Source organism: Limnobaculum xujianqingii (assembly GCF_013394855.1).
Classification (GTDB): Bacteria; Pseudomonadota; Gammaproteobacteria; order Enterobacterales; family Enterobacteriaceae; genus Limnobaculum; species Limnobaculum xujianqingii.
Genome location: NZ_JABMLK010000002.1, coordinates 1,556,369 through 1,614,039 on the forward strand (window position 1 = coordinate 1,556,369; position 57,671 = coordinate 1,614,039).

The window sequence follows — 57,671 nt, forward strand, 5'->3', positions numbered from 1 at the left end:
AGAAAGTGGATCTTGCAGAGGGCGCGCCTCGTTCTTTTCCCACAGGTAGGAACCGGTCAGAACATCACGGATTGATTTGGCGCTGTCATCCAATCCGGAGAATGGACGAACTTTAATATTTTGTGGCAGCACCGGAGAGACATTACCGTTCAGACCTTCCAGACTCAGGCCAAATACCACCGGCGTAATATCAACAATCTGCTGTGCATCCATAATCGCTTTTGCCGAGTAAGCAGTGGATATAGCGTTGGTAGACAGAATAGAAAGAGCATCTTTACCAATAGGGTCTAACGGCGTGATACCGGCATTTTTCAGCGCCTCTCCGGCAGGAATAACTTTGTTGTTTACCGTAACTCGCCACTCTCCCATCATGGCATCTCCAATATGGGAGGCCAGAGTGATATCTGCTTCGCCGACCGAGCCTTGAGAAGGGACGACAGGCGTGATTCCCTGATTGAGGAATTTCTCATACAGTTCAGCCACGTAAGGCTGAGCTCCGGTCGCGCCAGTGAGCATGGTGTTTAAACGAATGACCATGGCCAGACGTACCATATCCACTGGCATATCCGGACCTACACCAGCACCGTGGGCGCGTAGCGCATTACGGTTAAAGGCTTTAGAGGCCTCTACCACTTCCGGGCTTAAACGACCGTGGGCATCAAACAGCGATTTATCTTTGTTCAGGCCAACGCCTACGGTTAAACCGTAAACCGGGACACCCTGCTCAGCCGCCAGCATCAGTAGCTGATTAGATTTTTTTACTCGCTCCATCGCGACAGGATCGATTTTTACACTTTTACCCTGCGCCGCTACGCTCCAGGCATCGGCCAGGGTCAGATTATGCCCGCTAAGCACCAGAGATTCCTGTGCCATTAAACTTCCACTAAACAAACCGCCAGCGACCAGAACACCGGTAACAAGGGTAAACATTGCGTTATTTTTCATTTTTTGATTCCCCATAATAAAGTTATGGGTATTCTAATTATTTATGGGTAGGTGGACTTAGAGGCTACGGGCACATCCAGAGCGGCGATTTTTGATATTTCGTCACTGGGATTGGGAAATGCGGTGTTAAGAAGATAGTCAGTAGTGAGTGGTTATTGAGAAGGCTTAAGATAGAAGTGAGAATCGAAACAAGACGTTGCCAGCAATCCTGAAGCACAGGAAAGCTGACAAATCAGATTGCGTATTGTTATTCCTGAGGGGCTTCAGCCAACTCTTTCAAATACTGGAATATTAAACGCGAGTTTTTCGGTGGTTTATTGCCTGCGCGCTCTTTTTGTGCGGCACGTACCAGTGAACGCAATTGCTGGCGGTCACCGTGAGGATAAAGCTCCAATACATCAGAGATGGCATCATCACCATGATCGATCAGACGGTCGCGCAGATTTTCCAGTTTATGGAACAGAGATACCTGCTGGTTATGGCGATTTTTCAGCTTATCTAATGCGGTTTGAATGGGTTCCACATCACGTGAACGCAGCATTTTACCAATCAGTTGGATTTGACGGCGATAGCCTTCCTTTTTAATCCGTTGTGCCAGATTAATGGCGGCACGCAGATCTTCATCCAACGGAATGCGTTCCAGCGCGTTTTTACCCAGCTTAACTAACTCGGTGCCAAGATCTTTGAGCGCTTCAGCATCCCGTTTAATTTCACTTTTGCTGACCCAAATGATTTCATCGTCTTCCTGCTCTTCGCCGGGAAGCTCGTCATCAAGCCATTCGTCGTCATTATCGAATTTATTCATATTGTTACTTAACCTAAATCAGGATGCTTAAAATGGGTAATCCATTAATCTCTTTCTGTTTTTCCATTATTATAGGATAAACAGCGTCCGAATAGGCTAGTGCCGGGGACGAAATCTGGAGATTAATCTTAACAGGTTGTTGGCTTTCTGCGAAATCGGACGCATATCCTGTTAAACTTCATTCAATTCTTTTCTGATGATGGCAGAGTCCTGAACAATGAAAATAGTCACTCAAGTTGCAGAACAACGTAAAATGTTAGAGCAGGCGGTTGCCCAGGCTCTGGAGCTTGCTAAAGTAGCTTCAGATGCTGCGGAAGTTGCCATTACTAAATCTACTGGTATTGGCGTATCTACCCGGTTTGGTGAAGTGGAAAACGTGGAGTTTAACAGTGATGGTGCGTTAGGCATTACGGTTTATCACCAACAGCGTAAGGGCAATGCCTCTTCTACGGATTTAAGTCCGGACGCTATCGCCCGCACCGTTCAGGCCGCGTTAGACATTGCTCGTTATACTTCGCCGGACCCTTATTCCGGACTGGGTGAACGTGAACTGATGGCTTTCGAATCGCCAGATTTAGATCTGTTCCACCCAACGGAACTGGATGCTGAACGCTTTATTCAACAGGCGGCACTGGCAGAGCGCAGCGCTATGTCAGCAGACAGCCGTATTACCAACAGTGAAGGCGGCAGCTTTAACAGCCATTACGGTATCAAAGTTTACGGTAATAGTTACGGTATGCTGCAAAGCTACTGCTCCAGCCGCCATTCAATGTCGTGCTGTGTGATTGCTGAACATAATGGCGATATGGAGCGTGATTACGCCTATACCATTGGTCGCGATATTGCCGATCTGAAAAGTGCTGAGTGGGTAGGGCAGGAGACTGCACGCCGTACGCTGGCGCGTTTGAATCCACGTAAACTGGCAACTATGCAGGCACCGGTTATGTTTGCGGCTGAAGTGGCCACCGGACTGTTTGGTCATCTGGTTTCTGCCATCAGCGGTGGAAATATCTATCGCAAATCCTCTTTCTTACTGGATCACTTAGGTCAACAGATTCTGCCGGACTGGCTGACCATTGGTGAGTATCCACATCTACTTAAAGGTATGGCTTCAACGCCGTTTGACAGCGAAGGTATTCGTACTCAAACCCGTGACATCGTTAAAGCCGGGGTATTAGAAACCTATCTTCTGACCAGCTATTCAGCGCGTAAGTTAAATATGACCAATACGGGTCACGCTGGCGGTATCCACAACTGGCGTATCAAAGGTCGGGGAAATAATTTTGACGCTATGTTAAAACAGCTGGATCGTGGTTTGTTAGTGACCGAGCTGATGGGACAGGGTGTTAGCACCGTAACCGGGGATTATTCTCGTGGTGCCGCTGGTTTCTGGGTTGAAAATGGAGAAATCCAGTATCCGGTGAGTGAAATTACCATTGCCGGTAATCTGAAAGATATGTTCCGTAATATGGTGACTATCGGTGACGACATCGAAACCCGCAGCAATATTCAATGCGGTTCAGTTCTGCTGGAACAGATGAAAATTGCTGGTGAATAAGCAACAAGCTCCGGATAACGGAAAGTAAACGATATTAAGCTGATTATGACTGCCTGAACAGGTTTCATGCTGTTGTGATCGGCTTTTTAATTACACAATCCTTTAGATAGTAACTTGTCAGCAATTAAGTAAGACTATAGCAATACCACGCTTGCTCAGCCTGTTTATTGTTTTCCCTTCTGTAATAAATTCCACTTTTAGCCTAAGGTCAATAAGCAAGAAGTGTTTTACTTTTGATAACAATGATCATATTTATTTGAACAGGCTGAAATCATCGAAAGCTAAGTTTGGCTCATTATAAATTTATTGACGATATACTTTTGTTCATTGTCTATTAGCTACTTCATTAACCAAACATCACTGGTGCGTAAGCATTCCACGCTATCTGAGTAACATATGAAAAAATTATTCATTATTAGCCTGTTATTTCTGGGGGCGCATTCACCCGTGTTTGCTCATCAATCTATATTATCCGACAGAGTTGGCTGGCAATCATGTCAATTACCTGGTTTTAAACATTGGTTCAGTGAGCAACCATTAGAAAAACTGTAGTGTGGTTATATTGAAGCTCCTTTATCCTATGAAAAAAATCAGTCTGCAAATAGAGCGATAAAGGTTAAACGGGTAAAACTTGCGGTAACCAGACTTCCCGCCACCGACAAACGAAAGGGTAGTATTGTGATGATATCTGGTGGTCCGGGTATGTCCGGTATTAATCCATATATAACCGAAGATAGTGTAACTAAGGTATTATTAAGTTCGTTTGATATCATAGGATATGACCCAAGAGGTGTTGGAAACTCGATACCAAAGATATCCTGTCAACAAGCTGAGACAGCTGATAATAGCAGTATTTCAACAGAAGCGTCGCTAAAGGCTTGGGTAAGTTCTTGTATAAAGCATACAAGTGCTAATGTACTAAAACATATTGGTTCTGATGAAGCTACTGACGATTTGGAAAGCATCCGTCAGGCATTGGGAGAAGAGAAGTTAACCGCAGTAGCTTACTCCTATGGAACGCAAGTGGCCGCTATGTATGCCGAACGTTATCCAAAGAAAACGAGGGCAATTGTCCTTGATGGGGTGGTTGATATATCCGAAGATGATATAACAACGCAAATTAATCAGGGCCGTGGTTTTCAACTCTCATTGGAACGTTTTGCTCATTATTGTGCTGAAAAATCGTCATGTCCTTTAGATCCCATTCTGGGGGATGTGTCTGATCTATACCACAAATTACTCAATCGAATTGATAGTGAAACGATTTTTGATGCTGAAGGTAAAAGAGTTACCTCTGATGAAATAACCCGCGTAGTAACTGAAAAGCTATTATGGTCAACTTACTGGGATGAACTGGTGGTGATATTGAAACAGGTATCAACGGGAAATGTCGATAAAACAACGACAGAATTGCTTTCTGGAAATTTGTTTTCCGCCTCAAGTGACGCACAAATAGCCATTACTTGTGCTGATCATGCCCGATTAATCAAAAATCCAGAATGGTTAAAACGTGGCAGAATTCAGGCCATCACGGCACTCGCGTATGGAAACGCTAAGCTGGAAGCGTCTGATAATTTAGCTGAGCAGTGCGACTACTGGCCATTCAGGGGTAAGATTCAGGCCCATATTCCCAAAATCGATGCCGAATTACCTCAATTATTATTTGTTGCACAAAGGTTTGACCCAACGACACCTCATAGCAATGCCACCAAGATGTCAGGCTATTTTCGTAGTCCCCTTTTAACCAAAGAGGGCGATGGGCACACGTTAGCTCTGGCAGGGGAAGAACAATGCATTAATCGAGAGGTGGTGGATTATCTACTTTTCCCTGAAAAGATTCGTCGGGATAAGCATTGCTATTAAATATTTTCTATTATTGGCGTGACGTTAGCCTATACCCTCTATTTTGAATTACCTGCCGTTTCAGCAACGCTAATCTTCATTTTTTTCTTGCTGAGTGCTTTTGTGGTGAAACGCTTGCTGCATTTACTGGCGTTGAAGAAGACGAGGTTTTAGGTCTGCTTTGGGGTAAAGTGCAGCGCTAATTTGCTGCACTTATTACTCTCTAACTTCAGAGTCTGATCGGTAATACTTAGCTGGCTTTCGGCTGAGATATTATCTCCAGCACTTTAATCTGTGTGACAGTACCGTTTGGTAAATGCCAGCTAATATCATTACCTGCACGCATGCCTAACAGCGCTGCGCCAATAGGTGCCATAACGGACAATTGTTCTGCGCTGTCTTTCAGATCGTGAGGAAATACCAGAGTGCGAGTCCGTTCTTCCTGAGTGCTGAGATCGATAAACCGAACCCGGCTGTCCATAGTGACAACATCCGCGGGAACTTCACCTGGCGCAACAATTTCTGCCCGATCGATTTCTGCATTAAGTGCCTGAGCCACCGGTGATGAAGCGAATTCAGGGTGTTCAAGCAGCATGTCGATACGCTCTGCATCCAGTTCATTTATGATTATGGCGGGTTTAAGCATACATCACTCCGATAATATCTTTGATTAGACTAGTCCTATCTAATTTTAGGGTTCATTGTTTGTCGGCCTGAACTTCAGACCAGCAGTAAAATAATATACTAAGCAAAACAAAACCCCCGCAGGTTGAATGCGGGGGCTAAGAGCGCTGTTTCCTGAATATTAATAAAACCACGTTAAATTAAAGAGATCGGGATCACGCTCTACATATTCTGGTTTTATATCGTCTTTGGCTTACCTGACATTTTGACTATCAGCGCAATTCGATAAGATGCTGAGTTAATCATATCAGTAAAGCAGACCAAAGGCTAATTAACGATTTTTATCGCTTAGTTACTGTTTTTTCCGTCATTTTTACGTTTTTCTAACGTACGATGACGTGATTGAACGTTTTTCCCACGGGAACGGAAATAATCGGCCAGTTGTTCAGCGACATAAACGGAACGGTGTTTTCCACCCGTACAACCAATCGCTACTGTCAGATAGCTACGGTTATTGGTTTCCAGCATAGGTAACCACTGTTCAAGGTAGCTACGCGTCTGATAAATAAAGTTATGCACTTCAGTATGGCGATCCAAAAAGGAAGCCACTGGCTTATCTAAACCGGTCATTGGGCGCAGTTTCGGGTCCCAATGTGGGTTCGGCAGAAAACGAACGTCAAAAACGTAGTCCGCATCGATTGGAATACCGTGCTTAAAGCCAAATGATTCAAACACCATAGTCAGTTCGCGTTCGCGCTTACCGAGCAGTCGGGTTCTCAGCATTTCTGCCAGTTCGTGAACAGACATCTCGGCAGTATCGATAATCAGATCGGCCCGTGAACGCAATGGTTCAAGCAGGGTATCCTCTTCATCGATAGCGCTCTCTAGCGATAAATTTTTATTCGACAGTGGGTGCAGACGGCGAGTATCGCTATAACGTCTGATTAGCGTGTTACGGTCGGCATCAAGGAACAGCAACTGAGGAGAGAAATCACCCGGCAGATTATTCAGAACTTCTTCCAGAATTTCTGGGGTTTCAGGTAAATTTCGCACATCAATACTAACCGCGGCGGACGTTTTTCTTTCCGCCAGCGTTTCGGCTAACTGGGGCAATAAGACTACCGGTAAATTATCGACGCAGTAGAAACCCATATCTTCCAGAGCGCGCAGCGCTACGGACTTACCTGAGCCTGAGCGGCCGCTGACAATCATCAGCACCATGTTGCTATTCCTCTTAATCATCACGATATGATATCAATATCGCCGGTATCTGGACCTTACACAACACTTCATGTGTTGCTTTGGGTTAAACATCAACCCTAACAGAATAAACGTTAACACGAACAATCGTTTTTAAACAGATTGATTTTCAGTTGGTTCATTCTCTTTATCAGACGATTCCTGAGTAAACAGCTGATAAAGCTCTTCATCGGTTTGTGCCATTCGCAACTGGCGGCACAAGGTCTTATCTGCCAGACGTTGGGCTATGGCTGATAACGTAGCCAGATAAGCCTGACATTCGTCTGCCGGAACGAGCAGGGCAAATAATATATCAACCGGTTGGTTATCGACCGCGTCAAAACTGACAGGACTATCCAGGGTGATAAATACACCTACGGCACGAGTGGTATCTTCTTCCAGTTTACCGTGCGGAAGAGCGATGCCTGCGCCAATGCCAGTGCTACCCATGCGTTCACGGCTGAGGATAGCCTCAAACACTACGCTGGTAGGTATATTCAATTGGCTGGCGGCCATTTCGCTAACAATTTCTAACGCCCGTTTTTTACTGGAGCAGTGAACGGCACTGCGTGTGCTGTCTAATTTCAGAATAGAGCGTAATTGCATGGCGGATAACGTGTTCATCATTTGTAGGAACCATTGAGTCAGATCAGTTGTTTACGCTGATTTGACGGGGGAATAGATAACGACTCCCTGTATTTTGCTACCGTCCTTCTGGCAACAATAATCCCTTGATCGGTTAGCATACTGGCGATTTTACTGTCGCTCAGCGGCTTACCTGGATTTTCAGCCGAAATCAATTTTTTAACCAGTGCACGAATTGCAGTAGAAGAGGCTTCGCCACCACTATCGGTATTTACGTGACTGGAAAAGAAGTATTTTAACTCAAATATCCCTCTGGGGCTATGTAAGTACTTTTGGGTGGTTACGCGTGAGATGGTTGACTCATGCATATCAACCGCTTGGGCGATATCGGCCAAAACCATTGGCTTCATGTATTCTGCGCCCAGCTCAAAAAACTCTTCCTGCCGCTCTACAATACATTCCGTTACTCTAAGTAGCGTGTCGTTACGACTTTCAAGGCTTTTGATTAGCCAACGGGCGTCTTGTAAATTGGTACGGATATATTGATTATCGCTGGCATTATGGGTATTTGCCATTGAGGCGTAGTGCTGGTTAATCTGCAAGCGTGGGATACTTTCCGTATTGAGCTCAGCCACCCATTTGCCCTGAACTTTGCGTACCAGTACATCAGGAATAACGTATTCAGACTCGCTGGCATGAATTGACTGACCGGGACGAGGATCAAGGCTTTGAATCAATTGCATGGCCCCTTTCAGTGCCTCTTCACTAATTCGAGTCAGTTTTAGTAATGAGCGGAAATCATGGCTGCCTAACAGTGCCAGATGATGATCGGCAATCTGACGAGCATCACTGAGATAAGGGGTATCAGAAGATAGCTGGGAAAGTTGTACCAGTAAGCATTCTCGCAGATCGCGGGCAGCAACGCCCACCGGGTCGAAACGCTGAATACGCTTCAGTACCGCTTCGATTTCATCGAGTTCAACTTCGTCCTGTCCCAGACTATCGGCGATATCTTCCAGTGAAACTGTCAGATAGCCGGTATTGTCCACCGCATCAATAATGGCGGTAGCAATGGCTTTATCCAGATCGGAGAACGGGGTTAGATCCATCTGCCACATCAGATGATCTTGCAGGGTCAGAGTGGTTTCGCCCTGAAATACCGGAAGTTCGTCATCGCCATAGTCGTTATGGGTGCCGGACGGCGTACCTGCGGTATAAATTTCGTCCCATGAGGCATCGAGAGGGAGGTCTTCAGGAATATCAGACTGCTGTAGTGCTTCGCTGGTATCGAGCTGTTCGTGCTCGGTCTCTTCGCGTGAGTCTATTTCGTCATGATTATCTGCCTGCTCAAGCAGTGGGTTGCTTTCCAGCGCGATTTGAATCTCTTGTTGCAGTTCAAGTGTCGACAGCTGCAACAGGCGAATTGCCTGCTGTAACTGAGGTGTCATGGTTAATTGTTGACTTAACTTGAGCTGTAAACCTTGCTTCATAATGACATATTACACTTATTATCGCATTCCGGAATGGCTAAGCGAATGTTCCCATAGGGTAGCAATAATAGCTACAATCGGAATTCATTGCCTAAATAGACCCGCTTCACATGTTCATCTTCCAGAATAGATGATGGTGTTCCATGAGCAATTAAATGACCCTGGCTAACGATGTAAGCGCGTTCACAAACGTCCAGCGTTTCACGTACGTTATGGTCGGTAATTAATACACCAAGCCCGCTATCGCGCAGATGCTCAATGATTTTTTTAATATCGATAACCGAAATTGGGTCAACGCCGGCAAAAGGTTCATCCAGCAAAATAAATTTAGGATTAGCAGCCAGCGCTCTGGCAATCTCTACCCGACGGCGTTCACCACCGGAGAGGGATTGACCAAGGTTTTTACGCAGGTGCTCAATATGGAATTCTTCCAGCAGCTCGTTGGCACGGTCTTCCCGCTGTTCATTGGTTAAATCATTGCGGATTTGTAGCACTGCCATCAGATTATCGTAAACGCTCAGACGACGGAAAATAGAGGCTTCCTGTGGCAGATAGCCGATACCGCGACGGGCGCGCGCATGCAGTGGTAACAGACTGATATCTTCACCATCGATAAGAATTGAACCCGCATCACGCTGGACGATACCCACAACCATGTAAAACGTGGTGGTTTTACCTGCGCCGTTTGGCCCAAGCAAACCGACAATTTCACCGGAGTTGACGGTCAGGCTGACATCTTCTACCACTCGGCGACCTTTGTAGGCCTTGGCCAGATTCTCTGCTGTTAACGTTGCCATTCGCTATTGTTTACTCTTTTCTTTAACTGCGGTTAAAAGTGTTTATTTTTTCTGTATCTGAGATGGTACCAGAATGGTGTTTACGCGTTTACCTTTGTTGCTGAACGCTTCCATCTTCTGCTCTTTCACTTTGTAAGTGATACGATCACCCTGAACATTGCTGTCCAGTTGTTCCAGATAGGCATTGCCAGTCAGGTCAACAAAGTCAGTAGCCAATTCATAGCGGAGTTTTAAACCCCGGCCTTTTACCGGTTTACCGCTGTCTTGCATTTGGTAGAAGGTCACCGGATTACCGAATGCCTCTACTACTTCTTTCCCTTCATTACCTTCAGGGCGAGTCACGATGACTTTATCCGCACGAATATCAATGGTTCCCTGTTTCACAATAACATCACCGGTAAAGGTGACGACATTACCATTCATGTCTAATGATTGCTGAGCGGAACTAATGTTAATCGGTTGATTTGTGTCATCTTTTAATGCAAACGCAGAGGCGCTGGTAACCAGAAGTATGCCGGCTACCACGCTGTTAACCACGCTTTTACGATGATGGCTGAGTTTCATTGCCGGCTTTTGGTTGAACTTCATAATAGGTTTTTACCTTTTCAATCAGCTTAGCTGTTCTACTGCGCAGATTACCACGCATCTTCATTCCTTCGGAGGTAAAATTAGCCCCGTACAGAGTAACATGATCGTCAGAGCTGATATCCTGTGTCACCAGATTAACATCAGCACTGTTAGTCTTGATTCTTTCCAGCTGTGACGTAGTCGTCAGGCTGTTGACCTCAACATTATCATACAGATAAAGCATACGGTCTTTGGTTAATTTAGCGCGATCGGAACGCACCGACCAGGTTGCCACCTGTTCCTTGTCATACATAATCATGACCGGTTTAGTGAACCAGGTATCTTCCGGGGAGGCGTAATACTTTACGTCTTCCGCCGTTAATTTGTAATTTAACTGACCTTCCGGATTGTACACTATCGTCACCATTTGTTGGCTCTGATAGGTGGGTTCTTTATCATCCGGTGGCACGATGGTTTTATTGTCATCAAAATCAGCCAGATTCCAGCCAATAAGACCTAAAGCGATTAGCATTAGTACAATCGTCAGGCTTAGCTTTGTCTTGCTCATACTCATATGGATAACCCTTGTGCCCCTTCGAGTTTATCTTGCGCTTGCAGAATTAAATCACATAACTCGCGTACAGCACCACGACCACCGGCAATTTGCGTTACATAGTGTGCTTTTGGCAGAAGAAGCGGGTGTGCATCCGCAACTGCTACCGCCAAACCAACTTTTTGCATCACGGGCCAGTCAATGAGGTCATCGCCAATATATGCCACTTGTTCTGGCTTCAGGGAGACATCTTTAAGTATTTTCTCGAAAGCCACCAGTTTATCAGATTGCCCTTGATACAGATGGGTAATTCCCAGTGTTTTGGCACGATTTTCAACCAGCTTGGCGCTACGTCCGGTAATAATGGCGACATCGATGCCGGAAGTAATCAGGCAACGGATACCATAACCATCACGCACGTTGAAGGCTTTTAGCTCTTCTCCCTGATTACCCATATAAATCAGGCCGTCGGACATTACTCCATCCACATCACAGATCAACAGTCGAATTTGGGCCGCCCGTTGAAAAACCTCTTTGCTTACCGCGCCGTAGCAGGTGTTAATCATGTTTATACTCTTTTGCTTTTCACTTAAATCGTGCAAACCAACTATTTTGCCTTAAACCACGCCAGCGCGCAGCATATCATGCATATGAACCACGCCTACTAACCGATCGCCTTCAGCTACCAGAACCGCGGTAATATGGCGTGACTGCATCAGATTCAGCGCTTCTACCGCCAGCATATCAGGACGAACGCGAATGCCGCCTTTGGTCATCAGATCGGCAATTTTAGCATTGCTAATCTCCACACCCTGATCGAAGACTCGACGCAGGTCGCCATCGGTGAAAATCCCTTGAATTAACATATCGTCATTACAGATAACGGTCAGGCCCAGATTTTTTCTGGTAATTTCCACCAGCGCTTCGCGTAGTGACGCCTGATTACTCACCCGTGGAATTTCGTCACCGGTGTGCATAATATCACTAACGCGTAATAACAGTTTGCGTCCAAGAGCTCCCCCCGGATGTGACAGGGCGAAATCGTCGGCGGTGAACCCTCTGGCCTCTAATAAAGCAACCGCTAATGCATCGCCCATAACCAGTGTCGCTGTGGTGCTGGTTGTTGGTGCCAGCCCCAACGGGCAAGCCTCCTGAGGAACGTTAATGCATAAGTGTGTATCGGCCGCTTTTCCCATTGAACTGTTTGGATTACCGGTCATACAGATCAATGGAATTTGTAAACGTTTAATCACCGGAATCAGCGCCATAATCTCACTGGATTCGCCAGAGTAAGAGATAGCAATCACAATGTCGTCGGCGGTGATCATGCCTAAATCACCGTGGCTGGCTTCGGCAGGGTGAACAAAGAATGAAGGTGTTCCGGTACTGGCAAAAGAGGCCGCCATTTTACAGCCGATATGACCAGACTTACCCATTCCCATGACCACGACTTTACCTTTACAGTGGAACATTAGCTCACAGGCGCGTGAAAAATCCTGATTGATATATTGATAGAGTTGTTCAAGCCCGGATCGTTCAATATCAAGAACCTGTTTTCCTGCTTGTTGAAAATCAAAGTTAGACATTACTCGTTCTCACTGTCATCAATAAAGTTCCCTTTGTCTTATTTTGGATCGAGGAAACTTAAATTCAGGCGTACGCAGAATACATCAGCACACCAATATAAAGGGTAAAACCAGCCAGCAGCACTATTCCCATTGGCCGTGTTAAACGACGGCTGCGACCTACGCAGAGCAAGGTCAGAAGCAGGCTGGCTGCCAGCATAATCCAGTAATCACGGCGGAAGGCCTCGCTAAAGAAGCTACCCGGAGAAATTAATGCAGGTATCCCCATGACTACTAACATATTAAAGATATTCGAGCCAATCACATTGCCCAGCACCATATCATCTTCATGTTTATACATGCCGGTGATAGCGGTTGCTAATTCTGGCAGGCTGGTGCCAATAGCAATAATTGTGAGGCTTATCATCAGTTCACTCAAGCCTAAATAGCGGGCCACTACCGTGGCATTATCAACCGTTATTTTGGCGGCAATGGGTAAAACCAACACGCCTATTAGTATCCATAAAAACGCGACGGTTTGGCTTATCTCTTTGGGCGTTTCGGCTTCCTGACTAACCGAAAGTGAATCTGTTTCCCGCAGAAAAGTGCGTTTACTCATTTTGAATACCAGCACCATAAAGCTGATAAAGGCGAGCAGCAGGATAATACCATCACTGCGACTAAGCTGGTTATCATAAAGGACAAAACCGGCCAGTAACATGATCAGAAACAGTAAGGGAGCTTCGCGTTTTAGCCGTTTAGAATGCAGACTTAATGGACGAATAATAGCAACGCATCCTAAAATGAGTAGGATATTAGTGATGTTTGAGCCAATCGCGTTACCAACCACCATATTGGTTTTGCCGTTAATCCCGGCGGTGACCGAAAATGCCAGCTCCGGCAGTGAGGTGCCTACTCCGGTGACCATAATGCCAACAGCAAGGCGTGGTACATTTAAACTGTTGGCGATAGCGGTAGCACCAAAAACTAAGCGGTTAGCACCATAAACCAGCAGAATGAGGCCAATAAACAGCATTACTATGGCGATCAGCATGCGTTATCCTGTTTAAAATTGAACTTTTTCATTCATCTATTCGTCTTAGTCAGGTCAGATGGACAGTAATATTCAGGTGCCGTTTAGCATTATTATTGCTGAATTATCACAAGGGCCTTTGGCTCAGGCTGAGAACATTGGTAAAATCCTTGAGTTAATTTTGACTGGCGTTGGATGAAAAGTAAAACACCGCCTGCGTTTCGGCCTCTGTTTATCAAGGGGAATGAAATGTTGAGCCAGAGTATATTAATACTTATGATGGACGATATAAGTATTCATCCTGATAGTTTAAGGACGTTATGATTAAATCGGCAGCGAATTTGGTCGAAGTACGGGATATGTCGTTTTCCCGTAATGGTCGTCCAATATTTCAGGATATCAACCTGACGGTACCTCGTGGCAAAGTGACTGCGATTATGGGACCTTCAGGCATTGGTAAAACCACATTATTACGGTTAATCGGTGGGCAATTGGCACCGGATAGCGGTGATATCATTTTTGATGGGGATAATATCCCAACGCTTTCTCGTCGCCACCTGTATGAAGTCCGTAAAAAGATGAGCATGTTGTTCCAGTCAGGAGCTTTGTTCACCGATTTAACGGTGTTCGATAATGTGGCTTATCCTTTACGGGAACATACTAAATTACCCGAAGAATTGCTCCACAGTACCGTATTGATGAAGCTGGAGGCGGTTGGTTTGCGGGGCGCAGCTAACCTGATGCCGGCAGAGCTGTCGGGGGGTATGGCGCGTAGGGCTGCTTTGGCTCGGGCAATTGCTCTTGAACCTGAACTGATTATGTTCGATGAACCTTTTGTCGGTCAGGATCCAATCACCATGGGCGTTCTGGTTAAACTTATTGATGAGCTTAACCATTCATTAGGTATCACCTGTATTGTTGTTTCACATGATGTGCCGGAAGTTCTGAGCATTGCTGATTATGCTTATATTGTGGCGGAGCATCGTGTTATTGCAGAAGGAACGCCGGACGAATTACGTGCTAATCCTGACCCTCGAGCCAGACAATTTCTGGACGGTGTGGCAGATGGCCCGGTTCCTTTCCGTTTTCCCGCCGGTGATTATAAAACGGAGTTACTAAGTTAATGTTGCTACAGGCATTGGCGTCTTTAGGACGCCGTGGTATCCAATTTTGCACCTCTTTTGGCCGTTCCGGGCTGATGTTGTATGGGGCACTGGTTGGAAAGCCGGAGTTTCGCAAGCAATGGCCGCTTTTACTCAAGCAACTGTATGTTGTTGGTGTTCAGTCACTGCTGATTATTATGGTTTCTGGCTTGTTTATCGGTATGGTTCTGGGCTTGCAGGGCTACCTGATTCTTACTACCTATAGCGCTGAAGCCAGCCTGGGTATGATGGTGGCACTCTCTTTATTGCGCGAACTGGGACCGGTTGTTACTGCATTACTGTTTGCCGGTCGGGCAGGTTCAGCGTTAACCGCAGAGATTGGCCTGATGAAGGCGACAGAACAGCTTTCCAGCCTGGAGATGATGGCCATTGACCCACTGCGCCGGGTGATTACCCCACGTTTTTGGGCTGGTTTTATCAGTATGCCGGTGCTAACTGCTATTTTTGTTGCGGTCGGTATTCTGGGCGGAGCAATGGTTGGCGTGGACTGGAAAGGAATCGATGATGGTTTCTTCTGGGCTGCGATGCAGGACTCCGTTAGCTGGCACACCGACCTGCTGAACTGTTTAATTAAAAGTGTAGTATTTGCAATCACAGTAACCTGGATTGCGCTTTATAATGGCTATGACTGTATTCCGACATCGGAAGGAATTAGCCAGGCGACTACTCGTACCGTCGTACATGCCTCTCTCGCCGTATTAGGTGTAGATTTTGTACTGACCGCAATGATGTTTGGGAATTAAATCGATGCAAAGTAAAAAAACGGAAATCTGGGTAGGGGTGTTCATGCTGATTGGTCTGTGCTCACTTTTATTCCTGTGTTTAAAAGTCGCAGATGTGAAATCTTTGGGCAATGAGCCAACTTATCGGCTTTACGCGACATTTGATAACATCGGCGGTTTAAAAGCGCGTTCCCCGGTGAGAGTAGGGGGAGTTTTGGTTGGTCGTGTGGCTGATATTACTCTTGATCAAAAGACCTACTTCCCGCGCGTAGCAATTGATATGCAGCAGCGTTTTAATCATATTCCGGATACCAGCTCTTTATCGATTCGCACTTCAGGTCTGTTAGGTGAGCAATTCCTGGCGATGAATATTGGCTTTGAAGATGAAGATATGGGGACCAAAATTCTGAAAGATGGCGATGAGATTAAAGATACCAAGTCAGCGATGGTATTGGAGGATCTGATCGGTCAGTTCTTATATAAAAGCGGCGGTGATGAAAAACCTGCTGATGAAGGCACTGCGCCTGCTCCGGCTCATTAAGATATCCGGCTGGCAAAAGGTTGGTTGCGGAGTTAACCATGTTTATTCAACATTATGGACAACAGTAGGATAAGAGGAACAGCTATGTTAAAACGTTTTATGATGGCAGCACTTTTCATGATTGCCCCTTTGGCGGCAAATGCAGCTGATGCCAGTAATCCTTACCAGCAGATGCAAGTTGCGGCGGAAAAGGTATTTACCCGCCTGACCAATGAGCAACCTAAGATTAAACAAAACCCTGACTATTTACGTACCGTAGTGAAGGAAGAGCTCCTTCCTTACATTCAAGTGAAATATGCAGGTGCTTTGGTGTTAGGTCGTTATTATCGTGATGCAACCCCGGCACAGCGCGATGCTTATATGCCAGCCTTTGAAGCCTATATGGAGCAGGCTTATGGTCAGGCGCTTGCTATGTATAATGGTCAAAAGTATCAAATTGCCCCTGAACAACCATTAGGTGATAAAGATAACGTTTCTATCCGTATTACCATTAATGACACCAACGGTCGTCCACCAATTCGTCTGGATTTCCAATGGCGTAAAAACACCAAAACCGGTGAATGGCAGGCTTATGACATGATTGCTGAAGGTATCAGTATGATTACCACTAAGCAAAATGAGTGGGCTGAAACTCTGCGCCGTGATGGTGTTGATGGCTTAACTAAACAGCTGAAGGCTCTGGCCAGTCAGCGAATTACGCTGGATGATAAAAAATAATGCAGAACGCTCTGAACTGGCAGGCTGAAAATGGCGTAATAACGTTAAGCGGTGATTTAGATCGTGAAACGTTACTGCCGTTCTGGAAAGTTCGGCAGCAGGTTATCGGTGCTGATATAACAACGATTGACGTGTCGGCTTTGTCCCGGGTGGATTCTGCGGGGCTGGCGATGTTGGTTCATTTACTTGATGAAGGTGAATCACGCAAACAGCCGCTAAAACTGACGGGAATGACAGAGAAGCTGCAGATGTTGGCATCTCTGTATAATCTGCAACAAATTATTCAGCCTTACCTCGTGAGTACACCAACTATGGTGTGATAGTATGTTCATCAGGCTGATTTGAAATGAGTCGCGGAGATATAGTCATCTATATCTCCGCGATGTTTTTATAACGAATCAGAACTTATGTGCTAATTTAAACTGTTTTCTATTCTGAAAAACAGAACTTTTCTGATTAATATAGTGAAGACGATGGATACTAACGAAATAAGACAAATTTTGCTCGATGCATTAAATCTGCAAGATGTTCGCGTCACGGGTGACGGTAGCCATTTTCAGGTGATTGCCATTGGTGATATGTTTGAAGGTATGAGCCGCGTTAAACAGCAGCAGGCAGTTTATGCTCCGCTGATGGAATACATTTCCGATAACCGCATTCATGCACTGTCGATTAAAGCTTATACCCCGACAGAGTGGGAACGCGACCGCAAACTGAGCGGTTTGTAATTGGGTACATAACCCATACGGGCCGTTAGTGATTTTATCTGTGCTGATTAAATAACAACGCATAACAACAAATATTAAATCAGCATCTGACCTTTTAAATGTTGTTGTATTAGAGAGAGCGATTATGGACAAGTTTCGAGTACAGGGCCCCACCCGACTAAGTGGTGAAGTGACGATTTCTGGCGCTAAAAATGCAGCGCTCCCGATTCTTTTTGCAGCACTGTTGGCGGAAGAGCCAGTAGAGTTACAGAATGTGCCAAAGCTGAAAGATATCGATACTACCCTTAAGTTGCTGGGCCAACTGGGTGTGAAAATTGAGCGTAACGGTTCGATTTTTGTTGATACCAGCAATGTAACTGAGCTATGTGCTCCTTACGATTTGGTAAAAACCATGCGCGCCTCTATTTGGGCGTTAGGGCCATTAGTTGCCCGTTTTGGTCATGGTGAGGTATCTCTGCCGGGTGGATGTGCTATCGGTGCCCGTCCGGTTGACTTACATATTTCTGGTCTGGAGCAGTTGGGCGCAGAGATTAAGTTAGAAGAAGGGTACGTTAAAGCATCGGTTAACGGTCGCCTGAAAGCAGCGCATATCGTGATGGATAAAGTTAGCGTAGGCGCTACAGTAACTATTATGAGTGCAGCAACGCTGGCGGAAGGAACTACCGTTATTGAGAATGCGGCCCGTGAGCCAGAAATTGTGGATACGGCTGAATTCCTGAATACATTAGGTGCGAAAATCACCGGTGCGGGAACTGATCATATTACTATTGAAGGTGTTGAACGTTTAGGCGGTGGTGTGTATCGCGTACTGCCTGACCGTATTGAAACCGGTACTTTCCTGGTAGCAGCGGCGATTTCGGGTGGTAAAGTGATTTGTCGCAATACGCGTCCGGATATGCTGGATGCGGTATTAGCTAAATTACGTGAAGCGGGTGCTGAAATAGAAACCGGTAGTGACTGGATCAGTCTGGATATGAAAGGCAAGCGCCCACACAGCGTCAATATTCGTACCGCACCACATCCTGGTTTCCCAACTGATATGCAGGCCCAGTTTTCTCTGTTGAATCTGGTGGCTGAAGGAACCGGCGTCATCACTGAAACTATTTTTGAAAACCGTTTCATGCATATTCCTGAGTTGATCCGTATGGGTGCTCATGCTGAAATCGAAGGCAATACGGTTATCTGTCATAGTGTTGATAAGCTGTCTGCCGCTCAGGTAATGGCGACGGATTTACGCGCATCGGCAAGTTTAGTGCTGGCGGGCTGTATTGCTGAAGGCGTTACGGTTGTTGACCGTATTTATCATATCGATCGTGGATATGAGCGTATTGAAGAAAAGCTGAATGCACTGGGTGCTAATATTCAGCGTTTTAAAGAGACAGACGAATAACAGTTAGGTTGGTTATTTGATTGAAGTTGAAAGGGCGCGGGATATAGGATCTGCGCCCTTTTTTGTTGATAAATCCAAAAATCGGCTTCAATGAATATTCCGGTCGTTAAGTCAGCAGTGCTTATATTGGCTTTGTGCTCGACCGGAAGACCGTCTGTACTTGGCTTTGGTGAGCGTCGGGCCTACCTTTCCTATGGGCGCTTCGTTGGCTGACGCCAAGTCGACCCAAACGGAAAGGTCTCCCGACGATTGACTATTTTTAGATATAAATTTATTACCTGAGTTTGCCATCAATTAAAAAGGGCGCAGATGCGCCCTTGCTGTTTTTATTTAACTGTATGGAATGAATTAGTTGTTCTGCGCTGGGTATTCGGAGATTTTTAGTGTGAAGGTCAGGCGCTGGCCCTGACGTAATACGATCACCGGAATATTGGTTCCCGGGCGGATCTCTGATACTTCATCCATGACTTCAATGGCGGAGGTTGCTGGTTTGTTGTTGACGTTAACCAAAATATCTCCGACTAGCAGGCCAGCTTCTTCTGCCGGACCTCCAGGGGTTACGGAGCGTACCAGTATTCCCTGTAACCGATCGAATGGACTACCCTGATTTTGCATCTGGCTGAATTCACGGCCTTCAATACCGATAAAGCCACGAATCACTCGACCGTCCCGGATAAGCTTATTCATGATTTTAGTGGCAAGTTCGGTAGGAATTGCAAAGCCAATGCCTTCAGGGGTATCACCATCGGTACGTTTGTCTAATGACAGGGTATTGATACCTACTAACTCGCCCAGAGAATTAATCAATGCACCACCAGAGTTGCCGTGGTTAATTGATGCGTCAGTTTGCAGCAGGTTTTGTCGACCGTAAGGGCTAAGACTGGTTCGTCCGGTGGCGCTGATGATGCCCTGAGTAACGGTTTGTCCAAGGTTATAGGGGTTACCAATTGCCAGCACCACATCACCAACGTGAGGTGAACGTTTTGAGTTAATTGGAATGACCGGCAGGTTGTCTTCTTTAATTTTGAGGACGGCTAAATCGGTTAACGTATCGGCACCCACTAAAATTGCTTCATAAACCTGACCATTTTGTAATGTGATAATGACCTGGTCAGCATTCAGGATAACGTGCCTGTTAGTAATGATATAACCTTTCTTATTCATAATAACGCCAGATCCAAGGGTGTTAATTCCCAATGTATTCTGGCTGGAAGAACTAAGAGCGCTACGGTTATAGACGTTAACAACAGCAGGAGCGGCACGCTTGACAGCACTGTTATAGCTTAATGGTGACTCACTAAGCGGTAAACTCAGGGAATTGTTAAACAACCCCGACGCATCACGCAGTGAGGGAAATATCAGCAGTAGAGCAGCGGCAATAATTAAGCCAATAATTATCGAACGTAACAGTTTGGCAAACATGCATATCGTCAAAAATAGTAAAGGTAAGGAAGGATACCATGACTTGAACGGATACGGCATAGTGCCGTATCCGTTTTTGCGATCGGTATTAACGCAGAATCAGATAGATATTGTCATCACCGCGTAAAATATTGAGTGCCAGCACATTTGGCTTGCTGTCCAGTATTTTGCGCAGCTCACCAATATTGGTGGTACGGTCGCTGTTGACCCCAATGATCATATCGCCAGCTTTTAAGCCACTCTGAGCAGCCGGAGAGCCTTTTTCTACGTCTTTAATCATCACGCCTTTGGTGCCTTTAACTTCACCATTGTTGAAGCTGGCGCCTTGCAGGGCAGGGGAAAGAGACTCGGCACTGATAGAAGACTGATCGCTGTTTTGCAGTTCGACATTGACTTCCATCGGTTTGCCTTCGCGTAGCAGACCCATTTTCACTTTCTTACCGGCACCAGCGGTGGCAACTTTAGCCCGCAACTCGGCAAAACTGCTGATGGCTTTACCATCCAGAGAAACAATCACGTCACCGGATTTAATACCGGCTTGTGCCGCCGCAGATTTTGGCAGAACTTCACTCACAAATGCGCCGCGCTGAGCGTCCACTTTAAATGCTTTTGCCATTTCAGCAGTCATTTCACTGCCTTTAATGCCCAGCATGCCGCGTTTAACTTCACCGTATTTAATTAACTGATCGGTCAGGTTTTGCACCATATTACTCGGGATAGCAAAGCCGATACCTACGTTACCGCCGCTAGGGGCGAGGATCGCGGTATTAATACCAATCAGTTCACCGTTAAGGTTAACCAGCGCGCCGCCGGAGTTACCACGGTTAATGGATGCATCCGTCTGAATAAAGTTTTCCAGACCCTCCAGATTCAGACCACTACGGCCTAACGCGGAGATAATACCGGATGTAGCGGTCTGGCCCAGACCAAATGGGTTACCTACCGCAACGGCGAAATCACCAACGCGCAGGCTGTCAGAGTCGGACATCTTAATTGAGGTCAGATCTTTTGGATTAGAATCGGTTAACTGTAATAGTGCGATATCAGACTGCTCATCGCGTCCAATCAGTTTTGCCTGATACTCTTTACCGTTATTCAACTGAACGCGAATTTTGTCCGCATTGTTAATAACGTGGTTATTGGTAACCACATAACCTTTCTCAGCATTGATGATGACACCTGAGCCCAATCCTTCAAATGGACGAGAGCTTTGTTGTTCAGATGGCATGTTTGGACCAAAGAAGAATTTAAATTCTTCAGGGATTCGCTGACGCTGAACTTGTGTACCTTCAACATATACGCTGACCACAGCAGGAAGAACTTTGTCCAGCATTGGAGCCAGACTAGGAACTTGCTCTCCGGCGACAGTGGTTGGTAAAGCCGCATTAGCGACCGGTACTGAGGAAAAAGTTAATCCCAGGCTGACTGTCAGGGCGCTTAATAATAAAGTGGTTTTTTTCATGGATGATTACTCTCAATACCAACAGGTTACATGTTTAAACTATTACAAAATAGTGTAGCTATTGCTATGACTGTAAGTAGTGTCAAAAAGTTCATGATTCAAGCGCCAGCAAGGGTTGAAATCGGCAGTATCAATAAATGTGATACGCTTCAAATTCAGTTGAGGCGCAGATAAAACGAATAAAGTAAAGAAAGGTAATTAATTGTAGCAGAAGAAAATGACGCTATCGGGGTTGATAGCGTCATCAGAGATTTTAGTCTTTGCGTTCCGGGCGGAATAATCCGGAAGCGCCTTCAGAGTAATCCCGCGGCGGGATATCAGCCGACAGCTGATCCTGTTCTGAAGCAGAAGAAACAGGCTTATAGTTGATATAGCTAAATGGATTATCGCTGGTGGCCATATCAGGTAACAGCGCAGTTGAACTTTTAATCATATGCTTCTGGAACTGACGATAATCTTGAGCCATTTTTTCTAACAGCTCTGCGCTGTGGGAAAAGTGACTAACCAGCTCCTGACGGTAAGCTTCCAGCTCTGCCTTATTCTTATTAAGCTCCTGCTGTAATGCAGTTTGTTGACGTAGTTTTCTGTTACCAAAACGCATAGCTAAAGCGCCAATGATAAGACCAACAACTAAGCCAGCAATCAGTGCATACTCCCAAGTCATATTGACTCCTTTTTACGGTCACGAATTACAGAGGGGCAATCCCGGATAACAGAGTGATAGTGGAACAAGTAATCTTTTACTGATAGTTATGTACTCACCTTACCAGTGAAATCCACTTACTCAATTTTTACCCACCAACTATACCTGTAAATGGTGCTCCGGGGGAACCTCGTTCGACATTTCCTTATATCTTACCATGATAAAACGCACTTTTTAATCTTAAAGCTGTAATGGAAGTTTTACGGTTCTGTCTGCAGTAATGTTTTATTTATTAATCTTTTAATACTATTCGACTGGGGTACTTAAGCGATATATACGCTGAGGTCGACCCACTTTTCCATAAATAATCTCAGCCTGTAAGAAACGTTCTTTCGCGCAAAACTCCAGATAGCGTCTGGCTGTTGTGCGGCTTAATCCTAATTTTTTCGCAATATCTTCAGCGGTATAGCCAATTTGTGCATCACTGAATGCATCCTGAACAATCTTTAGCGTGATTTCGTCAATACCGATGGGCATGGTTGGTTTAGCCTGAATGCGGGCGAAGGTATTAAACATTTCATCAACCTGCCACTGACTGACATCTTCCGTCTGCTTCTGAACCCGATGCAGATGACTAAGGCGAACCAATGTTTGTTCCAGGCGATCGTAAGACACGGGCTTAAGCAGATAGTCAAAAACACCGCAGCGAATAGCTTCCGAAACGGTATCAATATCGCTGGCAGCAGTAATAAAGATAACTTCACCATGGTATTTTTCAGCAGAGAGCTCTTGTAATAGCTCAATGCCCCGACCATCCGGCAGATAGTTATCCAGAATGATCAAATCGGGCTTGAAGTTATTAATCATCATGCGCCCTTGCTCAAGATTACCGGCGAGCCAAACCTGACGACAGCTATTATGGCGTTTAATAAATTCAGCGTGCATTTCAGCGAGCGGAGTTTCATCCTCAATAATTAGAATATTTAGGTATTTCATATAATTAATTTCCTTTTCCTTTGGGGATAAAAATAGAGAATACGGTGCCGCAAGGCTCATTATCATCAAGAGTGATGGTGCCGCTATATTGGTCAATATAGGTCTTGACCAGATAGAGACCGATACCGTGGTCTCCACTGTTTTTAGACGTCACGCCTCGCGTAAAAATAGTGTCGCGAATATCAGGTTCAATGCCGCAGCCATTGTCTGAAACTTCAATAATTAGTTCAGATCCTTCATCCGAGATAAAAAACTCAATCAGTTTATTGCTGTCAGGATTTTTTAATGTGGCTTCAAAAGCATTATTCAATAAATTTCCAAGAATACTGGCCAGTTCATTTTCCGTGAGTGGATTGATATTGGCACTAAGTGTACTGCCGGGAGTAAATTGAATTTCCAGTCCGAGTTCTTTTGCCCGATGATACTTACCAAACAACAGGCCAGCAATCAGGCGATTTTTAAACATCTGACTAATGCTATCGATAAGTGACTGTTGGTTAGAGGATTCGAATTTGACCATCTCCAGTGCCCGGTCATACTCTTTTAGCTGCAACAATCCACCAATGGTGGAGATCCAGTTAAGATGTTCATGACGTAGCGTACGCAGGTTTTCTACATACTGTTGTATTTGGCTCAGTTGGGCACTGAGAGTATTGATCTCATCATGACGGCGGAAGCTGACAACCCAGCCCTGAAATTCACCGTCAATCCAAATTCCCACCCGGTTAGCAATAATTTTTAAACCATTAATAATAAGCAGATCGTCAATGCGGTTGGTGCCGCTGGTTTCAAGAAAGTAATCGGGTGGCGTAATTAAGTTTTGTACCTGACGGCCCACCAGATATTTTGCTGCACCGGCCAGCTTAAACATTTTTTGTGCGTTCTGGTTAATGGCGGTGATCTTGCCTTCGGTATCGACGGCGATAAGCCCTTCGAAAACCGCGCCAAACAGCGCATCTTGCTGGCGCTGTACTCTGGCAATCTCCATGGGCTCCATTCCCATCATCTGTTTTTTTATATGGGTGGAGAATTGCCAGGAGAGCAGAATAAGAATAAAGAGAATCAGCAGCAGAGCACTGGTAAGGGGGAGAATTTGATTAGAGCGCCACATATCGATTTTACTGTTGAGATACCCTAACGATATGACACCAATGACATGATTATTTTTGTCCCAGATAGGCGTTTTTGCCCTCAGGGCCAGCCCCATCGATCCTTCACTACTGATAATGTAACTTTCGCCCCGTTCCAATGCGCCTGGTTTATTCCACTGCATGGTAAAACCGATTTTTTCCGGATTAGGGTGATACAGACGGGTAGAGTTTTCATCACCAATAACCAAATAGCTAAAGTTAGATTCCATACTAAGACGGTCAGCGATCTTTTTAAGTTTTTTGGTATCTCTTTGTTCCACACCTTCAATCACATCATCCATTGAAGCAATGATCTTGGCCTGATTCATGGCAATTTCGCTGACTTTATCGGTCAGATAATTATCCAATTGATATTCCATGAATTTGTTTAATGCGCCTAACAGTAAGGTAAAAACCACAAGCAATAATAAGAATACACGCCATTGAAATGACATGTTTTTTAACATATTCTTAATATATTCCTTTTTCGTTTTAATACGCATTTAACATTCACTTTTTATTATTTGAAGTGTGAGGAATGAATATAATTAATTTATTTATAAAATGCATTTAATTAATAAAAAAAATAAAAACCATTAAGATATTAATGTTTATTCGGCTAAGTGTGAAGCAGATCAATTAACTCCCTCAACCTAGTTACTATGATGTTATCCATGATTTTATTAGTCAATTGACTTATTTTTTTAATTATTAAAATAACATTCCCGATAATGTTATAGATATCATTTTATTTTAATTATTAACTTCTGATAAATGTGTAAGTCAGCACGGTATTTTTCTTTATTACTATAGCTAAATACTTATATAGAGAATAGAACATGTATAACTCAACAATATTCAGCCGTGTAAAACGTTCAGAGTATAAAAAGATAGCTGAGATCACAAAATTTCTGCGTAAGAACGATTTGAATATTGATACTTCGGTTGAAGAGTTTATTACCGTAATGCGTGATAACCAAATTATCGCCTGCGGTGGTATTGCCGATAATATAATTAAATGCGTGGCTATTAACGAAGAACTTCGGGGAGAAGGAATTGCACTCTCTCTGGCGACGGAATTGGTTAATCTGGCTTATGAACGTCACCATAGCCATCTGTTTATTTATACTAAAACTCAAAATGAAGTTTTGTTTCGCCAGTGTGGTTTTTTCCCTATTGCTTCTGTTCCCGGCATCGTGGTTTTAATGGAAAACAGCAGTTGCCGTTTGCGTCGTTATAGTCAGCAGTTAGCGACCAGCCGTCAGCCAGGAGAAAAGATTGGCTGCATCATAATGAATGCCAATCCATTTACCCTGGGCCATCAATATTTGGTGCAGCAGGCAGCAGCACAGTGTGACTGGCTTCATTTGTTTTTAGTCAAAGAAAATACCTCTACTTTTCCTTATGTAGACCGCTTAAGACTGGTTACTGAGGGAACTGCAAATATTGCCAACCTGACGGTTCATCCCGGGTCGGAGTATATGATTTCCCGGGCAACTTTCCCTTGCTACTTTATTAAAGAGCAGGGCATGGTTGATAACTGCTATACCGAAATTGACCTGAAAATCTTCCGACAGTATCTGGCCCCGGCTTTGGGTGTTACCCATCGCTTTGTGGGTACTGAGCCGTTCTGTGAAGTGACCAGTAAATATAACGCCGATATGCGTTACTGGCTAAATACCCCTGAATTAACTTTCCCCCCTATTGAGTTAGTTGAAATAGAGCGCTTGCAGCATGAAGGTACGGCTATTTCAGCTTCCTGGGTACGTCGTTTGTTAGCTAAAAAACAGATGGATGTTATTGCTAACCTGGTACCCGACTGCACTTATAACTATTTAATTAATAACCCGAATATTCGGCAGAAAAGTGCAGGCATTCCCTCAGAAGAATCTGTTATTACCGTAGGTGAATTATGAAAATTGTAAAAGAAGCCGTTGCCGGCACACTTGAGTCAAGTGATGTCATGGTACGGATCGCACCCATTGGAGGGTCGGAAATCGATCTGCAGTTAAACAGCAGCGTAGAAAAACAGTTTGGTGATGCCATCCGGGAAACCATGATGGATACATTATCCAAACTGGGCGTAACAGGCGTTCAACTGATTATCGATGATAAAGGCGCTCTGGACTGCATCTTACGTGCTCGTCTGCAAACCGTGCTGTTAAGAGCCAGTGACAGCAAAGAACTTCCGTGGGGGGCATTAAAATGAATCCAGCTCTAAAACAGCGCGTTCGCCGCAGTATGCTGTTTGTTCCCGGCGCTAATGCCGCCATGGTGAGTAACTCTTTCATTTACTCTGCTGATGCCATCATGTTCGACCTGGAAGACTCGGTAGCGTTAAGAGAGAAAGATGCTGCGCGTTTACTGGTATTCCATGCGCTGCAACACCCGATGTATCAGAAGATTGAAACCGTTGTGCGGGTAAACGCGCTGGATTCCGAATTTGGTATTAAAGATCTTGAAGCAGTGGTACGCGGTGGCGTTGATATTGTTCGCTTACCGAAAACCGATAGCGCTCAGGATGTGATTGATATGGAACAACAGATCGCCCGCATTGAAGCGGAATGTGGTCGGGAAGTTGGTAGCACCGGAATGATGGCGGCAATTGAATCTGCAGAAGGCATCAATAATGCCGTTGATATTGCACTGGCTTCTACACGCCTGATTGGTATTGCTCTGGGCGCTGAAGACTATGTGCGCAACCTGCGTACCGAGCGCTCACCAGAAGGTATTGAGCTACTATTTGCCCGTTGCTCTATCTTACAGGCTGCCCGTGCGGCCGGAATTGCGGCATTTGATACTGTCTATTCCGATGCCAATAACGAGCAGGGCTTCCTGAATGAAGCGGCTCATATCAAGCAGTTAGGTTTTGATGGCAAATCGCTAATTAACCCTCGTCAAATAGAACTTCTTCACAACCTTTATGCACCAACCATCAAAGAGCTGGAACATGCTCAGCGAGTGATTGAAGCGGCAGAAGCTGCGGCTGCTGAAGGTCTGGGTGTGGTTTCTCTTAATGGCAAAATGATTGACGGCCCGATTATTGAACGTGCTCGTCTGGTGGTACAACGCGCAGCGCTTTCTGGCGTTCGTGAAGAATAAGATGAGGTGAATAATAATGGCTCGCCAACAACGTGTAACCAATTTATGTAATAGCCTGATTCAACAACTTAATGATTTTGATGAAGAATCCGGGGCTAAAGCGCCGCTGAAATTGTCGCCTTTCCGCGATGTTTCCAAGGCTAATCTGCAATCGAAAAAACCAAGAGATAAGAAAATCTGTAATTCGCTGGAAGATGCGATTCGTCGTTCCGGCTTGCAGGACGGTATGACTATCTCTTTTCACCATGCTTTTCGCGGTGGGGATTTAACCGTTAATTTAGTTATGGCTCAAATCGCCATGATGGGGTTCAAAAATCTGACGCTGGCCTCCAGCTCGCTGGCAGGTTGTCACTCTCCGTTGATTGAACATATCCGTAATGGTGTAGTGACCCGAATTTATACCTCTGGTCTGCGCGGGCCATTGGCAGAAGAGATCTCCCGTGGATTATTGAAAGAGCCGGTTCAGGTTCACTCTCATGGTGGTCGCGTAAATCTGGTGGAATCTGGAGAGCTAAGCATTGATGTAGCTTTCCTTGGGGTTCCGGCATGCGATGAATTTGGTAATGCCAACGGATTCACCGGCAAAGCCTGTTGTGGTTCGCTGGGCTATGGTCGGGTCGATGCTGAGCACGCTAAAACAGTGGTGCTGCTGACGGAAGATATCCTGCCGTACCCACATCATCCACTGAGTATTTGTCAGGACCAGGTGGATTTGATTGTACAAGTCGATCGCGTTGGTGATGCGGATAAGATTGGTGCTGATGCTACGCGCATGACTACCAACCCACGTGAACTGCTGATTGCACGCAGAGCGGCTGAAGTGATCATTAACTCTGGTTATTTCAAACAGGGTTTCTCAATGCAAACCGGTACCGGTGGCGCATCTCTGGCAGTCGTTCGTTTTCTGGAAAACAAAATGCGTAGCCAGAATATCACCGCCGGTTTTGCTCTGGGTGGTATCACAGCGGCCATGGTTGATCTGCATGAGAAGGGGCTTATCGACAAGTTACTGGACGTGCAGAGCTTTGACAGTGGCGCAGCTGCATCACTGGCGCGTAACCCAAATCACGTTGAGATCAGCGCTAACCAATACGCTAACTTCACTTCTAAAGGCGCTTCCGTTGACCATCTGGATGTAGTGATTCTTAGCGCTCTGGAGATTGATACTCAGTTTAATATTAACGTACTCACCGGCTCTGATGGCGTATTGCGCGGCGCATCTGGTGGACACTGTGATACCGCAGCGGCTTCCAAGCTATCCATTATTGTGGCACCGCTGGTACGTGGGCGTATTCCAACCATCGTTGAGCAGGTAACAACCTTAATTACACCGGGAAGCAGTATCGATATTTTGGTTACCGACCATGGTATTGCGGTTAACCCTGCTCGTCCTGAACTGGCTGAGCGTTTACAGAAAGCAGGTATGGATATTGTCAGTATTAATGACCTGTATCAGCGCGCATTAATGCTAACCGGTAAGCCCAAGCCGATTGAATTCACCGATCGTGTAGTGGCGGTGGTTCGCTATCGCGATGGTTCAGTGATTGATGTTGTTAATCAGATAAAAGAGTAACCGTGTAATGAATATTCTCCCGGAACAGGCGAGTTATCACAAAGTCACGTTGGAAGAGGTTTTGTTGAGCAGAGAGGCCCGTCAGGAACGGCAGCAGCTCTGGTTAGCGAAATACCAAACCGCCCTGATTTCGTTAACCGTTGTGGTTCCGGGTGAAATTAAAGACAGCACGGTAGTGCGCCAGGCCTTTAATCTGGCCTGGCAAACGTTAGAGAAGTTATCTCAACAGCAGAAGTGGAATGTTGTTGATAAAGCAGTATTTTGTCTGCCAACCGGTCCGGAAGGGCTGATGGCAGTAAGACATGATGCCAGAGAAGTTAAGCGCGCTTGCGTAGCAAGTGAAGAGCAAAGCGCGGTTGGTCGCCTGTGGGATATTGACGTGATCGGTAGCGAAGGCATTGTCTCCCGCCAGTCCATGGATATAGCACCAAGACAGTGTTTTCTTTGCTCCCGCGATGCGCGAATTTGCGCCCGTGAACGCACCCATTCCATACCGGCGCTGCATCAGGCGATGGAGGATTTAATCAATCATGTTTAGCTCAATGAATTCGGCCAATGCTGCTCATCGTCTGGAACTCAACAAGCTACCCTGGGTAGTCCGCTGTAGCCAGCTGGCCAACAGCGCCATGCTTAATGAAGTTAATCTGACGCCTAAACCCGGGCTGGTGGATATGCGCAATAACGGCGCGCATAAAGATATGGACCTGACGGATTTCTACCGTAGTGCCGAAGCAATTCGGATCTGGATCCCTTATTTCATTGAGTATGGAATGAGTACTCATCTGCAACCCAGTAGCGATATTTTATACGGGCTACGCCCGCTGGGTATGGCGTGTGAAGCATCGATGTATAAAGCCACATCTGGTGTAAATACTCACAAAGGCACGATTTTCTCTCTGGGATTACTGGCAACTGCCATGGGCAGACTGGTTTCAAATCAAAAAGCAGTTACCCAGCAAAATTTATGTCATGAAGTGGCTGCTATGAGCCACGGCATGGTGATGCGCGAGCTGGAACAGAATAATCAGGCATTGACTGCAGGGCAGAGGCTCTACCAGCAGCATGGATTGTCTGGTGCTCGTGGTGAAGCCGAGTCTGGTTTTCAGTCAGTGTTGACCACGTCATTACCGGTTTATCAAAGTTTAATTGCTCAGGGAATTGACCCACAACGTGCCTTATTGCAGGCACTGCTCAGCCTGATGGCGGTGAACGGTGACACCAATGTTGCCTCTCGCGGCGGGCCGGAAGGTTTGCGCTGGTTACAGCAAACAGCACAGCAGTTTTTGGCCGAAGGCGGTGTGATGCAAACCGATTACATCACCAAACTAAAAGAGTTCGACAGGCAGTGCATTGAACGTAATTTAAGCCCCGGTGGCAGTGCCGATTTGTTGATTGTGACCTGGTTTCTGGCCCAGTTTCCTGAATCCCATAGCAAGAATATTAATTAATCATCGCTGGAGGAGTTAATCGTGGAAAGTCATACCATTCCCTGCTTCTGGATGCGTGGGGGAACCAGTAAAGCCGGTTGTTTTGTGGAGGATTCCCTTCCACCAGAAGTTTCAGAGCAGGATAAGTTGTTATGCCGTATTTATGGCAGCAGCGATCCTTCCGGACGTCAGATAAATGGTATGGGTGGCGGAACGTCGACTACCAGTAAAGCCATGATTGTGGGCAAACGAGCCGGTGAAAAGAACAGCGTTAACTATACTTTTTGTCAGGTTGAAACCGCAACTAATGCGGTAGATCGTAAAGGAAACTGCGGCAATATTTCTTCTGCTGTCGGACCATTTGCTATTGAAAATGGGCTGGTAGATGAAATAACTGAACCGGTAACCAGAGTCAAAATCTTTAATACCAATACCCAAAAGACCATCGTTTCCCATGTGCCGGTTAAAGCGGGAAAAGTGGTGTATAACGGCGACTTCTCTATTTCTGGCGTACCTGGTACCGGCGCTCGTATTCAACTTGACTTTCTTTCCCCTGGCGGCGCGGTAACGGGAAAGTTACTGCCAACAGGACAGCCTAAAGATGTGCTCGATGTACCCGGTTATGGGCCAACAGAAATCACCATTGTTGATGCGGCCAATCCTCTGGTATTCGTCAGAGCGGCAGATTTAGGACTTACAGGCAATGAGTTACCCGCTGAAATCGACTGTAACGCTAAGCTATTAGACAGAATGCTGGCTATTCGCGAAGCTGCGGCGGTACTGATTGGGCTGGCGAAAGATATGAATGACGCGAAGCATAATAGTCAGGCAGTACCAAAATTCTGCTTTATTGCGCCACCAATGGGTTATACCAGTTTGTCTGGTCAGGTAGTTTCGGCAGACGCCATTGATATTCAGGCCAGAATGCTGTCTATGGGGAAACTGCACCCGGTACTGGCCATTACCGGTGGGGTCTGTATTGGCGTAGCGGCTAAGATTCCGGGAACATTGGTGTATGAAATAGCCGGAAACTGCAGCGAAAAAGATGAGTTAAATATTGGCCACTGTAGTGGGGTTTTATCGGTTAGTGCTGAGGTAGAAAACCAGAGTGGCGAATTGAAGGTATTAAATGGAACGGTATATCGAACTGCCCGCGTGCTGATGAGGGGTGATATCGACTTTAATTAATAATAAACCATCTTTTATACTATTTATGAATTAAGTAATAACAACTAGAAAATATATAGAATCGGATAGGTAATAATTAATCTCCTGTTTGCTTCTCTGTCTTGGCACTTATTATTCCTTGGTAAGTGCCATTTTTTATTAGTGGATAATTTTATTCATATGAATAGTTAAATATATAAAGTTAATAAGAATTAAAAGGGTAATTAAAAACATTAAATTTATAACTTCAATTTAGTCTGCGTCACATAATTATTATTTGGTTTGCCGCATTATCTGATGCAATTGATAAGAATATATTTGCCTTCTGGCATTGGGTTTATTTACTAAGGTTAGATAGTCATATCGATAGCCAAGTCGATAATAACAAGTCGATAACAATAAATAAAAGAGTACTAAAAGTAGTTAGCCGATTTTTATAAATAGCTTTGATGCTTATTTCTGTTGATTTAAGCACGTGCCCCTTATTTTGTTTTTATCTTAAGGAGATTGAGAGTAATGAGTAAAGAAAAAATGTGGAAGCTATTGCTGTTAATAGCTATTCCCATAATTATCGCGTTAATACCGACGCCGGCAGGATTACCGCCGATAGCCTGGCTATTGTTTGGTCTTTATCTGGCGGCGATCGTTGGTCTGGTATTAAAACCCTATTCTGAACCGGTTATTTTGCTGGCAACCATTGCAGCAACGGCGGTGGTGATTGGTCTCTACGGTGGTAAAGATATTAAGATATCTGAAGTACTGAAGGGCTATTCCTCCGGTACAACCTGGTTAGTGTTTGCTGCCTTTACCCTGAGTGCTGCATTCGTTATTACCGGTCTGGGCAAAAGAATATCCTATATCCTGATTGGTAAACTGGGGGGAACAACGCTGGGTTTAGGTTATGTTACCGCTATTCTCGATCTGTTTATTGCTCCGGCAACACCTTCTAACACTGCGCGCGCAGGGGGAATTGTATTCCCGATTATCAACAGCGTGTCGGTGGCATTAGGTTCCGATCCTAACGACAGCCCTCGTAAAGCGGGCCACTACCTGATGGTTAACGTATATATGGTGACTAAAACCACCAGCTATATGTTCCTGACGGCAATGGCACCTAACGCGCTGGCATTAGCTATGATGGCAGATATCCTGCACATTAAACTGAGCTGGGCTGGCTGGGCATTGGCTGCTGCAGTTCCTGGGCTGATCATGTTGGCTATCACGCCTTATCTGATCTACAAAATGTATCCGCCAGAGCTGAAAAAAGTTAACAACAAAGAGATTGCAGCAGAAGGGCTGGAAAAACTGGGCCCAATGACGTTGCGTGAAAAACTGTTGGGTGTGATTTTCGTATTAGCTCTGTCAGGCTGGATTGGCGCTGACTTTATTGGCATCGATGCATCTACCGTCGCGCTATGTGTGATGGCTGTTACGCTGATTCTGGGTGTGGTCACCTGGGATGACGTGCTGAAGAATAAGGGTGGTTGGAACACGCTGATTTGGTACGGTGGTATTATCGGTATGTCCGGTGTGCTGACTAAAGCTGGATTCTTCACATGGCTGGCTACCTTTATGGGTGAGCACCTGACATTTGGCGACCATGCAATGACCGCGCTGTTTGTGATTATGTTTATCAGCGTTGCCATTCGTTACCTGTTCGCTTCCGGCGGTGCTTATGTGGCGGCAATGGTACCGGTATTTGCTACCGTTGGTATGGTGGCCGGTGCGCCTCCAATGTTGCTGGCGTTAGGGTTACTGTTCTCTAACTCCTACGGTGGTAGTCTGACCCATTACGGAGGCGCGGCTGCTCCAATCGTGTTCGGTGCCGGTTATAACGACATTCGTTCATGGTGGATTATCGGTGGTGTGATTGCCTTCCTGAGTCTGTTTGTTCATATGACCATTGGCCTTGGCTGGTGGGAACTGTTAATCAGCATGGGTATTATTTAAGCCCGATAGTTGATCAATAGTTAACATTCTTTCATTGTTTAGCCCGCGGTATTCACTGCGGGCTAATTTTTTCGCGTAATGAATAGCGAATAAAGTCAGTTTAGCTGTAAAAACAGGTCGACCTTTGGGGGCGACTTCTCTATAATCTTGCGACCCCACGTTACAACAAAGTTTTTTTTCCCAGAAACTTTAATGGTGCCGGCATTTTACTGCTCGAAGGGGTAGGTTTGCTGGACTCGATTGGTCGTGTGAGCCTCAACAATGTTTTTAACGTTTTGGTGTTCACCAACGTGTGTAACTTTATATTGGGTAAGTTATTTAAATGAAAACTTTTTCAGCTAAGCCAGAAACAGTAAAACGTGACTGGTATGTTGTAGATGCAACTGGCAAAACGCTGGGCCGTCTTGCTACTGAACTGGCTCGTCGTCTGCGCGGCAAGCATAAAGCGGAATATACTCCGCACGTTGATACTGGTGATTACATCATCGTTCTGAACGCAGAGAAAGTTGCTGTAACCGGCAACAAGCGTTCTGACAAGATCTACTATCACCACACTGGTTTCATCGGTGGTATCAAGCAAGCGACCTTTGAAGAGATGATTGCCCGCCACCCTGAGCGTGTGATTGAAATCGCGGTTAAAGGCATGCTGCCTAAGGGCCCGCTGGGTCGTGCTATGTATCGTAAACTGAAAGTTTACGCAGGCAACGAGCACAACCATGCGGCACAACAACCGCAAGTTCTGGACATTTAATCGGGATTATAGGCAATGGCAGAGAATCAATACTACGGCACTGGTCGCCGCAAAAGCTCTTCCGCTCGCGTCTTTATCAAGCCGGGTAGCGGTAATATCGTAATTAACCAGCGTAGTCTGGAACAGTACTTCGGTCGTGAAACTGCCCGCATGGTAGTTCGCCAGCCGTTAGAACTGGTCGAGATGGTTGAGAAACTGGATCTGTACATCACTGTTAAAGGTGGTGGTATCTCCGGTCAAGCTGGTGCTATCCGTCACGGTATCACTCGTGCACTGATGGAATATGATGAATCACTGCGTAGCGAACTGCGTAAAGCAGGTTTTGTTACTCGTGATGCTCGTAAGGTTGAACGTAAGAAAGTCGGTCTGCGTAAAGCACGCCGTCGTCCACAGTTCTCCAAGCGTTAATTGTTTGCCCTTCGGGCAGATGCTTAATGTTAAAAACCCGGTTTATACCGGGTTTTTTTATGAGGCAAATCAAAAGAAATTTCCCTGTTATTTTGCAGGATTTTAAACCCCCTACAAATAATGTTGAATAAATCATCACTGACGTCTGATCAAGATGGCTAAAATCTGCTAGAATAGCCGACGCTTCGTATGCTTATCGATTCAGGTCATTCCCTTGCAGGAAGATAATCCATAGCTGAAAGCACAAAATTAGGGGAGTTGTCGTGTCTGACGGCTGCCCATTTCTGGTCATTATATTGAGAAACTTGGAGGTTTTCATGGCTGTCGCTGCCAATAAACGTTCGGTCATGACGCTATTTTCCGGCCCTACAGATATTTTCAGTCATCAAGTACGTATTGTTCTGGCTGAAAAGGGCGTGAGCGTCGAGATTGAGCAGGTCGACATGGATAACCTGCCGCAGGATTTAATAGACCTCAATCCTTATGGTTCTGTTCCTACTCTGGTTGATCGTGAGCTGACGCTGTACAAATCTCACATCATTATGGAGTATTTAGATGAGCGTTTTCCTCATCCTCCATTAATGCCAGTGTATCCTGTCGCGCGTGGAACCAGTCGTCTGATGATGCATCGGATTGAGCAAGACTGGTATTCACTGTTGAATACTATCCTGACTGGCAGTGCTTCAGAGGCTGAATCAGCCCGTAAGCAATTGCGTGAAGAACTGCTGGCAATCGCTCCGGTGTTTAACGAAGCGCCTTATTTTATGAGCGAAGAGTTCAGCCTGGTTGATTGCTATCTGGCCCCGCTGTTATGGCGTTTACCACAGTTGGGTATTGAACTGTCAGGTGCTGGTGCGAAAGAAATCAAGCTGTATATGAACCGCGTATTTGAACGTGAAGCATTCCTGGCTTCTTTAACCGAATCTGAGCGTGAAATGCGCCTGCAAATGCGGGGATAAGAGTGATGGAGCCTACACAGATGACTCCGCGTCGCCCTTATCTGTTACGGGCTTTTTATGACTGGTTACTGGATAACCAGCTCACTCCCCATTTGGTCGTGGATGTTTCTGTCCCTGGAATTTCCGTTCCAATGGAATTTGCTCGTGACGGTCAGATAATTTTGAATATTGCACCTCATGCGGTAGGCAATCTGGAACTGGGAAACGATGATATTCGTTTCAATGCTCGCTTTGGCGGCATCCCACGCCATGTCCATGTTCCTATGGCCGCCGTGCTGGCGATTTATGCCAGAGAAAATGGTGCAGGTACCATGTTTGAACCGGAGCCAGAATATCTGGAATCCGCATTCGCTTATCAGGATACCGATGAGACCGACAGCGACAAATCAGAAACGGGGATCCATCTGGTATCAGATGAAGAACCAGAAGTTTCTGATAACGGTCCAGGTGATGATGAACCACCTCAGCCTCCACGCGGTCGTCCTGCGTTGAGAGTGGTGAAATAACGGTACCAGTTTCACAGTAAAAAAAGGCGGAGGTTATCTCCGCCTTTTTTATACCCAAAAGAAAAAATCACCGTATCTGAGAACCGTACTGTACCGGTTTATTACCGCGCGCCAGCTTAATGATCCAGGCAAGGGTCATGATCACCAGAATAATAAAACACATCCCAAATGCCAAAAAGCAAGCCTGAGCCATATTCATAAACTGCCATGATGGAATCAGGTACCAGCCTTCCGCCTGAACATACATATCAATAAACCACTGTTGGATGCTGTTTAGCGTCACTCCATCCGGAACGATAGGCGCATCGTAGCCACAGTCACCGGTTGGCTTAAACCATTCTGGTGACCAGTCAGCCAGAGGAAGGCCGAAAGGAAACGTTGGATCAGTGGAGCACCCCTGTACGCCAAAAAGCGCATCAGGGTCAGGGTTATGTACCGCATGGTGAATACCATTTAATTTAATCGAGTAACCCATGCCGGTAATCGCCCCGTAAAATGCTGCGATACAACCAATCAGCTTAAGTACAATTATCTTAGGATTGATGGCGGCAATCAGACCACCAATAACCATGACAAACATAGCGAAACGAATATAGACGCACTGTTCACATGGTGCCATATACAGGTATATCTGGAAAAACGAGTGGGCAAGAACTATTAACCCACCCATCACCACCACCATCAATAACCACAGGAAACGCTGTTCCTGCCATCTGACTAACGTATCAACCGGTGTGGTACGCAGGTTTTTCCACATTGTTTTGAACAGACCCATAATGTGAAATCCTTATTTGGCGGCCAGCTCTTTAACCAGATCGGCCATTGAGTCGATAGATTTAATGCTCTTCGTCAGGATGAGATATTTTCCGTTAACCACATAAGCTGGTACTCCCTGAATTTTTGCCACCTCATAGCTGGCTTTCCATTTCTCCAGCGTTTCCTGAACTTTTGCATCTTTCAGGCTTTCATCGAAGTCAGCTTTGGTGATACCTGCGGCATCCAGACCGGTTTTAATAAAGGCTTCGGGATCTTTACCGTCAGACCAACGCTCTTTCTTGTCATGATAAGCGGCGTAATAGGCAAACTTAGCCTTTTTAAACAGTGATTTTTCATCAAAAATAGAAACTCCGGCAGCTTGATCCTTGTGGATCAAAACGGCGAAAACTTCACTGGCTGGTCGGCCATATTCACCTTTGGTTTCTAAATGGAAGGGAACAAAAGTCACCGTATCGGCCACTTTAGCTGCGACCTGCGCGGTGACTGCTTTATCGTACTTGTAGCAGAAAGGACAGGCATAGCTGAATACTTTGATTAACGTTTTCTCTGCGTCAGGAATCGGTTTTTCCAGCACAACATAATCAGTTCCTTCGGTAAAAGCCGAAGCAACAAATGAGATTGCCAACAAAGAGGCACAAAGTGCACCTTTGAGCAAGCATTTAAACCCTGATGAATACATGATGGCTCCTTAAAAATTGAAAAATATAATGGCTTTTCGCAACCAGAACTTATTGCTCCCCGATACAAAAACGCATTCAGGGAGCATTTGAATTACTTGAACATATTCTGTGGGCGCACCAGCAGGGCGCGATAGTGAGTCTGGTTAGGCTTATCGGAAAGCACATCGATCTCTACCTTGACCGCTTTGGTTTTATAGTCGATCTCGTTTAGCTTACCGACGGTTGGTTGGCCAACATCGAACAGATGGATGGAACCACCGAAGCCAAACATGGTGTCCCTGTCTTTCTGATATTCCACTATTGAAGTGATAGGGCTATACCAGTCATAGCCACGATCCTTGCCATATTCCCAAACCTGCTGAACCGTCATGTTTTTCTCATCAATCTTATATTCCACAAAACGTGAGTATTTCATGGTTGGTAGCGCTGGTTGCTCCAGACCGCGGCCATCGCCGTTGTCGAATACGGTCAGGGTGCCTTTACTTGAAAGCCAGGCGGTATGCTGGGTATAGCTGAAGTCAAAGTTGCTGTTTTCACATTTGCCGTTTTCATCACACTGCAGCGGTTTGCCACTGTCTGATACTGGTTTCAGTAGCTTTTTGGATAGCTTTTCATTCCAGCCTTTGGACGGAGCCAGTATCCATTTCACCTCTTTATCGCGGCCGATTTTTACCACGCCCTGATGGCGGGAAGAGAGAATGATCGAGTCATCTTTAGCATCATAGGCGATGGAGTTTACGTGCGCCCAGTTACGACCGGGGCCTACACCCAACGCATCGCCATAAGGGGTATCCGGTTCCAGTTTGGCCTGTTGACCAGCATGAGCCAGATCGACGTTAACACACACTGCACCGGCATCCAGCGCGCCTAACAGGCTATCGCGTAATGGATCGAGTATCAGGTTCAAATCCCATACGTCGATAACGCGTCCGGATTTGTCTACTTCAATGATGTGATCGCGAATGGTATGCACATGCAAGCCGTCATCACGCTTATAGTTACGTTTGCCTACCCGTAGCAGTACGGTGCCGTTAGAGGTTTCTACCGATTCATGAGTGGCATCCATAAAGCCTCTGGGGAGTTTATGGTCCACCAGAATCTGCCCCATCATGTCAAATTCATACCAGTGTTGCCCTTGTACCGCGGTGAAAGTACCGCGCGGAGTTTCCCTAATTCCCATCAGATAACCGCGTTTATTGATGTTTACATCGCGACCATCGTAAATGGCATTCTGGTTAAGCCACCAACGATACTCTCCTTGTGTATCAACGATGAAGGTGAAGGGAGCAATATCAAAAGGCAAAGCCCCGCCAGCCGGGCCGGCGTCAAGAATGCCTGCATTCTTATCCTTTTCTCCGTGCCAGTGGAGGTCAGAGCCCTGAGCAGTAAAGGTATGGGTGTTAACTAAGTACAGGCGATCTTCAAAGCCGGGAGCGACGGTGATGACTTTCGTTTCTTGCAGATCGCTTAATGAGCGATTGTCCATGTAGTTATTGACGATGGATGAGGTTTTGATGATGTACTCATCTTTTAGCGGTTTATTGTTTTCCTTATATTCCACCGTGACCTTGTTATCGTGTTTTTGATACAGGCCAAATATTGGAATGCCATCGTAGCTTTTTAGTGATTCGGCCCCAACCGCGTAGCTGATGGGAACACCTTTATCATTTTTTCCATGTACCGTGACTTTAACGTCAGAAACTTTGTGACCGTCCAGTTCAACTAATGCGGTTAAAGGGGCGTTTCCATAGGGATCCACCACGATAGCACCTAAATTACCAGCAGGCTGTGCGGGTTTAAAACCGGCAGCCATTATCGTTGGGGAGGCGAAGCCCAGAGCTAATGCAACTGTGCCTGCCACCAGCGTATTTCTGGTTTTTATAAACATAGTTATCTCCTGATTGGTAATGCTATTTTCTTGCGATTAGAGGGGCCGGCTTCAGCGTCAGGCACTAACCCCAACCATCCCAAAAGGGGAATTTTTGTATGCTATTAATTGGTGTAACTCAGCGGTTGGGTTAACCAAGGATTTCTGTAAATTGAATAAATAATTTTCATCCGTAACTATTTAATAGTTATTGTTTTTCTGTTTTTAAATGGATGAATATCTCCAAAGTTATGTAAAATTAAATGTAAATTTAAGATGCCTTTTATTAATGAATAATCATGATTAAAATCTTTTATATTTATAACTATCAAATAGTTAAATTTATTTTATTTGATTAAAGTCACGTTACGTTTGTTACATTTGTTTACTTTATGCCGATAGTAGGTTATCTCTGTGGAGAGATAAATACTCCTTTCCGGATAACGATTATGCGTAAAGTGGAAAACATTCCGCTGGATACGGAATTACTGGGTTTATTCAAAGCTTTATCTGAAACACAATCACTGACGGCTGCATCAAACAAGCAGGGAATGAGCCAGGCCGCCGCCAGTCGGGCATTAACAAAACTGAGAGCCATTTTTAACGATCAGCTGTTTATTAAGTCGGGCTACGGTATGCAGGCAACGCCAAGAGCCAGGCTGCTTACTCCCAGAGTGCTGGCTGCTTTACAGGAACTGGAACGTTTAACCGATCCTGATGAATTCAGGCCGGAAGAGTTAACGCGTACGCTGTATGTCGGGGCGGTAGATAATGGCGTATTTACCATTTTTTCCCGGGTGATTGGTGAGCTCTTTCGTCAGGCTCCAAAAGCGCGCATTGAAATACTGCCAATAGGGGAAGATCTGTGTTCCAACCTGAAATATGGAAGCATGGATTTAGCCATTTTTCCTCTGCTGGCGTTGCCATCAGATTTTCATGAGATCAATCTGTTTGAAACCTCTTACGCCTGCTTAGTACGGCAGGGTCATCCGTTGACGGAATATATTAATTCGGGAAAAACGCCGTCAATGGAACAAATTAATCAGTACCGGCGTATGCAGATAACCGTTCATGACGGTAAACAGGGGCAAGGATATGCCATTGATGACGGTGCTTTTGAACATTCGGCAGATCATGACATAGCTATGTCGGTCCCTTATTTTTTAGCCGCACCAATGATACTGGCAGAAACCGACTTTGTATTAACCTTACCCTGCCAAACCGCTCATCATTTTGCAGAAAAGAATAATCTGGTAGTACTGCCTTACCCCTGTGATTCACGCAAATTTTTTACCCGATTGATCTGGCACCACCGGGTGCATTATGACCCTGCGGTTCAATGGCTGAGAAGCCTGTTTATTAAGTGTGCGTCGGAAGAAGGAAAACTTGTTAAAACAAAGGAAACTGGCAACTATTGATGAAATAATCTGAATCCCGATAGTTTAGTTTTGTGTTTTACAGTGCTTAACTGTCGGGAGGGGCTCCCGCGGGGGTCGACTTGGCGTGAGCCAACGAAGTGCCCGTAGGGAGACCAGGCCCGACACGCACAGAAGCTAAGTACAATGGGTCTTCCGGTCGAGTATAAAGCTAATATAAGCACTTTAGATTTTACGACCGGAATATCCATGGCTGCTGATTTATTAATTTTTCATTAGTCAGAACCCGCCAGAACAGACGGGCTCTTTTCATGATTAATAAAAAACTAAACCCCCAAAAACGTCATAATCCCATCCGCTGCTTTACGCCCTTCGGCAATAGCCGTTACCACCAGATCGGAACCGCGAACGGCATCACCACCGGCAAATATTTTACTATTGCTGGTTTGGTAAGGTGTTTCAGTGTTATCAGGTGCGGTAATACGACCTTGCTTATCAACGTTGACACGTTGTTCCGCTAACCACGGCATACTGTGTGGTTTGAAACCAAAAGCCATGATAACGGCATCAGCATTCAGGGTATGTTCTGAACCCTCAATCACTTGTGGGTTACGACGCCCTTTGGCATCGGGTGCTCCCAGCTCAGTGCGTACTACTTTCACACCGTTAACCTGACCGGCGGCATTCACTTCAATGCTGATTGGCTGCAAATTGAACTGGAACTCAACGCCTTCTTCACGGGCATTTTTCACTTCGCGCCGTGAGCCTGGCATGTTCTCTTCATCCCGGCGATAGGCACAGATCACCTGAGTTGCCCCCTGACGGATAGCGGTTCTGACACAGTCCATTGCGGTATCACCGCCACCAAGTACCACCACACGCTTACCTTCCAGATTGATATAGGGTTCATCATTGCTGGCGGCGTAGCCCATAATATGTTTGGTATTGGCAATCAGATAAGGTAGGGCGTTATACACACCATTAGCCTGCTCGTTCGGTAATCCGCCGGACATCGATTGATAAGTACCAACACCCAGAAACAGGCTGTCGTACTCTGCCAGCAGTTGGGCGACAGAAATATCCTTACCAATTTCGGTGTTCAGGCGAAACTCAATTCCCATCTCAGTAAAGATTTGGCGACGTTTCACCATCACCTCTTTATCCAGTTTGAAAGAGGGGATACCAAACGTTAACAAACCACCGATTTCCGGATGACGATCGAAGACTACCGCCTGTACGCCATTACGCGCCAGCACGTCAGCACAGGCCAGTCCTGCCGGACCTGCACCAATAATCGCCACTTTTTTACCGGTAGATTTCACCTGAGACATATCCGGTTTCCAGCCCATCTCCAGCGCTTTATCAGTGATATAACGCTCAATGTTACCGATGGTGACGGCACCAAATTCATCGTTCAGGGTGCAGGAGCCTTCACACAGGCGATCCTGTGGACAAACTCGACCGCATACTTCCGGCAGGCTGTTGGTTTGGTGAGCCAGATCCGCCGCTTCCATAATACGTCCCTCATTGGCCAGCTTCAGCCAGTTAGGGATGTAGTTATGTACCGGACATTTCCACTCACAATAAGGGTTACCGCAGGAGAGACAACGGTCTGCCTGCGCTTTGGCCTGCGTATCCAGAAAGGGTTCGTAGATTTCAACAAACTGAATTTTCCGGATATTTAGCGGTTTTTTAGGCGGATCAACACGCTGCAGGTCGATAAATTGATAGACATTTTCGCTCATGGTTTACCTTCCTCTTACTGCGCCTGAATCCGCAACTCAGCGCTGGAACGGCTACGATGGCCGAGCAGTGCTTTGATATCGCTGGATTTTGGTTTGACCAGGACAAATTTAGTTGCCCACTCGGACCAGTTTGCCAGAATTTCTTCTGCTCTGGCGGAACCGGTGTTCTGGATATGTTCGGTTAACAATCCACGCAAATGCTCTTCGTGAATGGCTAATGCATCGACTGCCAGCACTTCAACCAGTTCAGGATTAACCCGTTTACGGAACTCGTTATTTTCGTCCAGTACATAAGCGAAACCACCAGTCATACCTGCACCAAAGTTGATACCGGTACGACCCAGAATACAAACAATACCGCCGGTCATATATTCACAGCCATTATCACCAATGCCTTCGACTACAGTAATGGCACCAGAGTTACGCACGGCAAAACGTTCGCCTGCACGGCCAGCGGCAAACAGCTTACCGCCGGTGGCACCGTACAAACAGGTATTACCGATAATCGATGCTTCGTGCCCACGGAAAGCAGAGCCTACCGGAGGTCGAATAATAATAGTACCCCCAGCCATACCTTTACCTACGTAGTCATTAGCGTCGCCGGTCAGGGTTAGTTCAACACCCCCCGCATTCCACACGCCAAAACTTTGTCCGGCAGTACCGTTAAAGTGAACCTTGATAGGATCGCTTGCCAGTCCCTGATCGCCATGTTTCTCGGCGATAGCACCAGACAGCGCAGCACCTACCGAGCGGTCGGTATTGCAAATATCAAAATAGAACGATTTACTCTGTTTCGCCTGCATGTAAGGTTCAGCCTGAGTCAGAATAGTCTGGTTCAGAATGCCTTTATCAAACGGCGGATTGTTTTCAGTGCAAAACAGCGCTTTGCCAGGGTGTGGCTGAGCACAGTGCAGTAAACCGGACAGGTCCAGACGCTGCTGTCTGGCAGAGAAACCATCCAGTTCGGTTAACAGATCGGTACGTCCAATCAGGTCAGTTAGCTGTGCAATGCCCAGCTCGGCCATAAGCAGGCGAGTTTCATGAGCGATAAAATTAAAGTAATTAATCACTCGCTCCGGCAGGCCGTGATAGTGGTCTGCTCGCAGCTTTTCATCCTGAGTAGCAACGCCGGTAGCGCAGTTGTTCAGATGGCAGATACGCAGATATTTACAGCCTAATGCCACCATAGGGCCAGTACCAAAACCAAAGCTTTCTGCACCGAGAATGGCTGCTTTAACGATATCCAGTCCAGTTTTCAGACCGCCATCCACCTGCAAACGAATCTTATGACGCAGGCCGTTAGCCACCAGTGCTTGCTGGGTTTCTGCCAGACCTAATTCCCACGGGCTTCCGGCATATTTCACCGAGCTTAACGGACTGGCTCCGGTACCGCCATCGTAACCGGCAATAGTAATTAAATCGGCATAGGCTTTGGCTACGCCGGTGGCAATAGTGCCAACCCCCGGTTCAGAAACCAGTTTCACCGAGATCATTGCTTTATGATTGACCTGCTTGAGGTCGAAAATCAGCTGGGCTAAATCTTCGATAGAGTAGATATCATGATGAGGCGGCGGTGATATCAGGGTTACACCGGGCACCGAATAGCGCAGTTTGGCAATATAAGGGGTGACTTTGTCCCCCGGTAATTGACCGCCTTCACCCGGTTTAGCGCCCTGAGCCACTTTAATTTGGATAACGTCCGCATTCACCAGATAGGCTGGGGTAACGCCAAAGCGACCGGAAGCCACCTGCTTAATACGGGATACTTTATTGGTGCCATAACGCACCGGATCTTCACCACCTTCGCCGGAGTTAGACTTACCGCCGATGGTATTCATGGCAATCGCCAGCGATTCATGGGCATCCGGACTCAATGCACCAATAGACATCGCGGCGGTATCAAAACGGGAGAACAGCGATTCTGCCGGTTCAACTTCGTCAATTGCAATGGCCTGAGACTCATCCTGTGGTTTTAACGCCAGCAAGTCACGCAGAGTGGTCACCGGACGTTTGTTTACCAGATCGGCATACAGCTTATAGTCTTCATAGTCGCCTGATTTCACTGCGGCTTGTAGGGTAGAAACCACATCAGGGTTGTAAGCATGATACTCACCGCCGTGAACAAACTTCAGTAAGCCGCCTTGATCCAATGGTTTGCGTTTCAGCCATGCCCGTTTAGACAGGTTGAGCAAGTCTTGCTGGAAATCACTGAAGTGGGCACCCCCGATACGACTGGAGACGCCTTTAAAACAAAGTGCGGTCAGTTCGGAATGCAGGCCAACGGCTTCAAACAGTTGAGAACAACGGTAAGAGGCAACGGTGGAGATGCCCATTTTGGACATAATCTTATACAGACCTTTATTGATACCGTTACGGTAATTCAACATCACCCGGCGCTGTTGCTTCTCAATAACGCCATTCTCTACCATTTTGGCCAGCGTTTCATAAGCCAGATAAGGGTAGATAGCGGTAGCACCAAAGCCTAACAGCACGGCAAAGTGGTGCGGGTCACGGGCGCTGGCGGTTTCAATAATAATATTGGCATCGCAGCGCAGATTTGATTCCACCAGACGGGTTTGCAGCGCACCCACCGCCATGGGGGCAGGAATAGGTAAACGGTCTGGCGCAATATTGCGGTCAGACAGAACCACCAGTACCGTGCCCTGACGTACTTTCTTCTCGGCTTCATCACACATGGCGATAACGGCAGCATGCAGATCCATTTTGTCCGGACAGTAGGTGATATCTACTGTATCGGCCCGGTAATACTCCTCTTTCAGCGTGGTGAGCTGAACAAAGTCAGAGTACAGCAATACTGGTGAAGTAAAGCTCAGACGGTGAGCCTGACCTTCAGCCTCACAGAATACGTTCATCTCGCGACCAATATTGGTCGCCAGCGACATGACATGAGCTTCACGTAGCGGATCAATCGGTGGGTTAGTCACCTGAGCGAACTGCTGACGGAAGTAATCGTAGATAACCCGCGGCTTGCTGGATAGTACGGCAAACGGAGTATCATCTCCCATAGAGCCGGTAGCTTCCTGACCGTTCTCGCCGATAACACGAATGACCTGCTCCAGCTCTTCATTACTGTAGGCAAACTGCTTCTGGTAGGTTTCCAGCAGGGTATCATCCATTTCGCGGCTGCCTACTTGATCGTCTGGCAGATCTTCAAACGGTGTTAAGCGACGAACGTTTTTGCTCATCCAGCTCAGATAAGGGTGACGGCTCTTCAGGTCATTATCGGTTTCATTGGTGCGCAGAATTCTGCCGGTGCGGGTATCGATCACCATTAACTCACCGGGGCCAACGCGGCCTTTTTCCACCACTTCATCCGGTTGATAATCCCAGATACCGACTTCTGAGGCGCAGGTGATCAGCTTATCTTTAGTGATCACATAGCGGGCAGGGCGCAGGCCGTTACGATCCAGATTACAGGCGGCATAGCGTCCATCGGACATTACGATACCTGCCGGGCCATCCCAGGGCTCCATATGCATGGAGTTAAAGTCAAAGAAGGCGCGCAGCTCTTCATCCATATCGGGGTTGTTCTGCCATGCCGGTGGAACCAGCAGGCGCATGGCCCGAATCAGATCCATCCCGCCGCTAAGAAATAGCTCCAGCATATTGTCCAGCGAGCTGGAGTCAGAGCCGGTTTCATTAACAAAAGGGGCGGCATCCTGTAAGTCAGGAATCAGCGGGGTTTTAAATTTATAGGAGCGGGCTCTGGCCCACTGGCGGTTACCGGTAATAGTATTGATTTCACCGTTGTGCGCTAAATAGCGGAACGGCTGTGCAAGCTGCCAGCGGGGTACGGTATTGGTGGAGAAGCGCTGGTGAAACAGACAAATGGACGATTCTAACCGCAGGTCTGCCAGATCGAGATAGAAACGCGGCAGGTCAACGGGCATACACAGCCCTTTATAGATGCTGACTACGTTCGATAAACTACAGACGTAGAAGGTCTCATCTTCCACTCGTTTTTCGATACGACGGCGCGCCATAAACAGACGACGTTCCATATCTAATGAGCGCCAGCCTGCCGGTGCGTTAACAAAAATTTGCTCAATACGCGGTAGGGAAGAGAGCGCAATTTCCCCCAGCATATCCGGATTGGTTGGCACTACGCGCCAGCCAATAATTGAAAGGGTTTCACGTTGAAGTTCTTCTTCAACGATTTTACGGCTGGCTTCTGCCTCTTCCGCATCCTGACTTAAAAACAGCATGCCGACGGCATAGTTTTTTGCCAGTCGCCAGCCTTGCTCTTCCGCCACCAGACGAAAGAAACGGTCAGGTTTTTGCAGTAATAGCCCACATCCATCGCCGGTTTTACCATCGGATAATATCGCGCCGCGATGCTGCATGCGTGACAGGCCATGAATAGCCGTTCTGACGACTTTATGGCTTGGCTCGCCTTCTATATGGGCAATAAGGCCAAAACCACAGTTGTCACGTTCTTTCGACGCGTCGTATAGCATGATGTTGCTCTCCAGTTACCCCATGTGTGTATTTCTGATGTTGTTATAGTTTGCTGCCTGTTCATAATCGGCGTGGTGGATGGCGGACACTCCTTTACCCGTGTTGATAACCACGCTATCTGCTATATCCGTTATTTATAATTTGCCAGTCCAGAGAGGGATGTATGGTCAGCGTTATGGGGAACACTCCACATACATAACGCCACTGTTATTGGATAGCAGAATCTATTCCTTAGACCCTTAAGAATGGCGCTCAACCAACTTAATATACAAAGAGAATTCAGGTCAAATATGCAGCGTAAAATGCACTATTTTATGCTTTTTAGGTTATTTAATTGAATTTAAAGGAATTTATAACCTATTTGAGATAGGGATTTTGTTTTTCAGTGGCAATAAAATGTGAGCTAAGTCACTGTACTATTGGGTGTGAATTATGTTCATTCTCTCCTGATACTCTATATTCTGGTACTATATGTCGGTTTTTAAATTATCTTTAGTATTTAATTGTGTTGTTTGTTGAGATTATGTTACGGACTGGTTGAGTATCAGTATAAAAAGAAATCATAAAAGGCTAGCGTTCTTCATTTTGTCTTATATCGATATTTATTCTGTGCTCACAGCCTTACTGATTTGATCTTTATCACCTCGTTACGAGAGAATTAAGCGTAGTCTGGTGGCCCTTTTTCTCCCGGAGAGATAATAGAATATCCTTCTAAAACATGTGATTAATCATGCAACTGAATCGACATATCAATATGTTTGGTGCTGACTTACAGCAGTGCTACGGCGAAAAAATTCATAAGCTGACGCTGCATGGCGGGTTCAGTTGTCCTAACCGTGACGGTACGGTTGGTCGGGGGGGATGTACTTTCTGTAATGTAGCTTCGTTTTCAGATGAGGCACAGCAGCATCAGAGTATTGCAGAACAGTTGGCGCGTCAGGCGAAGAAGGCAAATCGGGCCAGCCGCTATCTGGCCTATTTTCAGGCCTATACCAGTACTTATGCGGAGATTTGTCTGCTGCGTGATATGTATCAGCAGGCGCTGTCACAGGCAGATATTGTTGGGATTTGTGTTGGTACTCGCCCTGATTGTGTATCTGAGCCGGTCTTGGATTTGCTGTCAGATTATTGTCATCAGGGGTATGAAGTGTGGCTGGAACTGGGGCTACAAAGCGCTAATGATAAAACGCTGAAAAAAATTAATCGTGGTCATGATTTTGCCTGCTATCAGGCAACAACTCTCGCCGCCCGGCAGCGGGGAATAAAAGTCTGTACTCACCTGATTGCCGGATTGCCAGGTGAAAGCCTCAATGACAATTTAGAAACGGTTGCCAGAGTGGCGGAAACGGGGACTGATGGTTTAAAACTGCATCCTCTGCATATTGTTACTGGCAGCACCATGGCAAAAGCCTGGCAGGCCGATCGACTGACGGCTCTGGGGCTGGAAGAGTATGTACAACGTGCCGGTGAAATGATCCGCTATACGCCGGTTGATATTATTTATCACCGAATTTCTGCTACGGCACGGCGCCCAACCCTGTTAGCGCCGCTATGGTGTGAAAACCGCTGGCTGGCGATGAATGCTATTGAGAAGTATCTTATTAAAATGGGGAATCAGGGTTCGGCTTTAGGGCAAAGCTTTATTCCTTGTGGGGTAATGGCGGAATAAAGACGGTCTTCCGGCCGAGCACGGAAGGAGATATGAGCAACATAGTTTTTGCGGCCGGAATATACACAGCTGCGGATTAATGACGTTTGTCAGCGGTCTTTTCCTCTGATTAACTTTGTTATCAATATGAAATTAATGCATTATTTGATTTAACTGCATTTTTCGCTATTTATCCCCGGTTTACGGTATGATTTCGGCGATAAAAAAATCTTGGGAGTAACAATGAAGCAACTGCGGAAATTAGCCCAGTATTATGTTGATGCCATGGTGAAGTTAGGCCTGGTACGCTTCTCTCTTATTTTGGCATCGATCATTATTGTTCTGGCTTTTACCGTGCAGATTTCGGTAACCGCAGCGCTGCATGGCGAAATTGAACGCATCGATGTTATCCGCTCTATTTTCTTTGGGTTGCTGGTAACTCCCTGGGCAGTCTATTTTCTCTCGATCGTCGTTGAACAACTGGAAGATTCTCGTCAGCGTTTAGCCAAAATGGTTGAAACGCTGGAGGATATGCGCGCCCGTGATTTAGAACTCAATCACAAACTACAGAATAATATTGAGCGTCTGAATCAGGAAATTGGCGAGCGGATAAAAGCCGAAGAGGCCAGGGAACGGGCGATAGAAGAGTTACAAATTGAGATTGCTCAGCGCCAGCAAGCGCAGATTGAATATGAGCAGCAATCCGTATTTTTACGCTCGTTTTTAGATTCATCTCCCGATCTGGTGTATTACCGTGATGAAGAGGGGCATTTTTCCGGCTGTAACCGGGCAATGGAATTATTAACCGGCCGCAGCGAGAAACAGTTAATTGGCCTGAGTCCGGACGATATCTATAACAGTGAAGTAGCAGAAAAAGTCATTGAAACCGATGATAAAGTGTTTCGCCACAATGTATCACTGACCTATGAGCAGTGGCTGGTATATCCGGATGGTCGTAAGGCATGCTTTGAAGTACGTAAAGTGCCTTTCTATGCGCTGGACGGTAAACGTCATGGCCTGATGGGATTTGGTCGGGATATCACCGAACGTAAGCGTTATCAGGATGCGTTGGAGAAAGCCAGCCGCGACAAAACCACCTTTATTTCGACTATCAGCCATGAATTAAGAACGCCCTTGAATGGTATTGTCGGGCTAAGCCGCATCCTGCTGGATACCGAGTTGAATGCTGAACAGCTTAAATACCTGCGTACCATCTACGTTAGTGCCACCACGCTGGGATATATCTTTAACGATGTTATCGAGTTGGACAAAATCGAGCGGCGTAAAACTCAACTGGAAATCGCTCCGCTGGATTTACTGAATTTCCTTTCAGATTTAGAAAATTTATCCGGATTATTAGTTGAGCCGAAAGGCCTGAGCTTTACGTTGGAATATGGTGATAACCTGCCAGCCTTTATCATGACGGATGGAACCCGCTTAAGACAGATTCTGTGGAACCTGATTGGTAATGCCGTGAAGTTTACTTCTCAGGGCGGCGTCACCATTCGGGCTCGTCGTGAAGGAGAAAATCACTTCTATTTTGAAGTGGAAGATTCCGGTATTGGCATTCCACAGGAAGAAATTGATAAGATTTTTGCTATGTACTATCAAGTCGCCAGTAAGCACGGCGGCCGCCCGGCGACCGGAACTGGTATTGGACTGGCGGTATCCCTGCGTCTGGCTCAGGCGATGGGGGGCGATATTTTCGTTAAGAGCGAAGTGGGCCGGGGCACTATCTTCACCGTATTTATTAAGGCATCGGTAGCAGAAAAAGAGGCTCCGCAGAAAGAAGAGTTACCTTCAGCTTCTTTAAGGGTATTATTGGTGGAAGATATTGAGCTGAATGTGATTGTTGCCCGTTCAGTGCTGGAAAAACTTGGGCATACTGTCAGTGTTGCGATGACAGGTACGGAAGCGCTGGAGAAGTTTAAGCCAGGAGAGTTCGATTTGCTGCTGCTGGATATCCAGCTACCGGATATGACAGGCTTTGATATTGCCCAGCAGATTAGAACCAATTATGCGCCTGAACAGATTCCGCCGTTGGTGGCGCTAACCGCAAACGTATTAAAGGACAAACAAGAATATCTGAACTCAGGGATGGATGATGTACTCAGTAAACCGCTTTCGGTACCGGAGTTAATGGTAGTCATCAAGAAAATCGGAAGTGCCCAACTAAAAATGTTACCTAAATTACAGGAGCAAGGCGCGATGAAGCCCAATGAGTCTATACTCGATTTAACCATGTTAGAGCAGTATATGGAGTTAGTTGGTCCACAGCTTATTCTTGACGGTTTGACCATGTATGAACAAGTGATGCCAGGCTATCTGGCGGTGCTTGAATCTAATATGACGGCCAAAGATGAAAAAGGTATCACTGAAGAAGCGCATAAAATTAAAGGGGCTTCCGGATCCGTTGGCCTGAAACATCTTCAACAGCTGGCTCGCCAGATTCAAACGCCAACGTTGCCTGCCTGGTGGGATAACGTGGAAGAGTGGATTGATGAATTGAAGCTGGAATGGCGTAATGATGTTCAGGTATTACGTACTTGGGTTGAGGCCCAGGAAAAACGCTAACAGGTCTCAATACCAATGATTTTAATGCGGCGAAACCGAGAGGTTTGCCGCGTTGTTGCTTATGGCTACAGGTAAATTTTTCATACTGGATGTAGTATTGAATGTTGTACCGAATGTAGTACCAAATAGAGTACCGATAATCGGTAAATTATGACCAGCTTAGTTTAACGGGAGGAATGATTGATGAAACGGGTTGCCGTTGTTTTAAGTGGATGCGGTTTTTTAGATGGGGCAGAAATAAACGAGTCAGTATTAACCCTGTTGGCATTAGACCGAGCCGATGCTGAGGTAACCTGCTTTGCTCCCGATCAGCCTCAGTCCGATGTCATCAACCATTTTACTGGCCAACCCGCAACTGAGAGCCGCAATGTGCTGACCGAATCTGCGCGTATTGCCAGAGGTAAAATTCAGCCACTGTCTCAGGCAGATGCCGCGTTGTTTGATGCTCTGATTGTACCGGGTGGTTTTGGTGCAGCAAAAAACCTGAGTAACTTTGCTTCTCGTGGCGCCGAGTGTGAAATCAATCAGGATTTGACTCGTCTGGTTAAAGCAATGCATAACGCGGGTAAGCCGATGGGCTTTATTTGTATTGCTCCCGTATTGTTACCAAAAATGTTAGGCGTTCCGGTTCGCTTGACCATTGGTAACGACATTGATACCGCAGAAGTGGTGGATGCCATGGGGGGTGAGCACATTACTTGCCCGGTGGATGATATTGTGGTGGATGAAGAACAAAAAGTGGTGACTACACCTGCCTATATGCTGGCCCAGCGCATCAGTGAAGCTGCTCAGGGTATTGAGAAACTGGTCGCTCGCGTATTGGTGCTGAGCGAATGAAAAAGTTCGCCCCTTCAAAAATGATGGGGCGCCTGCTGTTTTGGTTAAAACGATGCATTAAGGTTGTTTTACTGATTTGGGGTGCCGGGCTCATTATTTTCGCTTTTTTACCGGTGCCATTTTCTGCGGTAATGGTAGAAAAGCAGCTGGGAGCCTGGTTTACGGGTAATTTTTCCTATGTTGCTCATCAAACCTGGGTATCGATGGATGATATCTCCCCCCATATGGCGCTGGCAGTGATCGCGGCGGAAGATCAAAAGTTTCCTGACCACTGGGGCTTTGATATGAATGCCATTGCCTCTGCATTCAGTCATAACGAACGTAAACCTAATCGTATTCGTGGAGCTTCAACTATTTCTCAGCAAACGGCTAAAAATCTGTTCCTGTGGAATGGCCGCAGTTGGGTACGTAAAGGGCTGGAAGCTGGATTGACCGTTGGTATGGAACTGGCGTGGACTAAACGCCGTATACTGACGGTTTATCTGAACGTTGCTGAGTTTGGCGAGGGCGTGTTTGGCGTTGAAGAAGCGGCACAGCGTTACTTTAAAAAATCGGCAAAGAATCTGACGCCATCTGAATCGGCAAGGCTGGCCGCAGTTTTACCTAATCCTATTCGTTATAAAGCCAATAAACCCTCCGGCTATGTGATTCAGCGACAAAACTGGATATTGCGCCAGATGAGACAGTTGGGAACAGGAACGCTGGACTGGTAACGCAGTGCCAGCATGAAGAAGCTCAGAGATATAAGCTCTGAGCCTGATAAATGTGTAATTGAATACGCTGCAATTTATTTCTTTTGTGGTTCTGTGGTTACCTGTGGAATATCCGAATTATATTCCCGACTTTGTTCCTGCAGAGCCTGTGCCAGCCGTTCCCTAAGATTTCTGGTCGCTTCACTTTCACTGCTTTCATCACTGACGGGTGTCCTGAGTTTATTGCTCATTGGGGCCAGTGGAATATCGCCTTCAGGTTCGCCTCGTATCACATCCCTATCCACCAGTGGTTGGCTTAGATTATCCATGGTGGTTAACGGTGATGGTGCCTGTGGTTGAGGTAGTGGTTTAGTGGTGTAAATATAGTGCATGTCAGACAGGAATATTTCTGGCAGCGCTTTTGGGGCTTCAGGTACAGGAGCCGATGCCTGTACTTCTACTGGTTTAGGGTAAAGATATTGCCAGTACATATGGCCAAAGGTTCCACTAACTATAAGCAGTGATGCTGCTATTACACCGGCAATGATATACAGGCTTAACCGAAAGTAACTCAACGGTGCCGCAGTAATACGTACCCGTTCATTGGTACGTTGCTGGTTTTGATTGCGTTGATTACGCTGGTTACGATAAGCAGTAAGAGAGATAGTGGACATAGTTACTGTATCCTTTGCTTGATGACTGACACATCCGGTATATTTTGATCTTTTATTAGCTTCGGTGAATCACCGGAGGCCAGCGCCAATTTCATTAGTGTCTCTGAACCGACCAACCCGTCATCCTTTAAGCCTTCATTCTTCTGGAATTGCTTAACGCTCTCCATCATCTCAGGAGACCAGCTATTCTTTTTGCTTTTGGGTTTGAGTAAGGTGCGACTTAACATCTTATCCAGCCAGGCGATTTCACTGCTGCTGCTGACTGCATCGATCTTATCCCGACCCAGTGGCGTTAGCCGATAAAATATAATGTATTGACCGGTACTCTTTTGCTCAAACCAGCTACGGTTATTAACCAACAGATCGATATCTGTTTTGCCAACCCGAACCACGCTGACATAGCCAACATTGTCGTCAACTTTCACTTCTGCTATCCATGGGTAGCCAATCTTCTCCATCTCTTCCAGAGTAGCCTGACCTTTTTTACACTGAAGATTAGCTCTGCCAGCCTCCTCACAAAAAGCATCGTCATTAGAAACGTCGTAGCCCCATATTTTGTACATCTGCCGCATTGCGGTTATTTGATTACCTATTTCCAGATTTACCGCAGGTTCAGATTGTGGTTCAGGAACGACTATCGGATCGGGTTCCGGTGGATTCCAGGCCGTTGGATGCGGTAACAGTGGAGAAATAACCGGCAACATCGCCCAGCCAAGGGCCAGACAAACAACCACCGATGCCAGTGCAATGGATAACTGCGTTGGTGTAGCACGACAGGAGCCAGTGATCTCTTTGGTTGCCATCTGTAGATGGTGTTGAGTGATAGTTTCGCTTCGCTCGGCATAAGCTCCCAGCAGCGCATAATGAGCAATGCGATTTACCAGTGAAAGCTTGCCTTGGGCTGCCCGATAAATCCAGCGTATTTGTTGGGGGCTAAACAGTGTCGGCTTACCATCATTCCAGGCCAGTTGATGCTCAAAATACTCTGTGTACTCACGTAGGCCAGGCATACGAAAGTTTAGATTGGTGTGTAACCATGATTGAAAGGTTTTGGGTAATAAGCGCCCCAGCTTTTCAGAACCACACAGAAGAATGGTCAGCGAAGCATTTTGTTCTTCCGCCTGCGCAAGGCGCTTTTTTAATATGTCCCAACATCCTTCAGCCATACATTGGGCAGAGGTAACGATCAGCAACTGCGAATTGGTAGTGATAAATCCGTGTGTTACCACCTGATGATTGGCCTCAATATTTTCCAGCTTTTTCACTAACTCCTTTTTTGACAGCGAAGGAGAAGCATTGATAGTTAAGCTATGGCCATGATATTCAGCCCCAATTCTTTTAATAACATCATTCAGGCTATTTTCATCTTGTGAATAGAAACCAATAACGCCTTTTTTATTACAGGCGTGGGAAATTAATAAATAAATGCTATGAAAATATTCAAGAAAAAATCGATTGTTATGAAAAATAGTATTTCTAAAGGGCTCACTGCCAAATTTGAAATGTTCTAAGTACATGATTATTATCACCCTTTAAGATATTGACGACATTTTTGTTTAAACGATTATTTATTCATTTAAATCAATGTGATGTTTTTCTTTGTGGCAGGTGGTGAAAAATATATTATCTACCAGTAAATATTTTTGATTTTTTGACAAAAAATTATTTAATTCAAGGCGATCAAACTATTGAGTTAATTATAAAGTTATCATTGTGATAATGAATTTATAGTTCTGGTATTTGACCCTGTCAAGAAGGCACATTTTATTTTATGTTAAAAATGGATGTAAATAAGCTTAGTTGTTTCTGGCGCAAATCATAGAACAGAAAAATATGAAAGACTGATATTGGTAATTAAATGTAACGCTCCTCTTTATGATTGTTATGTATAAATAATATTTTCTCCTTGATCTGAAAGTTTGATATTTATGCGATTTGACATAAGAAAGTGTTAATCAAAATTGATTATGTTAATGAGAATGTTATTTTTTAGATGTTAATAATTATGTGGTTTACTTCATTGATTCGATTGTAATGACCTTTAGTAATATTTATAAAAAAAGTAATGCTAAAGTTTTATTTTTGTTTTTATCTATTCATTTTTTATTTTCTTAACTTATATGTACTTATAAAAAATAAGCGATATCCGTCTTTTTTAGGATAAGAAACCTGTGGATTTATTAACCAATTATAGGGAAAATATTCTCAATCCAATAAGTGTACGAATACGTTAACTATTTCCCGGCTATTCGGGTTGGTAGCTTATTGTTCCTATTTTATCCATAAGGTATTTGAATTATGCAGATTAATATCATTAATAAATACACTATTCCGGCACTGATTCTGGGGTTCTGTGGCCTTGGGGCGTTTCAGGCTTACCACACTTATGATAGTCATAAAAACTACACATTAAACAGCAATATCAAACACGCTGCACATAAAGTAAAAAAGGTGGAAGAAGCTATGCCAGTGACTCTGGCCTTGTTTAATGCACCACAAAAAGCTGCACCAGGTGCAGTCAAAAAGGCCCCTTTAGTACTGGATATCAGCGCTATTGTATATAGCAGTAAGCCTGGATTATCCATTGCTACTGTTAATCAGGGCGGAAAGCAGATCAGCTATCGTGAAGGTGAGAAACTACAGGGTTATGATGATGCCTGGATTGATTCAATTGAAAAAGACAGCATTCAGATTCGCGATAAAGGTGATATAGAAACCGTCCAATTAAAAAATCCTGATTATATTAAAGGTATTGATACCACTCGTATATTACCGGTAAAAGATACTAAATTAGTTGAGAATTATTTGGGCGATTATTTTATTTTGGGACCTGAATATAAATCATCAGATAAATTAGTAGGTTTAAAAATTACACCTAAATCTGCTTCTGATATTTTTAAAAAAGCGGGTCTTAACCCTGGGGATATAGTTGTAAAAATAAACTCTAATGATGTAACAGGAAATAAAGAAATAAAAACTGTTATTGACCAATGGGCTAAGTTAGATTCTGCAAACATTACGATTAAGCGCGGTGGCGAAGATAAAAACATTCATCTAGATTTACAAATACTGTGACCCTATATGAATTAAAACTAATATGAAAAGAAAAATCTGCGCTCGCTCAGTGCTCGCATTATTGTTTTTATATTCCGGGCATTTAATCGCGGCTGATTTCAGTGCTAATTTTAAAGATACTGATATCAGAGAATTTATTGATGTTGCCAGCAGAAATTTAAATAAAACAATTTTAGTTGATCCGGCAGTTCAGGGAAAAGTATCAGTAAGAACCTATGATCTTCTTACTGAAGAGCAATATTATCAGTTTTTTCTTAGCGTATTAGATTTATATGGTTTTTCGGCTATTCCGATGGATAACGGCATGATTAAAATTGTCCGTTCATCGACCGCGAAAACCGCAGGTGTACCTGTTGCAGATACTGCCAATCCGGGAAAGGGTGATGAAATTATTACCCGGGTTGTTCAAATGGAAAACGTACCCGTCAGGGATTTAGCTCCTTTATTACGCCAGCTTAATGATGCTTCCGGCGTGGGTAACGTAGTGAATTATGAACCGTCGAACGTTCTGTTACTGACGGGAAAAGCCTCTTCTATTAATCGCCTGGTGGATTTAGTTCACCGGGTTGATGCTTCAGGCGTACAGCAAAGAGAAACCATTCCTTTGCAATATGGTTCCGCCAAAGAAATTTCCGACATGCTCAATAATCTGAGCAATGAAGAACAGAAAGGCCAAAGTGCCCCACAGTTAACTGCAAAAGTGGTTGCCGATACGCGTACCAATACTTTGGTATTAAGTGGCTCATCTCAGGCGCGGGAGAAAACTCGTAACCTGATTAAAAAGCTGGATCGCAACGAAAACAGCCAGGGAAATACCCGAGTTTTTTATCTTAAATACGCGAATGCCGTTAAGATTGCCGCCGTGTTAACCGGTATTGGCGATAAAG

Annotated in this window: 52 protein-coding genes (2 of these 52 running past the window's edge); 28 read left to right on the plus strand and 24 right to left on the minus strand. The window is 45.6% G+C overall.

Features of this window, described 5'->3' with window-relative positions; genetic code table 11:
• Nucleotides 1–945, minus strand: the 5' portion of a protein-coding gene (locus tag GOL65_RS21165) for an HAL/PAL/TAL family ammonia-lyase (RefSeq protein WP_228723174.1). The gene continues 732 nt to the left of window position 1, outside the view; 945 of the gene's 1,677 nt are visible here — the first part of the coding sequence; the start codon lies at nucleotides 943–945; the stop codon falls past the left edge of the window.
• Between the two features lie 247 nt (nucleotides 946–1,192).
• Nucleotides 1,193–1,750, minus strand: coding sequence for a ribosome biogenesis factor YjgA (gene yjgA, locus GOL65_RS21170; RefSeq protein ID WP_140920190.1), 558 nt, complete (start codon nucleotides 1,748–1,750; stop codon nucleotides 1,193–1,195).
• Between the two features lie 217 nt (nucleotides 1,751–1,967).
• Here yjgA and pmbA point away from each other — a divergent pair, with 217 nt between their 5' ends.
• Both pmbA and GOL65_RS21180 read left to right on the plus strand, forming a co-directional pair.
• Nucleotides 1,968–3,308, plus strand: coding sequence for a metalloprotease PmbA (gene pmbA / locus GOL65_RS21175; protein ID WP_140920153.1), 1,341 nt, complete (start codon nucleotides 1,968–1,970; stop codon nucleotides 3,306–3,308).
• Between the two features lie 681 nt (nucleotides 3,309–3,989).
• Complete coding sequence (locus GOL65_RS21180; protein WP_228723204.1) at nucleotides 3,990–5,171, plus strand: alpha/beta hydrolase; 1,182 nt, start codon at nucleotides 3,990–3,992, stop codon at nucleotides 5,169–5,171.
• A 229-nt stretch (nucleotides 5,172–5,400) separates the two neighbouring features.
• On the opposite strand, the gene rnk is transcribed toward GOL65_RS21180, so the two are convergent.
• The 10 genes from rnk to GOL65_RS21230 form a co-directional block, all read right to left on the minus strand.
• Nucleotides 5,401–5,796 carry a nucleoside diphosphate kinase regulator gene (gene rnk, locus GOL65_RS21185; protein ID WP_140920151.1) on the minus strand — a complete coding sequence of 132 codons (396 nt, stop codon included), beginning with the start codon at nucleotides 5,794–5,796 and terminating at the stop codon, nucleotides 5,401–5,403.
• A gap of 326 nt (nucleotides 5,797–6,122) precedes the next feature.
• Nucleotides 6,123–6,995 carry an RNase adapter RapZ gene (rapZ, locus tag GOL65_RS21190; RefSeq protein WP_140920150.1) on the minus strand — a complete coding sequence of 291 codons (873 nt, stop codon included), beginning with the start codon at nucleotides 6,993–6,995 and terminating at the stop codon, nucleotides 6,123–6,125.
• Between the two features lie 132 nt (nucleotides 6,996–7,127).
• A complete protein-coding gene (gene ptsN, locus GOL65_RS21195; protein WP_130592743.1) occupies nucleotides 7,128–7,640 on the minus strand; it encodes a PTS IIA-like nitrogen regulatory protein PtsN in 513 nt (170 codons plus the stop codon).
• Nucleotides 7,641–7,657: 17 nt separating this feature from the next.
• Complete coding sequence (gene rpoN / locus GOL65_RS21200; protein WP_140920149.1) at nucleotides 7,658–9,088, minus strand: RNA polymerase factor sigma-54; 1,431 nt, start codon at nucleotides 9,086–9,088, stop codon at nucleotides 7,658–7,660.
• A gap of 71 nt (nucleotides 9,089–9,159) precedes the next feature.
• Nucleotides 9,160–9,885, minus strand: a complete 726-nt coding sequence (lptB, locus tag GOL65_RS21205; protein ID WP_130592741.1) for an LPS export ABC transporter ATP-binding protein — start codon at nucleotides 9,883–9,885, stop codon at nucleotides 9,160–9,162.
• A 42-nt stretch (nucleotides 9,886–9,927) separates the two neighbouring features.
• A complete protein-coding gene (gene lptA / locus GOL65_RS21210) occupies nucleotides 9,928–10,449 on the minus strand; it encodes a lipopolysaccharide ABC transporter substrate-binding protein LptA (RefSeq protein WP_140920148.1) in 522 nt (173 codons plus the stop codon).
• Complete coding sequence (lptC, locus tag GOL65_RS21215; RefSeq protein ID WP_140920267.1) at nucleotides 10,427–11,020, minus strand: LPS export ABC transporter periplasmic protein LptC; 594 nt, start codon at nucleotides 11,018–11,020, stop codon at nucleotides 10,427–10,429. The genes lptA and lptC overlap by 23 nt, the downstream gene beginning before the upstream one ends.
• Before the next feature lie 2 nt (nucleotides 11,021–11,022).
• A complete protein-coding gene (kdsC, locus tag GOL65_RS21220; protein WP_140920147.1) occupies nucleotides 11,023–11,571 on the minus strand; it encodes a 3-deoxy-manno-octulosonate-8-phosphatase KdsC in 549 nt (182 codons plus the stop codon).
• Between the two features lie 51 nt (nucleotides 11,572–11,622).
• Nucleotides 11,623–12,591, minus strand: coding sequence for an arabinose-5-phosphate isomerase KdsD (gene kdsD / locus GOL65_RS21225; protein WP_140920146.1), 969 nt, complete (start codon nucleotides 12,589–12,591; stop codon nucleotides 11,623–11,625).
• Nucleotides 12,592–12,655: 64 nt separating this feature from the next.
• Entirely contained in the window at nucleotides 12,656–13,624 is a 969-nt protein-coding gene (locus tag GOL65_RS21230; protein WP_140920145.1) for a calcium/sodium antiporter, read from the minus strand.
• A gap of 299 nt (nucleotides 13,625–13,923) precedes the next feature.
• On the opposite strand from GOL65_RS21230, the gene mlaF reads away from it, so the two are divergent.
• From mlaF to murA, 7 genes are all read left to right on the plus strand, one after another.
• The gene (gene mlaF, locus GOL65_RS21235) at nucleotides 13,924–14,727 is read left to right on the plus strand and encodes a phospholipid ABC transporter ATP-binding protein MlaF (protein WP_140920144.1); all 804 of its coding nucleotides are present in this window, start codon (nucleotides 13,924–13,926) and stop codon (nucleotides 14,725–14,727) included.
• A complete protein-coding gene (gene mlaE, locus GOL65_RS21240) occupies nucleotides 14,727–15,509 on the plus strand; it encodes a lipid asymmetry maintenance ABC transporter permease subunit MlaE (protein WP_140920143.1) in 783 nt (260 codons plus the stop codon). Before mlaF ends, mlaE begins: the two co-directional genes overlap by 1 nt.
• A 4-nt stretch (nucleotides 15,510–15,513) precedes the next feature.
• Nucleotides 15,514–16,029, plus strand: coding sequence for an outer membrane lipid asymmetry maintenance protein MlaD (mlaD, locus tag GOL65_RS21245; protein ID WP_140920142.1), 516 nt, complete (start codon nucleotides 15,514–15,516; stop codon nucleotides 16,027–16,029).
• A gap of 84 nt (nucleotides 16,030–16,113) precedes the next feature.
• The gene (mlaC, locus tag GOL65_RS21250; RefSeq protein WP_130592734.1) at nucleotides 16,114–16,746 is read left to right on the plus strand and encodes a phospholipid-binding protein MlaC; all 633 of its coding nucleotides are present in this window, start codon (nucleotides 16,114–16,116) and stop codon (nucleotides 16,744–16,746) included.
• On the plus strand, nucleotides 16,746–17,066 hold the full coding sequence (gene mlaB, locus GOL65_RS21255; RefSeq protein WP_140920141.1) for a lipid asymmetry maintenance protein MlaB: 321 nt from the start codon (nucleotides 16,746–16,748) through the stop codon (nucleotides 17,064–17,066). The genes mlaC and mlaB overlap by 1 nt, the downstream gene beginning before the upstream one ends.
• 153 nt (nucleotides 17,067–17,219) lie before the next feature.
• On the plus strand, nucleotides 17,220–17,474 hold the full coding sequence (gene ibaG, locus GOL65_RS21260) for a BolA family iron metabolism protein IbaG (protein ID WP_130592732.1): 255 nt from the start codon (nucleotides 17,220–17,222) through the stop codon (nucleotides 17,472–17,474).
• Nucleotides 17,475–17,598: 124 nt separating this feature from the next.
• Entirely contained in the window at nucleotides 17,599–18,864 is a 1,266-nt protein-coding gene (gene murA / locus GOL65_RS21265; RefSeq protein WP_140920140.1) for a UDP-N-acetylglucosamine 1-carboxyvinyltransferase, read from the plus strand.
• 348 nt (nucleotides 18,865–19,212) lie between these two features.
• Here the strand turns inward: murA and degS are convergent, their stop codons facing one another.
• The 5 genes from degS to dpiB all read right to left on the minus strand — a co-directional run bounded on the left by degS (nucleotide 19,213) and on the right by dpiB (nucleotide 25,020).
• A complete protein-coding gene (gene degS / locus GOL65_RS21270) occupies nucleotides 19,213–20,286 on the minus strand; it encodes an outer membrane-stress sensor serine endopeptidase DegS (protein WP_140920266.1) in 1,074 nt (357 codons plus the stop codon).
• A gap of 88 nt (nucleotides 20,287–20,374) precedes the next feature.
• Entirely contained in the window at nucleotides 20,375–21,748 is a 1,374-nt protein-coding gene (degQ, locus tag GOL65_RS21275) for a serine endoprotease DegQ (RefSeq protein WP_130592730.1), read from the minus strand.
• A gap of 253 nt (nucleotides 21,749–22,001) precedes the next feature.
• On the minus strand, nucleotides 22,002–22,412 hold the full coding sequence (gene zapG, locus GOL65_RS21280; protein ID WP_130592729.1) for a Z-ring associated protein ZapG: 411 nt from the start codon (nucleotides 22,410–22,412) through the stop codon (nucleotides 22,002–22,004).
• Between the two features lie 285 nt (nucleotides 22,413–22,697).
• Nucleotides 22,698–23,387 (minus strand): two-component response regulator DpiA, encoded by a 690-nt coding sequence (dpiA, locus tag GOL65_RS21285; RefSeq protein WP_140920139.1) that lies wholly within the window; start codon nucleotides 23,385–23,387, stop codon nucleotides 22,698–22,700.
• Between the two features lie 4 nt (nucleotides 23,388–23,391).
• Nucleotides 23,392–25,020, minus strand: coding sequence for a sensor histidine kinase DpiB (dpiB, locus tag GOL65_RS21290; protein ID WP_140920138.1), 1,629 nt, complete (start codon nucleotides 25,018–25,020; stop codon nucleotides 23,392–23,394).
• Nucleotides 25,021–25,356: 336 nt separating this feature from the next.
• On the opposite strand from dpiB, the gene citC reads away from it, so the two are divergent.
• The 12 genes from citC (at nucleotide 25,357) to sspB (ending at nucleotide 36,360) form a co-directional block, all read left to right on the plus strand.
• The gene (gene citC / locus GOL65_RS21295) at nucleotides 25,357–26,433 is read left to right on the plus strand and encodes a [citrate (pro-3S)-lyase] ligase (RefSeq protein WP_140920137.1); all 1,077 of its coding nucleotides are present in this window, start codon (nucleotides 25,357–25,359) and stop codon (nucleotides 26,431–26,433) included.
• Nucleotides 26,430–26,726: a citrate lyase acyl carrier protein gene (citD, locus tag GOL65_RS21300; protein ID WP_140920136.1), complete on the plus strand. Its 297-nt coding sequence runs from the start codon at nucleotides 26,430–26,432 to the stop codon at nucleotides 26,724–26,726. Before citC ends, citD begins: the two co-directional genes overlap by 4 nt.
• Entirely contained in the window at nucleotides 26,723–27,619 is an 897-nt protein-coding gene (citE, locus tag GOL65_RS21305; protein ID WP_140920135.1) for a citrate (pro-3S)-lyase subunit beta, read from the plus strand. The genes citD and citE overlap by 4 nt, the downstream gene beginning before the upstream one ends.
• 16 nt (nucleotides 27,620–27,635) lie before the next feature.
• Nucleotides 27,636–29,192: a citrate lyase subunit alpha gene (gene citF, locus GOL65_RS21310; RefSeq protein WP_140920134.1), complete on the plus strand. Its 1,557-nt coding sequence runs from the start codon at nucleotides 27,636–27,638 to the stop codon at nucleotides 29,190–29,192.
• A 7-nt stretch (nucleotides 29,193–29,199) separates the two neighbouring features.
• Nucleotides 29,200–29,730, plus strand: coding sequence for a citrate lyase holo-[acyl-carrier protein] synthase (citX, locus tag GOL65_RS21315; RefSeq protein ID WP_140920133.1), 531 nt, complete (start codon nucleotides 29,200–29,202; stop codon nucleotides 29,728–29,730).
• A complete protein-coding gene (gene citG, locus GOL65_RS21320; RefSeq protein ID WP_407657529.1) occupies nucleotides 29,720–30,640 on the plus strand; it encodes a triphosphoribosyl-dephospho-CoA synthase CitG in 921 nt (306 codons plus the stop codon). Before citX ends, citG begins: the two co-directional genes overlap by 11 nt.
• A 21-nt stretch (nucleotides 30,641–30,661) precedes the next feature.
• Entirely contained in the window at nucleotides 30,662–31,807 is a 1,146-nt protein-coding gene (locus GOL65_RS21325) for a 2-methylaconitate cis-trans isomerase PrpF family protein (protein ID WP_218652064.1), read from the plus strand.
• 495 nt (nucleotides 31,808–32,302) lie between these two features.
• Nucleotides 32,303–33,736 carry an anion permease gene (locus GOL65_RS21330; RefSeq protein WP_140920132.1) on the plus strand — a complete coding sequence of 478 codons (1,434 nt, stop codon included), beginning with the start codon at nucleotides 32,303–32,305 and terminating at the stop codon, nucleotides 33,734–33,736.
• Nucleotides 33,737–34,058: 322 nt separating this feature from the next.
• Nucleotides 34,059–34,487, plus strand: a complete 429-nt coding sequence (rplM, locus tag GOL65_RS21335; RefSeq protein WP_130592719.1) for a 50S ribosomal protein L13 — start codon at nucleotides 34,059–34,061, stop codon at nucleotides 34,485–34,487.
• A 15-nt stretch (nucleotides 34,488–34,502) separates the two neighbouring features.
• Nucleotides 34,503–34,895, plus strand: coding sequence for a 30S ribosomal protein S9 (rpsI, locus tag GOL65_RS21340; protein WP_130592718.1), 393 nt, complete (start codon nucleotides 34,503–34,505; stop codon nucleotides 34,893–34,895).
• A gap of 317 nt (nucleotides 34,896–35,212) precedes the next feature.
• Nucleotides 35,213–35,854, plus strand: coding sequence for a stringent starvation protein SspA (gene sspA / locus GOL65_RS21345; protein ID WP_130592717.1), 642 nt, complete (start codon nucleotides 35,213–35,215; stop codon nucleotides 35,852–35,854).
• 5 nt (nucleotides 35,855–35,859) lie between these two features.
• Complete coding sequence (sspB, locus tag GOL65_RS21350) at nucleotides 35,860–36,360, plus strand: ClpXP protease specificity-enhancing factor (RefSeq protein ID WP_140920131.1); 501 nt, start codon at nucleotides 35,860–35,862, stop codon at nucleotides 36,358–36,360.
• Between the two features lie 67 nt (nucleotides 36,361–36,427).
• Here the strand turns inward: sspB and dsbI are convergent, their stop codons facing one another.
• The 3 genes from dsbI to GOL65_RS21365 all read right to left on the minus strand — a co-directional run bounded on the left by dsbI (nucleotide 36,428) and on the right by GOL65_RS21365 (nucleotide 39,705).
• On the minus strand, nucleotides 36,428–37,135 hold the full coding sequence (gene dsbI, locus GOL65_RS21355; protein ID WP_140920130.1) for a protein-disulfide oxidoreductase DsbI: 708 nt from the start codon (nucleotides 37,133–37,135) through the stop codon (nucleotides 36,428–36,430).
• 12 nt (nucleotides 37,136–37,147) lie between these two features.
• Complete coding sequence (locus GOL65_RS21360; RefSeq protein ID WP_140920129.1) at nucleotides 37,148–37,816, minus strand: thiol:disulfide interchange protein DsbA/DsbL; 669 nt, start codon at nucleotides 37,814–37,816, stop codon at nucleotides 37,148–37,150.
• A gap of 92 nt (nucleotides 37,817–37,908) precedes the next feature.
• Entirely contained in the window at nucleotides 37,909–39,705 is a 1,797-nt protein-coding gene (locus tag GOL65_RS21365) for an aryl-sulfate sulfotransferase (RefSeq protein ID WP_140920128.1), read from the minus strand.
• A gap of 428 nt (nucleotides 39,706–40,133) precedes the next feature.
• Between GOL65_RS21365 and GOL65_RS21370 the strand changes: the two genes are divergently transcribed.
• Entirely contained in the window at nucleotides 40,134–41,102 is a 969-nt protein-coding gene (locus GOL65_RS21370) for a LysR family transcriptional regulator (RefSeq protein ID WP_140920127.1), read from the plus strand.
• A gap of 284 nt (nucleotides 41,103–41,386) precedes the next feature.
• Here GOL65_RS21370 and GOL65_RS21375 read toward each other — a convergent pair whose 3' ends face one another.
• The gene (locus GOL65_RS21375) at nucleotides 41,387–42,805 is read right to left on the minus strand and encodes a glutamate synthase small subunit (RefSeq protein WP_140920126.1); all 1,419 of its coding nucleotides are present in this window, start codon (nucleotides 42,803–42,805) and stop codon (nucleotides 41,387–41,389) included.
• Between the two features lie 14 nt (nucleotides 42,806–42,819).
• Nucleotides 42,820–47,283 carry a glutamate synthase large subunit gene (gene gltB, locus GOL65_RS21380; protein ID WP_140920125.1) on the minus strand — a complete coding sequence of 1,488 codons (4,464 nt, stop codon included), beginning with the start codon at nucleotides 47,281–47,283 and terminating at the stop codon, nucleotides 42,820–42,822.
• A gap of 731 nt (nucleotides 47,284–48,014) precedes the next feature.
• Here gltB and GOL65_RS21385 point away from each other — a divergent pair.
• From GOL65_RS21385 to mtgA, 4 genes are all read left to right on the plus strand, one after another.
• Nucleotides 48,015–48,953 (plus strand): TIGR01212 family radical SAM protein, encoded by a 939-nt coding sequence (locus tag GOL65_RS21385; RefSeq protein ID WP_140920124.1) that lies wholly within the window; start codon nucleotides 48,015–48,017, stop codon nucleotides 48,951–48,953.
• A 222-nt stretch (nucleotides 48,954–49,175) separates the two neighbouring features.
• A complete protein-coding gene (arcB, locus tag GOL65_RS21390; RefSeq protein WP_140920123.1) occupies nucleotides 49,176–51,506 on the plus strand; it encodes an aerobic respiration two-component sensor histidine kinase ArcB in 2,331 nt (776 codons plus the stop codon).
• 183 nt (nucleotides 51,507–51,689) lie between these two features.
• Nucleotides 51,690–52,343, plus strand: a complete 654-nt coding sequence (gene elbB / locus GOL65_RS21395) for an isoprenoid biosynthesis glyoxalase ElbB (RefSeq protein WP_140920122.1) — start codon at nucleotides 51,690–51,692, stop codon at nucleotides 52,341–52,343.
• Nucleotides 52,340–53,056 (plus strand): monofunctional biosynthetic peptidoglycan transglycosylase, encoded by a 717-nt coding sequence (gene mtgA / locus GOL65_RS21400; RefSeq protein WP_140920121.1) that lies wholly within the window; start codon nucleotides 52,340–52,342, stop codon nucleotides 53,054–53,056. The genes elbB and mtgA overlap by 4 nt, the downstream gene beginning before the upstream one ends.
• A 74-nt stretch (nucleotides 53,057–53,130) precedes the next feature.
• Here the strand turns inward: mtgA and GOL65_RS21405 are convergent, their stop codons facing one another.
• Together GOL65_RS21405 and GOL65_RS21410 are read right to left on the minus strand one after the other, a co-directional pair.
• Nucleotides 53,131–53,709: a hypothetical protein gene (locus tag GOL65_RS21405; RefSeq protein ID WP_140920120.1), complete on the minus strand. Its 579-nt coding sequence runs from the start codon at nucleotides 53,707–53,709 to the stop codon at nucleotides 53,131–53,133.
• Between the two features lie 2 nt (nucleotides 53,710–53,711).
• Nucleotides 53,712–55,226: an ExeA family protein gene (locus GOL65_RS21410; RefSeq protein ID WP_140920119.1), complete on the minus strand. Its 1,515-nt coding sequence runs from the start codon at nucleotides 55,224–55,226 to the stop codon at nucleotides 53,712–53,714.
• Between the two features lie 781 nt (nucleotides 55,227–56,007).
• Here GOL65_RS21410 and GOL65_RS21415 point away from each other — a divergent pair.
• Nucleotides 56,008–56,784, plus strand: coding sequence for a type II secretion system protein N (locus tag GOL65_RS21415; RefSeq protein WP_140920118.1), 777 nt, complete (start codon nucleotides 56,008–56,010; stop codon nucleotides 56,782–56,784).
• 22 nt (nucleotides 56,785–56,806) lie between these two features.
• On the plus strand, nucleotides 56,807–57,671 hold the start of the coding sequence (gspD, locus tag GOL65_RS21420) for a type II secretion system secretin GspD (RefSeq protein ID WP_140920117.1). The gene runs 1,160 nt beyond the window's last position; only the first 865 of its 2,025 coding nucleotides appear in the window; it begins with the start codon at nucleotides 56,807–56,809; the stop codon falls past the right edge of the window.

What these genes read in the sequence shown, in the direction of transcription:
- sspA (WP_130592717.1), top strand. Translation starts at nt 35,213, where the DNA reads ATGGCTGTCGCTGCCAATAAACGTTCGGTCATGACGCTATTTTCCGGC.
- murA (WP_140920140.1), top strand. Translation starts at nt 17,599, where the DNA reads ATGGACAAGTTTCGAGTACAGGGCCCCACCCGACTAAGTGGTGAAGTG.
- mtgA (WP_140920121.1), top strand. Translation starts at nt 52,340, where the DNA reads ATGAAAAAGTTCGCCCCTTCAAAAATGATGGGGCGCCTGCTGTTTTGG.
- lptA (WP_140920148.1), bottom strand. Translation starts at nt 10,449, where the DNA reads ATGAAACTCAGCCATCATCGTAAAAGCGTGGTTAACAGCGTGGTAGCC.
- lptC (WP_140920267.1), bottom strand. Translation starts at nt 11,020, where the DNA reads ATGAGCAAGACAAAGCTAAGCCTGACGATTGTACTAATGCTAATCGCT.
- GOL65_RS21365 (WP_140920128.1), bottom strand. Translation starts at nt 39,705, where the DNA reads ATGTTTATAAAAACCAGAAATACGCTGGTGGCAGGCACAGTTGCATTA.
- GOL65_RS21405 (WP_140920120.1), bottom strand. Translation starts at nt 53,709, where the DNA reads ATGTCCACTATCTCTCTTACTGCTTATCGTAACCAGCGTAATCAACGC.
- dpiB (WP_140920138.1), bottom strand. Translation starts at nt 25,020, where the DNA reads ATGCGTATTAAAACGAAAAAGGAATATATTAAGAATATGTTAAAAAAC.
- mlaF (WP_140920144.1), top strand. Translation starts at nt 13,924, where the DNA reads ATGATTAAATCGGCAGCGAATTTGGTCGAAGTACGGGATATGTCGTTT.
- rapZ (WP_140920150.1), bottom strand. Translation starts at nt 6,995, where the DNA reads ATGGTGCTGATGATTGTCAGCGGCCGCTCAGGCTCAGGTAAGTCCGTA.
- citF (WP_140920134.1), top strand. Translation starts at nt 27,636, where the DNA reads ATGGCTCGCCAACAACGTGTAACCAATTTATGTAATAGCCTGATTCAA.
- elbB (WP_140920122.1), top strand. Translation starts at nt 51,690, where the DNA reads ATGAAACGGGTTGCCGTTGTTTTAAGTGGATGCGGTTTTTTAGATGGG.
- gltB (WP_140920125.1), bottom strand. Translation starts at nt 47,283, where the DNA reads ATGCTATACGACGCGTCGAAAGAACGTGACAACTGTGGTTTTGGCCTT.
- kdsC (WP_140920147.1), bottom strand. Translation starts at nt 11,571, where the DNA reads ATGATTAACACCTGCTACGGCGCGGTAAGCAAAGAGGTTTTTCAACGG.
- degQ (WP_130592730.1), bottom strand. Translation starts at nt 21,748, where the DNA reads ATGAAAAAAACCACTTTATTATTAAGCGCCCTGACAGTCAGCCTGGGA.
- GOL65_RS21180 (WP_228723204.1), top strand. Translation starts at nt 3,990, where the DNA reads ATGATATCTGGTGGTCCGGGTATGTCCGGTATTAATCCATATATAACC.
- GOL65_RS21370 (WP_140920127.1), top strand. Translation starts at nt 40,134, where the DNA reads ATGCGTAAAGTGGAAAACATTCCGCTGGATACGGAATTACTGGGTTTA.
- lptB (WP_130592741.1), bottom strand. Translation starts at nt 9,885, where the DNA reads ATGGCAACGTTAACAGCAGAGAATCTGGCCAAGGCCTACAAAGGTCGC.
- dpiA (WP_140920139.1), bottom strand. Translation starts at nt 23,387, where the DNA reads ATGAAATACCTAAATATTCTAATTATTGAGGATGAAACTCCGCTCGCT.
- citD (WP_140920136.1), top strand. Translation starts at nt 26,430, where the DNA reads ATGAAAATTGTAAAAGAAGCCGTTGCCGGCACACTTGAGTCAAGTGAT.
- arcB (WP_140920123.1), top strand. Translation starts at nt 49,176, where the DNA reads ATGAAGCAACTGCGGAAATTAGCCCAGTATTATGTTGATGCCATGGTG.
- citC (WP_140920137.1), top strand. Translation starts at nt 25,357, where the DNA reads ATGTATAACTCAACAATATTCAGCCGTGTAAAACGTTCAGAGTATAAA.
- degS (WP_140920266.1), bottom strand. Translation starts at nt 20,286, where the DNA reads ATGTTTGCCAAACTGTTACGTTCGATAATTATTGGCTTAATTATTGCC.
- mlaD (WP_140920142.1), top strand. Translation starts at nt 15,514, where the DNA reads ATGCAAAGTAAAAAAACGGAAATCTGGGTAGGGGTGTTCATGCTGATT.
- mlaC (WP_130592734.1), top strand. Translation starts at nt 16,114, where the DNA reads ATGTTAAAACGTTTTATGATGGCAGCACTTTTCATGATTGCCCCTTTG.
- zapG (WP_130592729.1), bottom strand. Translation starts at nt 22,412, where the DNA reads ATGACTTGGGAGTATGCACTGATTGCTGGCTTAGTTGTTGGTCTTATC.
- pmbA (WP_140920153.1), top strand. Translation starts at nt 1,968, where the DNA reads ATGAAAATAGTCACTCAAGTTGCAGAACAACGTAAAATGTTAGAGCAG.
- GOL65_RS21385 (WP_140920124.1), top strand. Translation starts at nt 48,015, where the DNA reads ATGCAACTGAATCGACATATCAATATGTTTGGTGCTGACTTACAGCAG.
- ptsN (WP_130592743.1), bottom strand. Translation starts at nt 7,640, where the DNA reads ATGATGAACACGTTATCCGCCATGCAATTACGCTCTATTCTGAAATTA.
- dsbI (WP_140920130.1), bottom strand. Translation starts at nt 37,135, where the DNA reads ATGGGTCTGTTCAAAACAATGTGGAAAAACCTGCGTACCACACCGGTT.
- GOL65_RS21375 (WP_140920126.1), bottom strand. Translation starts at nt 42,805, where the DNA reads ATGAGCGAAAATGTCTATCAATTTATCGACCTGCAGCGTGTTGATCCG.
- citE (WP_140920135.1), top strand. Translation starts at nt 26,723, where the DNA reads ATGAATCCAGCTCTAAAACAGCGCGTTCGCCGCAGTATGCTGTTTGTT.
- mlaE (WP_140920143.1), top strand. Translation starts at nt 14,727, where the DNA reads ATGTTGCTACAGGCATTGGCGTCTTTAGGACGCCGTGGTATCCAATTT.
- rpsI (WP_130592718.1), top strand. Translation starts at nt 34,503, where the DNA reads ATGGCAGAGAATCAATACTACGGCACTGGTCGCCGCAAAAGCTCTTCC.
- citX (WP_140920133.1), top strand. Translation starts at nt 29,200, where the DNA reads ATGAATATTCTCCCGGAACAGGCGAGTTATCACAAAGTCACGTTGGAA.
- GOL65_RS21230 (WP_140920145.1), bottom strand. Translation starts at nt 13,624, where the DNA reads ATGCTGATCGCCATAGTAATGCTGTTTATTGGCCTCATTCTGCTGGTT.
- mlaB (WP_140920141.1), top strand. Translation starts at nt 16,746, where the DNA reads ATGCAGAACGCTCTGAACTGGCAGGCTGAAAATGGCGTAATAACGTTA.
- kdsD (WP_140920146.1), bottom strand. Translation starts at nt 12,591, where the DNA reads ATGTCTAACTTTGATTTTCAACAAGCAGGAAAACAGGTTCTTGATATT.
- ibaG (WP_130592732.1), top strand. Translation starts at nt 17,220, where the DNA reads ATGGATACTAACGAAATAAGACAAATTTTGCTCGATGCATTAAATCTG.
- GOL65_RS21415 (WP_140920118.1), top strand. Translation starts at nt 56,008, where the DNA reads ATGCAGATTAATATCATTAATAAATACACTATTCCGGCACTGATTCTG.
- rnk (WP_140920151.1), bottom strand. Translation starts at nt 5,796, where the DNA reads ATGCTTAAACCCGCCATAATCATAAATGAACTGGATGCAGAGCGTATC.
- sspB (WP_140920131.1), top strand. Translation starts at nt 35,860, where the DNA reads ATGGAGCCTACACAGATGACTCCGCGTCGCCCTTATCTGTTACGGGCT.
- GOL65_RS21410 (WP_140920119.1), bottom strand. Translation starts at nt 55,226, where the DNA reads ATGTACTTAGAACATTTCAAATTTGGCAGTGAGCCCTTTAGAAATACT.
- yjgA (WP_140920190.1), bottom strand. Translation starts at nt 1,750, where the DNA reads ATGAATAAATTCGATAATGACGACGAATGGCTTGATGACGAGCTTCCC.
- GOL65_RS21360 (WP_140920129.1), bottom strand. Translation starts at nt 37,816, where the DNA reads ATGTATTCATCAGGGTTTAAATGCTTGCTCAAAGGTGCACTTTGTGCC.
- rpoN (WP_140920149.1), bottom strand. Translation starts at nt 9,088, where the DNA reads ATGAAGCAAGGTTTACAGCTCAAGTTAAGTCAACAATTAACCATGACA.
- rplM (WP_130592719.1), top strand. Translation starts at nt 34,059, where the DNA reads ATGAAAACTTTTTCAGCTAAGCCAGAAACAGTAAAACGTGACTGGTAT.
- GOL65_RS21330 (WP_140920132.1), top strand. Translation starts at nt 32,303, where the DNA reads ATGAGTAAAGAAAAAATGTGGAAGCTATTGCTGTTAATAGCTATTCCC.